Origin of the sequence: Sulfitobacter sp. 1A12056, assembly GCF_043558125.1 — a bacterium.
GTDB classification, from domain to species: Bacteria; Pseudomonadota; Alphaproteobacteria; order Rhodobacterales; family Rhodobacteraceae; genus Sulfitobacter; species Sulfitobacter faviae.
This window is the reverse complement of record NZ_JBIFFY010000003.1, coordinates 224,871-279,230: the sequence shown is the minus strand read 5'-3', so window position 1 is coordinate 279,230 and position 54,360 is coordinate 224,871. Positions and strand designations below refer to the sequence as shown.

General features: G+C 62.7%; 60 protein-coding genes (2 of these 60 running past the window's edge). 36 read left to right on the top strand and 24 right to left on the bottom strand.

From position 1 onward, the window contains the following. Positions 1-335, bottom strand: partial view of a nitrile hydratase subunit beta gene (gene nthB, locus ACGYLD_RS09550; RefSeq protein WP_271693289.1) — the start only. It extends 340 nt beyond the left edge of the window; the window shows 335 of its 675 coding nt (coding positions 1-335); the start codon lies at positions 333-335; its stop codon lies off the left edge, out of view. Further along, positions 332-949, bottom strand: coding sequence for a nitrile hydratase subunit alpha (nthA, locus tag ACGYLD_RS09545; protein WP_271693288.1), 618 nt, complete (start codon positions 947-949; stop codon positions 332-334). The genes nthB and nthA overlap by 4 nt, the downstream gene beginning before the upstream one ends. Before the next feature lie 341 nt (positions 950-1,290). Between nthA and secG the strand changes: the two genes are divergently transcribed. The 15 genes from secG to ACGYLD_RS09470 all read left to right on the top strand — a co-directional run bounded on the left by secG (position 1,291) and on the right by ACGYLD_RS09470 (position 15,497). After that, the gene (gene secG, locus ACGYLD_RS09540) at positions 1,291-1,656 is read left to right on the top strand and encodes a preprotein translocase subunit SecG (RefSeq protein WP_067262351.1); all 366 of its coding nucleotides are present in this window, start codon (positions 1,291-1,293) and stop codon (positions 1,654-1,656) included. Between the two features lie 179 nt (positions 1,657-1,835). Further along, complete coding sequence (locus ACGYLD_RS09535; RefSeq protein ID WP_067262354.1) at positions 1,836-3,479, top strand: CTP synthase; 1,644 nt, start codon at positions 1,836-1,838, stop codon at positions 3,477-3,479. Between the two features lie 314 nt (positions 3,480-3,793). Then, entirely contained in the window at positions 3,794-4,585 is a 792-nt protein-coding gene (locus ACGYLD_RS09530; RefSeq protein WP_271693286.1) for a 23S rRNA (adenine(2030)-N(6))-methyltransferase RlmJ, read from the top strand. 3 nt (positions 4,586-4,588) lie between these two features. Continuing rightward, positions 4,589-4,882 carry a DUF1330 domain-containing protein gene (locus ACGYLD_RS09525; protein ID WP_067261008.1) on the top strand — a complete coding sequence of 98 codons (294 nt, stop codon included), beginning with the start codon at positions 4,589-4,591 and terminating at the stop codon, positions 4,880-4,882. Positions 4,883-4,967: 85 nt separating this feature from the next. Next, positions 4,968-5,405, top strand: a complete 438-nt coding sequence (locus ACGYLD_RS09520) for a TerB family tellurite resistance protein (protein ID WP_209219000.1) — start codon at positions 4,968-4,970, stop codon at positions 5,403-5,405. Between the two features lie 36 nt (positions 5,406-5,441). Next, positions 5,442-5,882 (top strand): TerB family tellurite resistance protein, encoded by a 441-nt coding sequence (locus ACGYLD_RS09515; RefSeq protein ID WP_271693284.1) that lies wholly within the window; start codon positions 5,442-5,444, stop codon positions 5,880-5,882. 111 nt (positions 5,883-5,993) lie between these two features. Beyond that, complete coding sequence (locus tag ACGYLD_RS09510; RefSeq protein ID WP_209219002.1) at positions 5,994-6,770, top strand: ABC transporter ATP-binding protein; 777 nt, start codon at positions 5,994-5,996, stop codon at positions 6,768-6,770. Between the two features lie 24 nt (positions 6,771-6,794). Then, complete coding sequence (locus ACGYLD_RS09505) at positions 6,795-7,532, top strand: transporter substrate-binding domain-containing protein (RefSeq protein ID WP_271687868.1); 738 nt, start codon at positions 6,795-6,797, stop codon at positions 7,530-7,532. An 80-nt stretch (positions 7,533-7,612) separates the two neighbouring features. After that, positions 7,613-8,497, top strand: coding sequence for an ABC transporter permease (locus ACGYLD_RS09500; protein WP_209219004.1), 885 nt, complete (start codon positions 7,613-7,615; stop codon positions 8,495-8,497). Continuing rightward, entirely contained in the window at positions 8,494-9,300 is an 807-nt protein-coding gene (locus tag ACGYLD_RS09495; RefSeq protein WP_271693281.1) for an ABC transporter permease, read from the top strand. Before ACGYLD_RS09500 ends, ACGYLD_RS09495 begins: the two co-directional genes overlap by 4 nt. A 100-nt stretch (positions 9,301-9,400) precedes the next feature. Beyond that, on the top strand, positions 9,401-10,735 hold the full coding sequence (locus ACGYLD_RS09490; protein WP_067260995.1) for a glutamine synthetase family protein: 1,335 nt from the start codon (positions 9,401-9,403) through the stop codon (positions 10,733-10,735). A gap of 10 nt (positions 10,736-10,745) precedes the next feature. Then, complete coding sequence (locus tag ACGYLD_RS09485) at positions 10,746-11,435, top strand: type 1 glutamine amidotransferase (RefSeq protein ID WP_271693280.1); 690 nt, start codon at positions 10,746-10,748, stop codon at positions 11,433-11,435. Next, positions 11,435-12,796 (top strand): glutamine synthetase family protein, encoded by a 1,362-nt coding sequence (locus ACGYLD_RS09480; protein WP_067260991.1) that lies wholly within the window; start codon positions 11,435-11,437, stop codon positions 12,794-12,796. The genes ACGYLD_RS09485 and ACGYLD_RS09480 overlap by 1 nt, the downstream gene beginning before the upstream one ends. Positions 12,797-12,810: 14 nt before the next feature. Continuing rightward, positions 12,811-14,115: an FAD-binding oxidoreductase gene (locus tag ACGYLD_RS09475; RefSeq protein ID WP_271693279.1), complete on the top strand. Its 1,305-nt coding sequence runs from the start codon at positions 12,811-12,813 to the stop codon at positions 14,113-14,115. Positions 14,116-14,318: 203 nt separating this feature from the next. Beyond that, a complete protein-coding gene (locus tag ACGYLD_RS09470; protein ID WP_271693278.1) occupies positions 14,319-15,497 on the top strand; it encodes a DegT/DnrJ/EryC1/StrS aminotransferase family protein in 1,179 nt (392 codons plus the stop codon). 31 nt (positions 15,498-15,528) lie between these two features. Here ACGYLD_RS09470 and phaR read toward each other — a convergent pair whose 3' ends face one another. The 3 genes from phaR to ACGYLD_RS09455 all read right to left on the bottom strand — a co-directional run bounded on the left by phaR (position 15,529) and on the right by ACGYLD_RS09455 (position 18,621). Further along, complete coding sequence (gene phaR, locus ACGYLD_RS09465) at positions 15,529-16,077, bottom strand: polyhydroxyalkanoate synthesis repressor PhaR (RefSeq protein WP_271687875.1); 549 nt, start codon at positions 16,075-16,077, stop codon at positions 15,529-15,531. Positions 16,078-16,220: 143 nt separating this feature from the next. Further along, the gene (locus tag ACGYLD_RS09460; RefSeq protein WP_067260985.1) at positions 16,221-16,664 is read right to left on the bottom strand and encodes a phasin family protein; all 444 of its coding nucleotides are present in this window, start codon (positions 16,662-16,664) and stop codon (positions 16,221-16,223) included. Positions 16,665-16,815: 151 nt separating this feature from the next. After that, complete coding sequence (locus ACGYLD_RS09455) at positions 16,816-18,621, bottom strand: alpha/beta hydrolase (protein WP_271693277.1); 1,806 nt, start codon at positions 18,619-18,621, stop codon at positions 16,816-16,818. A gap of 50 nt (positions 18,622-18,671) precedes the next feature. Here ACGYLD_RS09455 and phaZ point away from each other — a divergent pair, with 50 nt between their 5' ends. Continuing rightward, the gene (phaZ, locus tag ACGYLD_RS09450) at positions 18,672-19,988 is read left to right on the top strand and encodes a polyhydroxyalkanoate depolymerase (RefSeq protein ID WP_271693276.1); all 1,317 of its coding nucleotides are present in this window, start codon (positions 18,672-18,674) and stop codon (positions 19,986-19,988) included. A gap of 9 nt (positions 19,989-19,997) precedes the next feature. On the opposite strand, the gene ACGYLD_RS09445 is transcribed toward phaZ, so the two are convergent. The 3 genes from ACGYLD_RS09445 to ACGYLD_RS09435 all read right to left on the bottom strand — a co-directional run bounded on the left by ACGYLD_RS09445 (position 19,998) and on the right by ACGYLD_RS09435 (position 22,940). Beyond that, complete coding sequence (locus ACGYLD_RS09445; RefSeq protein WP_271693275.1) at positions 19,998-20,708, bottom strand: alpha/beta fold hydrolase; 711 nt, start codon at positions 20,706-20,708, stop codon at positions 19,998-20,000. A gap of 141 nt (positions 20,709-20,849) precedes the next feature. Then, positions 20,850-21,602 carry an alpha/beta fold hydrolase gene (locus ACGYLD_RS09440; protein ID WP_271693274.1) on the bottom strand — a complete coding sequence of 251 codons (753 nt, stop codon included), beginning with the start codon at positions 21,600-21,602 and terminating at the stop codon, positions 20,850-20,852. Between the two features lie 51 nt (positions 21,603-21,653). After that, entirely contained in the window at positions 21,654-22,940 is a 1,287-nt protein-coding gene (locus ACGYLD_RS09435) for an MFS transporter (protein ID WP_394402273.1), read from the bottom strand. Between the two features lie 172 nt (positions 22,941-23,112). Between ACGYLD_RS09435 and thrS the strand changes: the two genes are divergently transcribed. The 5 genes from thrS to ACGYLD_RS09410 all read left to right on the top strand — a co-directional run bounded on the left by thrS (position 23,113) and on the right by ACGYLD_RS09410 (position 27,777). Next, positions 23,113-25,059, top strand: a complete 1,947-nt coding sequence (gene thrS / locus ACGYLD_RS09430) for a threonine--tRNA ligase (protein WP_394402270.1) — start codon at positions 23,113-23,115, stop codon at positions 25,057-25,059. Between the two features lie 225 nt (positions 25,060-25,284). Beyond that, positions 25,285-25,587: a DUF2282 domain-containing protein gene (locus ACGYLD_RS09425; RefSeq protein WP_271687884.1), complete on the top strand. Its 303-nt coding sequence runs from the start codon at positions 25,285-25,287 to the stop codon at positions 25,585-25,587. A gap of 59 nt (positions 25,588-25,646) precedes the next feature. Continuing rightward, complete coding sequence (locus ACGYLD_RS09420; protein WP_394402267.1) at positions 25,647-26,492, top strand: DUF692 family multinuclear iron-containing protein; 846 nt, start codon at positions 25,647-25,649, stop codon at positions 26,490-26,492. Beyond that, on the top strand, positions 26,489-27,247 hold the full coding sequence (locus ACGYLD_RS09415; RefSeq protein WP_271693269.1) for a DNA-binding domain-containing protein: 759 nt from the start codon (positions 26,489-26,491) through the stop codon (positions 27,245-27,247). Before ACGYLD_RS09420 ends, ACGYLD_RS09415 begins: the two co-directional genes overlap by 4 nt. After that, positions 27,244-27,777, top strand: a complete 534-nt coding sequence (locus ACGYLD_RS09410; protein WP_271693268.1) for a DoxX family protein — start codon at positions 27,244-27,246, stop codon at positions 27,775-27,777. The genes ACGYLD_RS09415 and ACGYLD_RS09410 overlap by 4 nt, the downstream gene beginning before the upstream one ends. Here the strand turns inward: ACGYLD_RS09410 and ACGYLD_RS09405 are convergent. Beyond that, a complete protein-coding gene (locus ACGYLD_RS09405) occupies positions 27,774-28,094 on the bottom strand; it encodes an ArsC/Spx/MgsR family protein (RefSeq protein ID WP_271693267.1) in 321 nt (106 codons plus the stop codon). The two genes, ACGYLD_RS09410 and ACGYLD_RS09405, sit on opposite strands and share 4 nt — an antisense overlap. 168 nt (positions 28,095-28,262) lie before the next feature. Here ACGYLD_RS09405 and ACGYLD_RS09400 point away from each other — a divergent pair, with 168 nt between their 5' ends. Then, positions 28,263-28,469: a cold-shock protein gene (locus ACGYLD_RS09400; protein ID WP_067262111.1), complete on the top strand. Its 207-nt coding sequence runs from the start codon at positions 28,263-28,265 to the stop codon at positions 28,467-28,469. A gap of 54 nt (positions 28,470-28,523) precedes the next feature. On the opposite strand, the gene ACGYLD_RS09395 is transcribed toward ACGYLD_RS09400, so the two are convergent. From ACGYLD_RS09395 to ACGYLD_RS09380, 4 genes are all read right to left on the bottom strand, one after another. Continuing rightward, entirely contained in the window at positions 28,524-28,808 is a 285-nt protein-coding gene (locus tag ACGYLD_RS09395) for a hypothetical protein (protein ID WP_271693266.1), read from the bottom strand. Positions 28,809-28,900: 92 nt separating this feature from the next. Then, a complete protein-coding gene (locus tag ACGYLD_RS09390; RefSeq protein WP_271693265.1) occupies positions 28,901-30,085 on the bottom strand; it encodes a cytochrome P450 in 1,185 nt (394 codons plus the stop codon). A gap of 43 nt (positions 30,086-30,128) precedes the next feature. Continuing rightward, positions 30,129-30,608 (bottom strand): dihydrofolate reductase, encoded by a 480-nt coding sequence (locus ACGYLD_RS09385; protein WP_271693264.1) that lies wholly within the window; start codon positions 30,606-30,608, stop codon positions 30,129-30,131. Then, positions 30,608-31,441 carry a thymidylate synthase gene (locus tag ACGYLD_RS09380; RefSeq protein ID WP_394402339.1) on the bottom strand — a complete coding sequence of 278 codons (834 nt, stop codon included), beginning with the start codon at positions 31,439-31,441 and terminating at the stop codon, positions 30,608-30,610. The genes ACGYLD_RS09385 and ACGYLD_RS09380 overlap by 1 nt, the downstream gene beginning before the upstream one ends. 223 nt (positions 31,442-31,664) lie before the next feature. Here ACGYLD_RS09380 and ACGYLD_RS09375 point away from each other — a divergent pair, with 223 nt between their 5' ends. Further along, entirely contained in the window at positions 31,665-32,099 is a 435-nt protein-coding gene (locus tag ACGYLD_RS09375; protein ID WP_271693263.1) for a VOC family protein, read from the top strand. 104 nt (positions 32,100-32,203) lie between these two features. Beyond that, positions 32,204-32,947, top strand: a complete 744-nt coding sequence (locus tag ACGYLD_RS09370) for a DUF1194 domain-containing protein (protein WP_271693262.1) — start codon at positions 32,204-32,206, stop codon at positions 32,945-32,947. On the opposite strand, the gene ACGYLD_RS09365 is transcribed toward ACGYLD_RS09370, so the two are convergent. The 3 genes from ACGYLD_RS09365 to ACGYLD_RS09355 all read right to left on the bottom strand — a co-directional run bounded on the left by ACGYLD_RS09365 (position 32,941) and on the right by ACGYLD_RS09355 (position 34,186). Next, positions 32,941-33,441: a MarR family winged helix-turn-helix transcriptional regulator gene (locus ACGYLD_RS09365; RefSeq protein ID WP_394402260.1), complete on the bottom strand. Its 501-nt coding sequence runs from the start codon at positions 33,439-33,441 to the stop codon at positions 32,941-32,943. The two genes, ACGYLD_RS09370 and ACGYLD_RS09365, sit on opposite strands and share 7 nt — an antisense overlap. Before the next feature lie 84 nt (positions 33,442-33,525). Beyond that, the gene (locus tag ACGYLD_RS09360) at positions 33,526-33,792 is read right to left on the bottom strand and encodes a succinate dehydrogenase assembly factor 2 (RefSeq protein WP_271693259.1); all 267 of its coding nucleotides are present in this window, start codon (positions 33,790-33,792) and stop codon (positions 33,526-33,528) included. Then, a complete protein-coding gene (locus ACGYLD_RS09355; RefSeq protein WP_271693258.1) occupies positions 33,785-34,186 on the bottom strand; it encodes a helix-turn-helix domain-containing protein in 402 nt (133 codons plus the stop codon). Before ACGYLD_RS09355 ends, ACGYLD_RS09360 begins: the two co-directional genes overlap by 8 nt. Before the next feature lie 85 nt (positions 34,187-34,271). On the opposite strand from ACGYLD_RS09355, the gene ACGYLD_RS09350 reads away from it, so the two are divergent. Next, positions 34,272-35,474, top strand: a complete 1,203-nt coding sequence (locus tag ACGYLD_RS09350; RefSeq protein WP_271693257.1) for a pyridoxal phosphate-dependent aminotransferase — start codon at positions 34,272-34,274, stop codon at positions 35,472-35,474. Positions 35,475-35,485: 11 nt separating this feature from the next. Next, positions 35,486-35,887: a hypothetical protein gene (locus tag ACGYLD_RS09345; RefSeq protein WP_271693256.1), complete on the top strand. Its 402-nt coding sequence runs from the start codon at positions 35,486-35,488 to the stop codon at positions 35,885-35,887. 3 nt (positions 35,888-35,890) lie between these two features. On the opposite strand, the gene ACGYLD_RS09340 is transcribed toward ACGYLD_RS09345, so the two are convergent. Then, a complete protein-coding gene (locus tag ACGYLD_RS09340) occupies positions 35,891-37,246 on the bottom strand; it encodes an MATE family efflux transporter (RefSeq protein WP_271693255.1) in 1,356 nt (451 codons plus the stop codon). A 149-nt stretch (positions 37,247-37,395) separates the two neighbouring features. Here ACGYLD_RS09340 and ACGYLD_RS09335 point away from each other — a divergent pair, with 149 nt between their 5' ends. The 6 genes from ACGYLD_RS09335 to ACGYLD_RS09310 all read left to right on the top strand — a co-directional run bounded on the left by ACGYLD_RS09335 (position 37,396) and on the right by ACGYLD_RS09310 (position 42,503). Next, positions 37,396-38,283, top strand: coding sequence for an alpha/beta fold hydrolase (locus ACGYLD_RS09335; protein WP_271693254.1), 888 nt, complete (start codon positions 37,396-37,398; stop codon positions 38,281-38,283). Between the two features lie 47 nt (positions 38,284-38,330). Continuing rightward, positions 38,331-38,579, top strand: coding sequence for a hypothetical protein (locus tag ACGYLD_RS09330; protein ID WP_067263649.1), 249 nt, complete (start codon positions 38,331-38,333; stop codon positions 38,577-38,579). Next, positions 38,576-38,953 carry a type II toxin-antitoxin system death-on-curing family toxin gene (locus ACGYLD_RS09325; protein WP_271693253.1) on the top strand — a complete coding sequence of 126 codons (378 nt, stop codon included), beginning with the start codon at positions 38,576-38,578 and terminating at the stop codon, positions 38,951-38,953. Before ACGYLD_RS09330 ends, ACGYLD_RS09325 begins: the two co-directional genes overlap by 4 nt. Positions 38,954-39,049: 96 nt before the next feature. Continuing rightward, positions 39,050-41,005, top strand: coding sequence for a DNA topoisomerase IV subunit B (gene parE / locus ACGYLD_RS09320; RefSeq protein WP_271693252.1), 1,956 nt, complete (start codon positions 39,050-39,052; stop codon positions 41,003-41,005). A gap of 94 nt (positions 41,006-41,099) precedes the next feature. Continuing rightward, positions 41,100-41,438: a DUF6693 family protein gene (locus tag ACGYLD_RS09315; RefSeq protein ID WP_271687912.1), complete on the top strand. Its 339-nt coding sequence runs from the start codon at positions 41,100-41,102 to the stop codon at positions 41,436-41,438. A 387-nt stretch (positions 41,439-41,825) separates the two neighbouring features. Then, positions 41,826-42,503 (top strand): hypothetical protein, encoded by a 678-nt coding sequence (locus ACGYLD_RS09310; protein ID WP_394402254.1) that lies wholly within the window; start codon positions 41,826-41,828, stop codon positions 42,501-42,503. Between the two features lies 1 nt (position 42,504). On the opposite strand, the gene ACGYLD_RS09305 is transcribed toward ACGYLD_RS09310, so the two are convergent. Genes ACGYLD_RS09305 through proS form a run of 4 tightly spaced genes read right to left on the bottom strand, consistent with a single transcriptional unit; the run spans position 42,505 to position 46,386 of the window. Then, complete coding sequence (locus ACGYLD_RS09305) at positions 42,505-43,188, bottom strand: ABC transporter ATP-binding protein (RefSeq protein ID WP_394402252.1); 684 nt, start codon at positions 43,186-43,188, stop codon at positions 42,505-42,507. Beyond that, positions 43,181-44,476: a lipoprotein-releasing ABC transporter permease subunit gene (locus tag ACGYLD_RS09300; protein WP_394402249.1), complete on the bottom strand. Its 1,296-nt coding sequence runs from the start codon at positions 44,474-44,476 to the stop codon at positions 43,181-43,183. Before ACGYLD_RS09300 ends, ACGYLD_RS09305 begins: the two co-directional genes overlap by 8 nt. Before the next feature lie 54 nt (positions 44,477-44,530). After that, entirely contained in the window at positions 44,531-45,037 is a 507-nt protein-coding gene (locus ACGYLD_RS09295) for a DUF2937 family protein (RefSeq protein WP_394402246.1), read from the bottom strand. 8 nt (positions 45,038-45,045) lie between these two features. After that, a complete protein-coding gene (proS, locus tag ACGYLD_RS09290) occupies positions 45,046-46,386 on the bottom strand; it encodes a proline--tRNA ligase (RefSeq protein WP_271687920.1) in 1,341 nt (446 codons plus the stop codon). Between the two features lie 201 nt (positions 46,387-46,587). On the opposite strand from proS, the gene ACGYLD_RS09285 reads away from it, so the two are divergent. The 4 genes from ACGYLD_RS09285 (at position 46,588) to ACGYLD_RS09270 (ending at position 52,254) form a co-directional block, all read left to right on the top strand. After that, a complete protein-coding gene (locus tag ACGYLD_RS09285; RefSeq protein WP_209219041.1) occupies positions 46,588-47,670 on the top strand; it encodes an AI-2E family transporter in 1,083 nt (360 codons plus the stop codon). Between the two features lies 1 nt (position 47,671). Continuing rightward, positions 47,672-48,352: a DnaA ATPase domain-containing protein gene (locus tag ACGYLD_RS09280; RefSeq protein ID WP_271693247.1), complete on the top strand. Its 681-nt coding sequence runs from the start codon at positions 47,672-47,674 to the stop codon at positions 48,350-48,352. Between the two features lie 61 nt (positions 48,353-48,413). Next, positions 48,414-50,588 carry an RNA degradosome polyphosphate kinase gene (locus ACGYLD_RS09275; protein WP_394402243.1) on the top strand — a complete coding sequence of 725 codons (2,175 nt, stop codon included), beginning with the start codon at positions 48,414-48,416 and terminating at the stop codon, positions 50,586-50,588. 82 nt (positions 50,589-50,670) lie between these two features. Beyond that, the gene (locus tag ACGYLD_RS09270) at positions 50,671-52,254 is read left to right on the top strand and encodes a Ppx/GppA family phosphatase (RefSeq protein WP_067265464.1); all 1,584 of its coding nucleotides are present in this window, start codon (positions 50,671-50,673) and stop codon (positions 52,252-52,254) included. Here ACGYLD_RS09270 and ACGYLD_RS09265 read toward each other — a convergent pair. From ACGYLD_RS09265 to ACGYLD_RS09255, 3 genes are all read right to left on the bottom strand, one after another. After that, the gene (locus ACGYLD_RS09265; RefSeq protein WP_276153849.1) at positions 52,251-52,616 is read right to left on the bottom strand and encodes a hypothetical protein; all 366 of its coding nucleotides are present in this window, start codon (positions 52,614-52,616) and stop codon (positions 52,251-52,253) included. The two genes, ACGYLD_RS09270 and ACGYLD_RS09265, sit on opposite strands and share 4 nt — an antisense overlap. A gap of 77 nt (positions 52,617-52,693) precedes the next feature. Further along, positions 52,694-53,695 carry an endonuclease/exonuclease/phosphatase family protein gene (locus ACGYLD_RS09260; protein ID WP_271693801.1) on the bottom strand — a complete coding sequence of 334 codons (1,002 nt, stop codon included), beginning with the start codon at positions 53,693-53,695 and terminating at the stop codon, positions 52,694-52,696. Continuing rightward, positions 53,695-54,360, bottom strand: the 3' portion of a protein-coding gene (locus ACGYLD_RS09255) for a molecular chaperone DjiA (protein ID WP_067261634.1). 15 nt of this gene lie beyond the right edge of the window; the window shows 666 of its 681 coding nt (coding positions 16-681); its start codon lies beyond the right edge, outside the window — the gene reads right to left on this strand; it ends in the stop codon at positions 53,695-53,697. The genes ACGYLD_RS09260 and ACGYLD_RS09255 overlap by 1 nt, the downstream gene beginning before the upstream one ends.

The window sequence follows — 54,360 nt, the reverse complement described above, 5'->3', positions numbered from 1 at the left end:
ACCTGCGGCGCTTTCAGCGCCTTTTCCGCCAGCGGGCTGGGCGTGGGCGCGGTTTCGCCCGAGAGTTCCTCGCGGCTGACCACCCCGCGCGCGACCAGCATATCAGCCACCCCGGCGATCCATTTCTCGTAATAGCTGAACCGCATGTAATCGGTCGGGGCCAGACATTCGCGTGCGTGGCGCGACACGTCGATGTTCCATTGGCCCAACGTCCCCGTGGCCAAGGTCAGCGCCAGCGCGCGGCGGTGCCAATCGGCGTGAAAGACCACGTCTTCGCCCTCAGGCGTCACCGCGCCATCACCGAAACGCCCGCCCATGTCATGCACGCGGGTCATGGCGCTTTGGCCAATCCGGTGCCGATCATACTGTCGCGGGTGACAAGATCAGCCAGCGCGGCGACATCCATGCCGTCGCTCCCCGCAGGGCGTTGCGGGATCACCAGATAACGCACCTCAGCCGTCGAATCCCAAACGCGCACGGCGGTCTCTTCAAGCAGGTCGACGCCGAATTCAGCCAGCACTTTGCGCGGCTCGCGCACCACGCGGGCGCGGTAGGCATCGGATTTATACCAGCCCGGCGGGATGCCTAAAAGCGGCCAAGGGTAGCAAGAGCACAGAGTGCAAACGACGATATTATGCACCTCATCCGTATTCTCGACCGCGACCATATGCTCGCCCTGCCGCCCGAAGAACCCCATCTCGGCCACCACGGCGGTCGCATCCTCGAGCAGCGCCGCGCGGAAATCAGGATCGCTCCAGGCGCGGGCGACGACCTCGGCCCCGTTGCGCGGGCCGATGCGGTTTTCATAGGTGTCGATGATCTCATCCAAGGCGGCGGGGTCGATAAGCCCCTTGGCCGTCAGCAGTGTCTCCAACGCTTTGACCCTGAGCGCGGGCTCGGGCGGCAGGAGGGCATGGGGGTGGTCGTGGTCCGAATGATCATGTGGCATGGCGGCAGACTGCCCCAGCGGCACTCGGCTGTCCATCGCCGATCACGGGCAATCCCTTCATTTCTCTGCAAAGAAAATGGGCGAATTTACCCGCATTTCATGCTATAGTATTCCTACGAAGCGAGTCTGCACCACCTTAATTCCAGGATAACCCTCTTACATATTGTGGTTGAGTACTGCTTCAAAAGACCGTCGCCCCCATGCGGCGGTCTTTGCTCGTGCCTTTGATCCCTTAGGCCGCCCCCTCCCGATCCGATCATCACCCGGCGGCAATCCACCCTTGCCCCCATGGGCAAAGACGAATAGATACCCGCCAACCAAAACCGAAAGCTGTCGTACCCATGGAAAATGTCGTTCTGATCATTCACCTGATTCTGGCTCTTGGCCTGATCGCCGTGGTACTTCTGCAACGGTCCGAGGGCGGTGGCCTTGGCATGGGCGGTGGTGGCGGCGGTGCCGTTTCGGGCCGCGCGGCGGCCACGGCATTGGGCAAAGTGACATGGGCGCTCGCCGCCGGTTTCATCGCCACATCGATCACGCTGACCATCATCGCGGCGGAAAAATCCGCAGGCTCGTCGGTCATCGACCGGCTGAGTGCTACACCGCCCGCCCAGAGCCAAGATGGCAGCCCGGCCCTGCCCGCGGGCGACGACCTGCTGCCGCCTTCCGCGGATGGCAACACACCGCTGGTCCCTGCGGCCGATTAACCTAACGAACACAAAACCTTGAGGCACGGACCGGTTCCGCAACTGTATGTTGCGGCGGGCCTTGCCTCAAACGCACGAATCCTGTAAGGCTTAAATCCCGTGGTGTTGCGGTTTTCCGCAGCGCGTTTGGCTGGTTTTTGCCTGCAACAAACTTTGAATTCACGGGGGTCTCCGATCACATGGCACGCTATATCTTCATCACAGGCGGTGTGGTCTCGTCGCTGGGCAAGGGTCTGGCCTCGGCGGCTTTGGGTGCCTTGCTTCAGGCACGCGGTTTTTCGGTGCGTCTGCGCAAGCTGGACCCCTATCTGAACGTCGATCCCGGCACGATGTCGCCTTTCGAGCATGGCGAAGTCTTCGTCACCGATGATGGCGCAGAAACCGACCTCGACCTTGGGCATTACGAACGTTTCACCGGTGTTGCTGCGCGCAAGACCGACAGCATCAGCTCGGGCCGGGTTTACTCCACCGTGCTAGAGAAAGAGCGCCGCGGCGATTATCTGGGCAAGACCATTCAGGTGATCCCCCACGTTACCAATGAAATCAAAGACTTCATCGACATCGGCGATGATGAGGTCGACTTCATGCTTTGCGAAATCGGCGGCACCGTGGGCGATATCGAGGGGCTGCCCTTCTTCGAGGCAATCCGCCAGTTCAGCCAAGACAAGCCGCGCGGCCAGTGTATTTTCATGCACCTCACGCTGCTGCCCTACGTCAAAGCCAGCGGCGAATTGAAGACCAAGCCGACGCAGCACTCGGTCAAAGAACTCCGCTCCATCGGCATCGCGCCCGACATTCTGGTTTGCCGCTCCGAAGGGCCGATCCCCGCCAAAGAGCGTGAGAAGCTGGCGCTCTTCTGCAACGTGCGCCCGGATTCGGTGATCGCCGCGCAGGATTTGAAATCGATCTACGAAGCCCCGCTCGCCTATCACCGCGAAGGGCTGGATCAGGCGGTTCTGGATGCCTTCCAGATCACACCCGCGCCCAAGCCGAACCTGTCGCGTTGGGAAGATGTGGCCGACCGCATTTACAACCCCGAGGGCGAAGTCAAAGTTGCCATCGTCGGCAAATACACCCAGCTTGAAGACGCCTATAAATCCATCGCCGAAGCGCTCACCCATGGCGGCATGGCGAACCGGGTGAAGGTCAAGGTCGAATGGGTCGACGCCGAGATTTTTGACAGCGAAGACCCCGGTCCGCATCTCGAAGGGTTCCACGCGATCCTCGTCCCCGGCGGCTTTGGTGAGCGCGGGACCGAGGGCAAGATCAAGGCCGCGCAATATGCGCGCGAGCATAAGGTGCCCTATCTGGGCATCTGCCTTGGCATGCAGATGGCCGTGATCGAAGCGGCGCGCAACGTGGCGGGCCTGAAGACGGCGGGGTCGGAGGAATTCGACCATGAAGCCGGGAAAAAGCGTTTTGAACCGGTGGTTTACCACCTCAAGGAATGGGTTCAGGGCAACCACAAAGTGGCGCGCAAAGTCGATGACGACAAGGGCGGCACCATGCGCTTGGGCGCCTATGACGCGACGCTGGTCGAAGGGTCGCGCGTGGCCGAAGCCTATGGAACCACCACCATCGACGAGCGTCACCGTCACCGCTACGAGGTCGACATCGCCTATAAGGACCAGCTTGAGAAGGCCGGGCTGAAGTTCTCGGGCATGTCCCCCGATGGCAAGCTGCCTGAGATCGTCGAATGGTCGGATCACCCGTGGTTCATCGGCGTTCAGTTCCACCCTGAGCTGAAGTCCAAGCCCTTCGACCCGCACCCCCTGTTCAAGGATTTCGTGCGCGCCGCCAAGGATGTGTCGCGGTTGGTATAAGCTTTTGAGGCCCGTGCGTTTTGCGCCGGGCCTTTTTTCTGCCGGGCAACCACTAAAAGGCCCGGAATCAAGCCGCAGGCGCCGGGCCATCGCCTGCCCGCCCGCCACGCCGTAGGCGTGCCATCATTCATTCGGCGCACCTGCGTTGCGTCGGGTAGGCGATTTCGCGACGGGCGCGTACTTCTGCGAGAACACATCATGGTAGCACCATAAAGTGGCATGGATCGCGGTTTGGTTCGCCCACCCGCGGACAGGCGCTGGCCCTCCCCCCTCTTTCACGTTGCACCCGCCAACCACTCCGCTACAGCTAGGCCATGCTGAGCTATCAACACATCTACCACGCCGGAAACCTTGCAGACGTGCAGAAACACGCGCTTTTGGCGTGGATGCTGTCTTATCTTACCCGCAAGGACAAACCGCTCACCTATCTGGAAACCCATGCAGGGCGGGCGCTTTATGACCTGTCGGATGCGGCGGCGGAAAAGACCGGCGAAGCGCGGCAGGGCATCGACAAGGTGCGCGATTGGTTCGCTGCCAATCACCCCTACAGGCAGGTTCTGGAAGCGCTGCGCGAGGCCCACGGCCCGCGCGCCTACCCCGGCTCTCCCCTGCTGGCCGCCAAACTGCTGCGCCCCGATGACCGCATCCATCTGGCCGAGTTGCACCCGCAAGAACACAGCGCCCTTGATTTGGCGATGTCGCCCTACCCGGCGAAATGCCACCTCAGCGACGGGTTCGAGATGGCCTTTGCCCTCACCCCGCCAACACCGCGCCGGGGGATGCTGCTGATCGACCCCTCTTACGAGATCAAAACCGATTACGAGACCATTCCGCGCCAGATCGCCAAACTCAACCGCGCTTGGAACGTGGGCATCATCGCGCTGTGGTATCCGATCCTGACCAATCGCGCGCATGAGCCGATGCTCGACACGCTCACCGCCAACCACCCCGATGCGCTGCGCCACGAAGTGCGCTTTCCGCCCGCGCGGCCCGGGCATGGCATGGTCGGCTCGGGCATGTTCGTGATCAATCCCCCCTACGGGCTCGACAATGAGGCACAGAACCTCACCGCCCGTTTCGCCACCTTGACCCAACAGGAGAGATAACAAATGCCAAAGGGCTATTGGATCGCCACCATGGATATCCACGACACTGCGATTTACGACAAATACCGTGCTGCCAATGCCAAACCCTTTGCGGATTACGGCGCGCGCTTCCTTGTCCGCGGCGGCACCCAGCAGATCCGCGAAGGGCAGATGCGCGCCCGCACCGTTGTTTTGGAATTCGACAGCTACGCCGATGCGGTCGCCTGTTACGAAAGCCCCGGCTACCAGCGGGCAAAAGACATTCGCCTGAACGTGGCGGACGGGTCTTTGGTCATCGTCGAGGGCTATGACGGCTAAGCCCATGTGGCCCCTTGCAGGAACCTGCGCCCCCGATGCGCAGTTTCCTCTATGGCGACCCTGTTTCCTGCGATAAGTGAGCCCCATGCTGAACCGACTGTTCCCCCGCCGCAAGGCACAGCCGAAACCCTTGCCGCAGCCCAATGCCCAACTGGCACTTGGCGCGCTTTTGGTGCGTGTGGCCTTTGCCGATCGCAACTACCGCGCCTCCGAGATCGGCCAGATCGACCGCATTCTGGCGCAGACCTTTGGCCTCAAACCCATCGAGGCGGCGAAACTGCGCGCCACTTGCGAAGCGCTTGAGCGCGACGCCCCCGGCACGCCGGAGTTCACCCGCATCCTGCGCGAAGAGGTCGACTATGCCGACCGCAAGGCATTGGGCGAAGCGATGTGGCAGGTGGCCCTTTCGGACGGGGCGCGCAACGATGACGAGGAAATTCAGCTTGTCGCCATCGAAACCGCCCTTGGCCTGTCGGATGAGGATATGGCCGCAGCCCGAGCTAACGCTTTGAACACGCTATGACATTCCCTTTTCCCGCAGCAGGATGATGACGCATATATGTTTGGTGACTTTCTCAGACGGCTGACCCAGCCCGAACCCGATCCATTGGCCGATAATGACGCCCGCCTTGCGCTGACCGCGCTTTTGGTGCGCATCGCCCGGTCCGACAATGACTACGCAATGAGCGAGCGGCGCCTGATCGACCGGATCGCCGCCGAGCGCTACGGCCTGAACGAGGCCGACGCCATCGCCCTGCGTAAAGAGGCCGAAGAGCTTGAGGCCCAAGCCCCCGACACCGTGCGCTTTACCCGCGCGATCAAGGATGCGGTGCCCTATGAGCACCGGCTGGAGGTCATCGAGGCACTTTGGCAGGTGGTTCTGGCCGACGGCAGCCGTTCCGACGAAGAAGACGCGCTGCTGCGGCTGGTGTCGAACCTATTGGGCGTCACCGATACCGACAGCGCCATGGCGCGCCAGCGTGTTGCCAAAGAAAACTGACCTAGCGTCAGCACCGGGACTGTGATGCAACGCGGGGCAAACTCTGCGTTGCAATTTCCGTCGATTCGTCGCTTTATAGCGCACTGAAATGACAGATTGGCGACAGTTTCCGTGACCACAGACACCCCGGTTATCCAGATCAAGAACCTCCACAAGGCCTATGGCGCGCTGGAGGTTCTCAAAGGGGTAGATCTGACCGCCCCGCGTGGCCATGTGATCTCGCTCATCGGGTCGTCCGGCTCGGGCAAATCGACGCTTCTGCGCTGCTGCAACCTGTTGGAAGACAGCCAACAGGGCGAGGTGATCTTTAAGGGCGAACCGGTGCGTTGGAAGGGCGACGGCCACCAGCGCTGTCCGGCGGACGCCAAACAGGTGCTGCGCATCCGCACCAACCTGTCGATGGTCTTCCAGCAGTTCAATCTCTGGGCGCATATGTCGATCCTACAAAACGTGATGGAAGCGCCGCTGACCGTGCTGGGCCGCGACCGGGCGGAGGTGGAGCGCGCCGCGCGTGGCTATCTGGAAAAGGTCGGCATCGGCGACAAATGCGATGTCTACCCTGCCCAGCTTTCTGGCGGGCAGCAACAGCGCGCCGCCATTGCCCGCGCGCTCTGCATGGAGCCCGAGGCGCTGCTGTTCGATGAGCCCACCAGCGCGCTCGACCCCGAGTTGGAGCAGGAAGTCGTCAAGGTTATCAAGGATCTGGCCGCAGAGGGGCGCACGATGGTGATCGTGACCCATGACATGAAACTGGCCGCCGATGTCAGCGATCATGTCGTCTTTTTGCACCAAGGTCTGATCGAGGAACAAGGGACGCCCGAAGAGGTCTTCGGCGCGCCCAAATCGGAACGTCTGCGTGGGTTCCTTTCGGCAACCCAGCCTGCGTAAACAAGAACCAAAGGGAGTTACCAAATGAAAAAGATCCTACTGGCAAGCGTCGCGCTCAGCATGACCGCTGGCTTCGCGATGGCCGAAGCCCATGGCAAAACCATCCGCATGGGCACCGAGGGCGCCTACCCCCCCTACAACTTCATCAACGACGCCGGCGAAGTCGACGGGTTCGAGCGTGAGCTGGGCGACGAGCTGTGCGAGCGCGCCGAGCTGACCTGCGAATGGGTCAAGAACGACTGGGACAGCATCATCCCCAACCTCGTGTCGGGCAACTACGACACCATCATGGCGGGCATGAGCATCACCGACGAGCGTAAGGAAGTCATCGCCTTCACGCAGAACTACTATCCGCCCACCGCCTCGGCCTATGTCGCGGCTTCTGAGGACGCGGACCTCGAAGGCGGCGTTGTCGCCGGTCAGACCGCAACCATCCAGGCGGGCTATGTCGCCGAAAGCGGCGCCACGCTGATCGAATTCGCAACCCCGGAAGAGACCGTCGCCGCCGTGCGCAACGGTGAGGCCGATGCGGTCTTCGCCGACAAGGATTACCTCGTGCCGATCGTCGAGGAATCCGGCGGTGAGCTGATGTTCGTGGGCGACGATGTGCCGCTCGGCGGTGGCATCGGCATGGGCCTGCGCCAGTCCGACACCGAACTGCGCGACACCTTCGACGCCGTCATCACAGAGATGAAGGAAGACGGTACGCTCAACGAGATGCTCAAGAAGTGGTTCGGCGAAGACACCACCACCTACGAGTGATTCCATCTCAGGCGCGCCCGTCGCGGCGCGCCTGACCACGCCTGCGCGGGCCCCGCGCGCAGATCAGCCCACGGGGGCCCATGTTCTCTTTCTGCACCGATCCGTCGACCCTGAATGACTGGCTCTGGACCGCCTGTTACCTGACCACCGGCGTCCATATGTCCTTCTACCTGTCCTTCCTGAAGGTCCTGCTGCTTTTGGCGGTTACCGCCCCCGTGGCGCTGGCCTTCGGCTTTGGCGGGGCCATGATGGCACGCGCGCGTTTCGCGCCGCTCAGCTGGGTCGGCAAGGGCTATATCGCGCTGGTGCGTGGTGTGCCGGATATCGCCTTCTTCCTGTTTTTCGTGATCGCGCTCGATCAGGGCATCGAGTACCTGCGCCACAAGGTGCTTTGCCCCGATTGGGATATGCCGATCCGCCAAGGCAGCGACTTCGTCGTCTGCCAAGAAGCCAAGATGCCCTTGGGCAATGCCGCCCAATGGGTGCATGAGACCTATGGCTTCGGCCTCGCCGTCTTTACCTTTGCCATCGTTTTCGGGGCCTTCGCGGCCAATGTGCTTTTCGGGGCCATGCGCGCCGTGCCGCGCCCGCAACTCGAAACCGCCGAAGCCTATGGCATGACCCACCGCCAAACCTTCTGGCGGGTGCTGGTGCCGCAGATGTGGGTCTATGCCCTGCCCGGCCTCAGCAACCTGTGGATGGTGCTGATCAAGGCCACGCCGCTGCTGTTCCTGCTAGGCGTCGAAGACATCGTCTATTGGGCGCGTGAGTTGGGCGGCACCAAGACGCCGCGCTTTACCGATTACCCGCACCCTGACTGGCGCATGTGGTACTTCCTCGCGCTGCTGGTGTTCTACCTGCTCTTCACCCGCATTTCCGAGATCACGTTGGACCGTCTGATGAAACGACTGACACGCGGCCAAGCCACCACCGGCGGCGAAGCCCAGCGGAGGGCTGGCGCATGAGCTGTCTGCAAACGATTCAGGACTACGGCCTGCGGTCCTTGGGCTATGGCGAGCGGCTGCTGCCGCGCGAAGGTTTCACGCTTTGCGAGCAGTTCACGCTGATTGGCTCGGGCATGATCTGGAACGTATATTTTGGCGTCGTCGCTTTGCTGACCGGCTTTTTCTTTGCGACGGCGCTCGGCGTTGGCAAGGCCAGCGCGAACCCGTGGTTCCGCAAACCGGCGGAGTGGTTCATCTTTATCTTCCGCGGCTCGCCGCTCTTCATTCAGTTCTTCTTTGGCTACTTCCTGTTTCTGTCGCTGAAATCGGAATACGCCTTCTTCGCCCCCTTCACCGCGGCATGGCTGGGCGCGTTGATCGTGCTCTTTCTCAACACTGCCGCATATTCGGGCGAAATTTTTTACGGCGCGCTGCAATCCATCCCCAAGGGCGATGTGGAGGCCGCGGATGCCTATGGTCTGTCCGGCTGGTCGCGCTTTCGCCGGGTGATCTGGCCCACCTCGCTGCGGCTCGCTTGGCCCGCCTATACGAATGAGGCGATTTTCCTGTTTCACGCCACGACACTGGTGTTTTTCAGCGGTTTCCCGGCATGGCAACAGCGCGGTGACGCGCTCTATTACGCCAGCTATTTCGCGGATAAGACCTTCAACCCCTTCGTCCCCTATCCCATTCTTGCCGGTTATTTCATCCTTCTGACGCTCTGCATCATCGGCGTCTTCGGTTTGATCAATTCCCGCCTCAACCGCCACCTGCCCCAAGCGCAACGCCGTAAAATTCGCTTGCGTCCTAATTTGATCCGGTAGTATCCATTATTTGATCAAATTACGCGGCGCGTGGGCGCCTACCGCTTTTGCCCCCGGGCGAACCGCTTTGTGACATGCCCACCGCCCATTCAGGTGATGTATGAACAACTGGCTTCGCAAAAATCCTCAGGTCCGCACCATTCGTGTGGCCGCTGCCGACCTCAATGGCCAAGCGCGGGGCAAGCGCATCCCCTCGCGCTTTGCCGATAAGGTCACGACCGAAGGCACCCGCTTTCCCGTCTCGGTGCTGAACCTCGACATCTGGGGCGAGGATATCGACGACAGCCCGCTGGTGTTTGAAACGGGCGATGCGGATGGCGTACTGAAACCGACCGAACGGGGCTTCATGCCGATGCCATGGCTCGACGCGCCCTCGGCCCTGTTGCCCATCTGGATGTTCCGCGAAGATGGCCGCCCCTATCCCGGCGATCCGCGCCATGCGCTGCGCGCGGTGCTGGATCGCTACAAGGCGCGCGGGCTGACGCCGGTCTGCGCCGTTGAGCTGGAATTCTTCCTGATCGACGATTCGGGCCGCAACCTTCAGGTGCCCGTCTCCCCCCGGTCGGGCAAGCGGCGCAAGGCGGCCGAAACCATGTCGATCCGCGCGCTCGACCAGTTCGATCTGTTCTTCACCGATCTTTATGACGCCTGCGAAGAGATGGACATCCCCGCCGACACCGCCATTTCCGAGGCGGGTCTGGGTCAGTTCGAGATCAACCTCATGCATTGCGATGACGCCCTGCGCGCCGCCGATGACGCATGGCTGTTCAAGATGCTGGTTAAGGGTCTGGCACGGCGGCACGGCTTTGCCGCAAGCTTTATGGCGAAACCTTACGAGGATTACTCCGGCTCCGGCCTGCACACGCATTTCTCAGTATTGGATGAGAAGGGCGACAACATCTTCGACGATGGCGGGCCGAAAGGGACCGACACATTGCGCCATGCAGTGGCGGGCTGCATGAACGCGATGCAGGGCTCGGCGCTGGTCTTCTGCCCGCATGCCAATAGCTTTGACCGGATGGTGCCAGAATCCCACGCGCCTACCGGGGTTTGCTGGGCCTATGAGAACCGCACCGCCGCGATCCGCATCCCCTCGGGCAGCCACAAGGCGCGGCGCATCGAACACCGCGTCTCGGGCGGGGATGTGAACCCCTATCTGATGCTCGCCGCCGTGTTGGGTGCCGCGCTCAACGGGATCGAAGACGCGCTTGAGCCGCCCGCCCCGATCACCGGCAACGCCTATGCCGCCGAATTGCCGCGCATGCCGAGCGATTGGAAAACCGCCATCGACCTGTTTGAAAGCTGCCCCCATGTCGCGCGCATCTTCGCCCCCGAGATGATCCGCAACTTCGTGCTGACCAAACGCCAAGAATTGCATTACATGCAGGAATTGACCCCAGAGGAACAGGTCGAGATCTATCTCGACACTGTGTAACAGGTGACACATGAAAATCGGCATTCTGCAAACCGGCCACTCCCCCGATGACTTTCGCGAACAGCTCGGCGACTATGGGGAGATGTTCACCAAACTGCTGGATGGCCACGGGTTTGACTTTCAAATCTGGTCGGTCGTCGATGGCATCCTGCCCGACAGCGTGACAGAGGCCGACGGCTGGCTGATCACCGGATCGAAACACGGCGCCTATGAGGATCACGATTGGATCCCGCCGCTGGAGGAGTTCATCCGCCAGACCTATGCCGATGGCCGCCCCCTGATCGGCGTTTGTTTCGGGCATCAGATCATCGCCCAAGCGCTTGGCGGCAAGGTTGAGAAGTTTACCAACGGCTGGTCCATTGGTCGCACTGAATACGATATGGACGGTGACAAACTGGCGCTGAATGCATGGCATCAGGACCAGATTGTGGAACTGCCCGAAGGGGCCCGCGTCGTTGCCTCGTCGGACTTTTGCGCCTATGCGGCGCTGGCCTATGACGACCGCATCTGGACAGTGCAGCCACATCCCGAATTCGGCCATGACTTCATCGACGGCTTGATCAAAACCCGTGGCAAGGGCGTGGTGCCCGAGCATCTGCTGGAGCAGGCCACCGCCGCCTTGGGCGGCCCCATCGACAACCAAAAAATCGCGGACCAAATGGCCGCATTCTTTAAAGACAACAGGAAAGAGAGGGCCTGATGGCCGAGGATTGGACAGAAGCACTACCCGAAGCGGCGCGCGCCTATCTTGAGGGCCGGCGTCTGGACGAAGTGGAATGTATCATCCCCGACCTGCCCGGCATCGCCCGGGGCAAGGCCGTCCCGGCGTCGAAATTCGCGCGGCAAGAATATTTCCACCTGCCCGACAGCATCTTCTACCAGACCATCACCGGCGAATGGGGCGAAGCGGCGGGCGATGACGGTTTCATCGAAAAAGACATGATCCTGCGCCCGGATATGGACACGGCCACCGCCGCACCTTGGACCGGGGACTGGACGCTTCAGGTCATCCACGACGCCTATGACCGCAACGACAAGCCGGTGGCCTATTCGCCGCGCAATGTGCTCAAACGCGTGGTGCAACTTTACCGCGACAAGGGGTGGGAGCCGGTCGTGGCCCCCGAGATGGAATTTTTCCTCGTGGCCCGCAACATCGACCCGGCCAAGGAAATCCTGCCGATGATGGGCCGCTCGGGCCGCCCGGCGGCGGCGCGTCAGGCCTATTCGATGACGGCGGTGGATGAATTCGGCCCCGTGATCGACGACATCTACGACTTTGCCGAGGCGCAGGGTTTCGAGATCGACGGCATCACCCAAGAGGGCGGCGCGGGCCAGCTTGAGATCAACTTGCAACATGGGGATCCGGTGCGGCTGGCCGATGAGGTGTTCTATTTCAAACGGCTGATCCGCGAAGCGGCGATGCGGCATGAGTGCTACGCCACCTTCATGGCCAAGCCCATCGCTGATGAGCCGGGCAGCGCCATGCATATCCACCATTCGGTGCTGGACGTGAAAACCGGCGAGAACATCTTTGTCGATGCCGAAGGGGAAGAGACCGCCCCCTTCCGCCATTTCATCGCCGGTTTGCAAAACCACATGCCAAGCGCGCTCGCCGTGATCGCACCCTACGTCAATTCCTACCGCCGCTACGTCAAGGATCACGCCGCGCCGATCAACCTTGAATGGGGCCGCGACAACCGCACCACGGGCATTCGCGTGCCGCTCTCGGGGCCCAAGTCGCGCCGGGTGGAAAACCGTCTCGCCGGGATGGACTGCAATCCCTACCTCGGCATCGCCGCGAGCCTCGCCTGCGGCTATCTGGGGCTAATCCAGCAGAAAGACCCGCTGCCCGAATTCAAAGGCGATGCCTATGTCGGCGAAGGGGATATTCCGCAGGTTCTGGGCCAAGCGCTTGATCTCTTTGAAGAAGCGACGGAATTGCACGAGGCGTTGGGCCCCGATTTCGCCCGCGTCTACTCCATCGTCAAACGGGCGGAATATGAGGAGTTCCTACAGGTCATCTCGCCTTGGGAACGTGAACATCTGCTGATGAACGTCTGAAGCCCGGAGGCCCGATGAACCTGCTCTACGCCAATGACACGCCCGGCCAGTACCCTACCAGCTGGTACGCCGCCACCGCCACGAAACATGCGGCCTACCCGCCGCTTCAGGGCGATACCAAGGCCGATGTCTGTGTCGTTGGCGGCGGCTACACCGGGCTTTCCGCCGCTCTGCATCTGGCCGAGGCGGGCTATGACGTGGTGCTTTTGGACGCGCAACGCGTCGGCTTTGGCGCCTCGGGCCGCAATGGCGGACAATTGGGCTCGGGCCAACGGGTCGAGCAAGATGGGCTCGAAAAGATGCTGGGCGAAGACCATGCCGCCAAGCTGTGGCAGATGGGCGAAGAGGCGAAGGAACTGGTCAAATCCCTCATCGCGAAACATGAGATCGATTGCCACCTGAAGCCCGGCGTGGCCTGGACCGGCTCCACCACATCTGACGTGCGGCATCTGCATGATTATGCAGAGCATCTGCAAAAGCGCTATGGCTATGATGAGATCGAAGTGTTGGATCACGCCGCGCTGCAATCGGTCTGCCCCTCGCCCGACTACAAGGGCGGCGTGCTCGACATGGGGGCCGCGCATTTGCACCCCTTGAACTACGCCCTCGGCCTTGCCCGCGCCGCTGCCGCCGCAGGTGTGCGCATTCATGAGACAAGCCCCGCCGAGAACATCGTCGAGGGCAGCAAGGCGCTGGTGCAAACCGCCACCGGCAGCGTCAGCGCCGATCATGTGGTGCTGGCTTGCAATGGCTATCTGGGCAAACTGAACGGTGACGTGGCCGCCAGGGTCATGCCGATCAACAATTTCATCGCCGCGACCGAACCTTTGGGCGACCGCGTGAACGATGTGCTGCCCCGCGACGTGGCCGTGGCCGACAGCCGGTTTGTGGTGAACTACTTCCGGCTGTCCCACGACGGGCGGCTGCTTTTCGGTGGCGGCGAAAGCTATGGCTATCGCTTCCCGCAGGACATCGCCGCCAAGGTGCGCAAACCGATGTCGCAGGTCTTCCCGCAGTTGAAGGACGTCAAGATCGACTACGCTTGGGGCGGCACCCTTGGCATCACGATGAAGCGCCTGCCCTATGTGGCCCGGCTCGCGCCGAACATCTTCTCGGCCTCGGGCTATTCTGGTCACGGGGTTGGTACGGCGTCCCATGCGGGCTATCTGATGGCCAAGGCGATCGAAGGCGATGCCGCGGGTTTCGACACGATGGCCGCAATCCCGACACAGGCCTTCCCCGGTGGCGCCTCTCTGCGCAGCCCGCTTTTGGTGCTTGCGATGCTTTGGTATGCGACGCGGGATCGGTTGGGGCTGTGATTTTGCTCTGAGCGGTGTTGCGGGTTGGCTGGTTGGTGGAGTGCGGGGGCGCTGCCCCCATCGCGCCTTAGGCGCGATTCCCCCGAGGGTATTTAGGAAAGGATGAAGGGGAAGAGGGGGTGGCCTGTTGTGGGGGCATCCCCCTTGGTTTGCGCGGGCGTTTGTTTTACTATTCTGGAAATCATTATTCAGGATTTTGAAATATGGCTTTGCCCGACATGCACTGTGCCGAACCGATCCCTGCCGAAGCGGAAGCCGCCATTGCGGAGCTTTTGCAAAGTGGCGATCTTTTTCGCTATACTGCGGCTAAGGACGCGCCTGTTTCCCTGTTGGAGGTCGAATTTGCGCAGATGATGGGCAGTGAATATGCGCTGGCCGTGTCCTCCTGCTCGGCCGCGCTGTTTCTGTCCTTGCTTGCTTTGGACTTGCCGGATGGGGCGCCGGTGTTGATCCCGGGTTTCACCTTTGCTGCCGTGCCTTCTGCAGTGATCCACGCAGGCTGCAAGCCGGTGCTTTGTGAGGTGGGCGAGAATTACCGTGTGGATTTGGAGGATTTCGCCGCCAAACTGCCGAGCGTTCGGGGGGTGATCATCAGCCATATGCGGGGGCATACTTCGGATATGGATGCGATCATGGGGCTTTGCGAGGCCGCTGGCGTGCCGGTGATCGAAGACGCGGCCCATTCGCTGGGCACGCTTTGGCGGGGGCGGAAAATCGGGACGATTGGCAAGATCGGCTGTTTTTCCTTCCAGTCCTACAAGATGATTAACGCAGGCGAAGGCGGCATCCTGATCACCGATGACGCCGATCTGGTGGCGCGGGCGATCATCATGTCGGGCGCTTATGAGCATAATTGGAAGAAACACGCGGCCCTGCAAGACAGTTTTGCCAAATGGCAGAACCGGCTGCCGCTGTACAATCTGCGCATGTCCAACCTCTCGGCTGCGATCATCCGGCCGCAATTGCCGCATTTGCCGCGCCGGGTGGCCGATGGGCTGCGCAATCACGATCACATGGCGGCGCGGCTGGCGGCCTCCCCCTTGATCGAGGTGCCGAGCCCCCTGCCCGGTGAGACCCGCGCGCCGGATTCGATCCAGTTCAATCTGGTGGGCCTCTCTGATGCCAGCATCTGCGCTTTCGCGGCGGCGGCGGAGGCGGTGGGGGTGAAGGTGCAGGTCTTTGGCCAAAGCACCGACAACGCCCGCGCCTTTTGGAACTGGCAATTCATCGAAGACCTGCCCGAGCTGCCGCGCACCCGCGCCATGCTGATGCGGGCCTGCGACGTGCGGCTGCCGGTACAATTGACGCTGGAGGAGATCGACGCCGTGGCGGATGTGATTTTGGGCGCGCTGAGGGATGTGGCCGAGGCGCAGGCGGCCTGAGGCGGGCGCGCGACGCCCGCTTCTTCTGGGGTTAGTTCAGCTTTGACAGTTTATCCTGCAATTCTGCCAACTGCTTTTTGATCGCGTCCAGATCGTCGCCCTGTTCGGCCTGTTGTTTGGGCGGCTCTGGCGTGGTTGATTTGGCCCAGCCACCGGTCATCGCCTTCATAAAGGCTTCTTGCTGCGCCTGCATCGCTTCCATGCCCGGCATCTTGGCCATCGGGTTCATCGCGCTCATGTTTTCGATCGCCTTGGACTGGCCATCGCGCAGCATGTCGAAGGAGGCTTGCAAGAACTGCGGCACCACCGAGACATTGCCTGACATATAGCTGCGCACCAGATCGGTCAGCACATCGACCGGCAAGACGGCCTCGCCCCGGCTTTCGTGTTCGGCGATGATTTGCAACAGATATTGCCGTGTCAGGTCATCGCCGGACTTCAGATCGACGATCTGAACCTCGCGGCCATCGCGGATGAAACCGGCGATATCTTCCAGCGTGACATAATCGCTTGTTTCGGTGTTGTAGAGCCTGCGGCTGGCGTAGCGTTTTATCAGCAAGGGCTTCGGTTTGTCCGCCATGATGTTACTCCCGACCAATGGTGCTGCATCGCAGCTTAGGACAGGGATTGGCAAATAGAAAGAGCGCATGACAAAAGGGCAGGCCCGTCTGGACCTGCCCTTTCTTTAAGCATTCCTTGGCGCTGGAGAGCCCAGCGTCAAATTTACTTCACTGTCGCTTTTTTGGCGGCAGCCTGTGCGGTGGCCACGCCTTCGGTGGTGGCGGCTTTGGCGTCGCTTTGCAGGTCTTTACCAGCCGACATCATCAGCTCGACGGTGTCCATCTGAACCTTTTTCGCGATCTCGGCGAAGGCAGCCATATGCTCGGCCGCGGATTCGGCGGAGGCGGAGGCGAAATCGGTCATCGCTTTGGCATAGTCTGTGGGCTCGGCTTTGACCTTGGTCATCTCGGTCAGGCGGGCCAGCGTCTCTTTGGTCCAAGCGGTGGAGATGTCGGCGGATTTTTCAGCCGCGTCGAAGGCAACGCCGGAGAGTTTTTCGTTCAGGGTGGCGGTGTTTTTGAATGCGTCTTGCATGGCGGCGTTATCCACCGGGAAAGCGCCCAGAACGTCTTTGAACATCGCGGTCATGTCAGGTGTCTTGGTCATGTCTCAATCCTTTTAATGCTACTGTGGCAAGGGAGCGGGGAGACCCGTCCGTTTCGCGTCTGACCACAACATAGATGCCGCAGCGCAGCATTTCAAGGTTTTTTCTGCATTGCAGCATGAGCCCGAAGGGTGTTTGGATTACCCAAGGTAATCAGTCGTTTGCCTTGCGGGTCACATAGCTGCCCGGGGCATCGGCGAGAATTTCCCGGCCATCGTCGCCGGGAAACCGTGCGGGAATCATTGCCCCTGCCCGTTTGGTGAGCCACTTGCCCCACCGTGGCCACCATGACCCTTCGTGAAAGGCGGCGGCCTCGCGCCATGCGGCGTAGTCCTGCGTGAGATCGCCGTTCACATAGTGGCCGTATTTCTTCCGATTGGGTGGATTGACGATGCCCGCGATATGGCCCGATTGCGCCATGATGAAGGTCTTGTCCTTCGACCCCATCTGCTGCACCCCGCGGTAGCAGTCTTTCCACGGCGCGATGTGATCCGTCTCACAGGCCACGGCGCAGAGCGGCACCTCGATATCATCCAGCGTCAGCCGCTCTCCGAGCAGTTTGAAACCGCCCTCGGCCAATTCGTTTCGCTGGCAGAGACCGCGCAGGTATTGCATTGCCATCTGCCCCGGCAGATTGGCCCCGTCGCCGTTCCAATAGAGCAGGTCAAAGGCCGGGGGCGTCTCGCCCATCATGTAGCTGCGCACGGCGGGGCCATAGACCAGATCGTTGGAGCGCAGGAATGAGAAGGTGCGCGCCATGACGACCGAGGGCAGAATGCCCTTATCCGCCGTCTCGGCCTCGATTCCGTCGATGAAGTCATTGGTGAGGAAGGGCTGAAACTCCCCCTGATCCGAAAAATCGGTGAGCGCGGTGAAGAAGGTGGCGGATTTGATCGAGCTATCGCCACGTTTTTTCAACAGCGACAGGGTCAGCGCCAGCGTGGTGCCGGCGATGCAATAGCCCACCACGTTGAGGCGCTTTTCCTGAGTGATCGCCTTCACCTCTTCAATCGCGGCGAGGTAGCCCTCTTCGACGTAATCCTCCATGCCGATTTGGGCATAGCTGGCATCGGGGTTCACCCATGAGACGATGAACAGCGTGTGCCCCTGATCGACCAGCCATTTGACGAGGCTGTTCTGCGCCTTGAGGTCGAGAATGTAGAACTTGTTGATCCACGGCGGGAAGATCAGCAGCGGGGTTTTATGGACCTCTTCGGTGCTGGGGGTGTATTGGATCAACTCGAACATGCGGTTGCGAAACACCACCTTGCCCGGCGTGGTGGCGATGTTGCGGCCCAGCTCAAAAGCGCTGTCATCCGCCAGTTTCACGACCAACTCGCCATTGTTGGCCTCCAGATCCGCGATCAGGTTTTCTAGACCTTTCACGAGGCTCTCGCCCTCGGTCTCAACCGCGCGTTCCAGCACGTCGGGATTGGTGGCGAGGAAGTTGGTCGGGGACATCATCGCGATGATCTGCTGGCTGAAATAGACCAGCCGCTTTTTCTCGGCCGGGTCCATGTCTTGGGCATCTTCGACCGCTTGGCGCAGCGCCTCGGCGTTGATCAGATACTGCTGTTTGATGAAGTTGAAATAGGGATGCGTCTGCCACAGCGGATTGACGAAACGTTTGTCGGTCGGCGCGTCCTTTTCAACCGGGGCCAAACCGCCCTTGGCCAGCGCCTGCTGCGCCTCGACGAAATGGGCGACCGATTTGGTCCAATAGCCCATCTGATGCTCCATCAAACGGGCCGGATTGGTCATCGCTTCGGCCCAGTAAGACTGTGCCGCCTTGGCGAAAAGCTGTTGGTTCGGACCGTCGAGCGCGGGCTGATGGCCCTCGCGCTGCGCCATCACACGGGTCAGGCGCTGGCTTAATTCTTCAACCTTTTTCAAGTTTTGCGCCATACGAGACAGGGCTGGAGGCTCGGCAATCTCGGGATTTTCGGATTCTGTTGTCATCTTAACCCTTACCTCCTATCTTCGCAGGTGCAGCATAAAGGAGCCCCCACATGCGCTATATGGCCACCTACGACATGATGGAGTCCATCCGGAACACCAATCAATGGCTCGGCGCTTCTGCGCTTGCTATGGCATCCTACCCGGCTTTCTCTCTGTTTCCAAACCCTGCGATGGAATGGCTCGCCGCTTGGGGTGAGGTGACGGAACGGACCTTTGCCCGCATGGTCGTCAAACCCGATTGGGACATCCCGCCGGTGGTCGGCCCCAAGGGGCAGGACTGTCTGGTCAGCATCGAGCCGGTGATGGAACGGCCCTTTGGCGATTTGCTGAAATTCTCGGTCCAAGGCCGCGAAGAGACGGGCCGCAAGGTTCTTTTGGTCGCGCCAATGTCGGGTCATTACGCCACGCTGCTCCGTTCCACTGTGATCTCCCTGCTGCCTGATTGCGACGTCTATGTGACGGACTGGCACAATGCGCGTGATATTCCAGTTAGTGCGGGCAAGTTCGACATCGAGGATTATACGCTCTACCTTGTTGATTTCATGCATCACCTTGGGCCGGACACCCATGTGATCGCGGTCTGCCAGCCTGCGCCGCTGACGCTGGCCGCCACCGCCTATCTGGCCGAGGAAGCGCCCGAAGCGCAGCCGCGCACGCTGACGCTGATCGGCGGGCCGATTGATCCCGATGCCGCGCCCACGGATGTGACCGATTTCGGGCATAGCGTGACCATGGGTCAGCTTGAGCAGATGATGATCCAACAGGTCGGCTTCAAATACGCGGGCGTGGGGCGCAAGGTCTATCCGGGGCTGTTGCAGCTTACCTCTTTCATCTCGATGAACAATGACACCCACCGCGATGCCTTTGCCAATCAGATCACCCGCGTGGCACAAAAGACGGCGCATGAGCATGACAAGCACAATAAGTTCTACGACGAATACCTTGCCGTGATGGACATGCCGGCGGAGTTCTACCTCTCGACCGTGCAACGCATTTTCAAAGAGCGCGAGATCGCGCGCAACGTCTTCACCGTGGCGGGCCGTCAGGTCGACATCGGCAAGATCACCACCGTCGCCGTCAAAACGGTCGAGGGCAGCAAGGACGACATTTCGGCCCCCGGCCAGTGCATCGCCGCTCTTGATCTGCTGACTGGACTGCCGGATGCCAAGAAGGCCAGCCATCTTGAGCAGGGCGCGGGCCATTACGGGATCTTCGCGGGCAAAAGCTGGCGCAACAACATCCGGCCCTTGGTGCTCGACTTTATCGACGCGAACAACGGCACGCCCGCGCCACAAAACCCCGAGCCGCAGAAGCCTGCGCCTCAGAAATCCGAGACCAAGAAGACCGGTAAACCGGCAGCGGCCTGACCCGCTGCCCTATTGCAGTACCAGAGGTTGATGTAGCCAGTCGCGCAGCGCGGCTGTGGTCGCCTCTGGCTGCTCTAGGCTGGGCAGATGGCCCGCGTCTTCGAGCACCGTCAGCTTGGCATAGGGGATCATCTCGGCCATGAAGGCATGGCGTTTGACCGGGCAGAGCGTGTCATGCTCCCCACAAAGCACCAGCGCGGGCACCTTGCACTTGCGCAGCACCGCCTGTTGATCGCGCCGCCGTTGCAGGGCGCGGGATTGGCGGACGAAGACATCGCCGCCCAGCGTCTCGGCCATCTCCATCGCGCGGGTCAGCACCTCCCCCCGCCCCTTGCCGGGGGCGAGGAAACCATTGGCCATCCGCGCCTGCATCGCCTCCCCCAGCTTGCCCGACTGCGCCATGATGATCTGCGGTTCACGGTCCGCGGCAATGGCGGGCAGTTCGGCCAGCACATGGGTCGCCAGCAGGGCGATGCGGCTGATCCGGTCGGGCGCGCGGCGCAGCAGTTCCAGCGCCACCACACCGCCCATGCCCTGCCCCACCAGCGCGAAACGCGGCGGCAGTTGATCCAACAGGCCCGAGGCGATCTCTTCGATCCGTTCGCCTTGGGTGATCGGGGCCAGCACCACGGTCCCGCGCGGCGAGAGCGCTTGAATCTGCGGCGTGAAGACACGCGCGTCGCACATCATGCCGGGCAGCAGAACGATCGGCTCAGCCATTGGCCAGGCTCCGGTGCGGTATGCGGTTGAAATGACGTGGTTTCATGCCGTCCCCCTTGGGTTTGGCAGTCTCTTAGCATGGGCGGTTTCGGGGGACAGCGGGGCGCAGGCGCGTCGGCGGTTCCATGCCCGCGCCCTTGGTCACTCCGTGTCGCCGGAGACCGCGTTGATCGCCTCGACGATCATCGCCAGACAGCCCGCGTCCGAGAAACGGTGATCGGCATCCTTGACCAGCGTCAGTTGCATGTCGGGGCTTTGCGCATGCTCCAACAGCCGCACCGCCGTGGCCGTGCTGACGGCGGTGTCCGCCGTGCCCTGCAACAGCCGCACCGGGAACGGCAGGTTCAGCGGATCGCGCAGCACCAACCGCTGGCGCCCGTCCTCGATCATCCGGCGGGTGATGACATAGGGCTCCATATAGTCCGACGGCAACTCGACCTGCCCGACCTCTTCCAAGGTCTGTTTTTGCGCCTCGGTAAAATTCGCCCAATAGCCATCCTCGGTGAAATCGGGGGCCGCGGCGATACCGACCAGCCCGGCGACCCGCTCAGGCAGATGCCGCGCCAAGAGCAGCGCCTGCCAGCCGCCCATGGAGGAGCCGACGACGATCAGCTGCCCCTCGGTCAGCGCCGCGACCGCGGCCAGCGTGTCTTCGTGCCAATCGCCGATGCACCCTTCGGTAAATAGGCCCGACGATTCCCCATGGCCCGAATAGTCGAAGCGCAGAAAGGCGCGCCCCTCGGCCCGCGCCCAGTCTTCGAGATAGACCGCCTTGGTCCCCATCATGTCGGACTTCAGCCCGCCCAGAAACATCACGCAGGGCCCCGCCCCTTCGGTCTTGTGATAGGCGATACGCCGCCCTTGCGGCGTGTCGATGTATTTGCTGTCTGCCATGCTGCCTCCGTCTTTTGTCCAATCATGAGCATCGCGGCGGATGAGGGCAAGTCAGTCCTCGGACAGATGCTCAACCTCCGGCAGCCAATGGGCCAACACGGCGGCGGCCAGCGCCATGACGGTAAATAGGATCAGCGTCGCCTGCGCCCCGATCAGCGCGGCCCCGCCGCCCAGCACGCCCGCCAGCAGCAAGAGCAGCCCGATCACCGTATTGCTCACCGCCGCATAGGCGGCGCGCTGGTCTTTCGGGGCCATGTCGACCAGATAGGTCGACCGCCCCTGCCGCACGCCGTGATAGGCGATCATCAGGATGAAGAGCACGGCAGGCATCGCCCAGACCGCCTGCGCCAGATTAAGGAACCACAGCCCCACCGCCAGCGCCATCGACACTGCGCCAACGACACCGGTCAGCATCAGCACACGGCGGCTCGACATATCCGACAGGCGCCCCCAGACGTAGGAGCTGACCAAAGACGCCAGCGCCGAGGCCAGCACCAAGGCGCCCAATTGCCCCGACTGCCCGCTCTCTGACGAACCGGCAAGCACCACCAAATAGGGCGGCGCCAGCGCGGTAGAGACCAAGAGCCCGCGCACCAGAATGAAAAGCCACAGATCGCGGTTGCCGCGCAGCAGTTTAAAATCCACGCCATCGGCCTCTTCGGTCTCGCTCGGCGTTTCCATGATCGTCGAGAACAACAGCGCCGCGCCGATCCATAGCGCCGCCGCCAGCGCGATGGCTGCCACGACAACGCCCCGGCTTTGAAACAGCCCCGACATCAAAAGCCCGGCAAAGATCACCACCCCGACCGAGGAGACCGACCCCGCCAAGCCGGTCACCGATCCGCGCCGGGTCTTACCCACCGTCTTGCCCAAAATCTCCTTGAACGACACCGAACAGGCCGCGCGGCAAACGGCGAGCAGCGCCAGCGCGGCGCAGACCGCATAGCCCGCCATGGCCCCCTCAAGGCTCAGCGCAGCAAGGGCGATCAGCCCCGCCGCGACCCCCTGCCCGACCGAGCCCCAGACCCAAGCCCATTTGCGCCGCGCCATGCGCTGCACCACGCCCGCCAGCGCGATCTGCGGCAAAAGCGACCCGGCCTCGCGGATCGGCACCAAAGCGCCCGCGAAAACCGCAGGCGCGCCGAGGGCGCTCAACAGCCAAGCCAGGACCAGTTTCGGGTCGATCAGACCATCGGCCACTTTGGTCATCGACAGCGACACGATATGGCGCAGCCCGTTGCGCGCCTCGGCCCATTGCGCCTTGTCGTCCAACCCCGGTGCCGGGTCGTCCGCCCCCGAAATCGTCTCGAATGCGCGCTGCGCCGTGTCGTCTTGCATCTGACCGATCCTCGTTGTTGCCCGCCTGACATAGCGCGCCATCGCCCTGCCGCAACTTTCCCGAAGCGGCCCCGCTTGCATTGACAAGCCGCGCCTGCCCCGCCACATAGGCCCAACACATAACCCGCAACCGGGCGTCTCGTAGGCGCCAAACCGACGAGGAGCGCCCAAGATGGCCCAAATCTCCCTCACCCTTCCCGATGGCAACAGCCGGCAGTACGACGCCGGGATCACCGCTGGTGAAGTGGCTGCCGATATCTCTAAATCGCTCGGCAAAAAGGCCATCAGTGCCACCGTGAACGGCGCGCATTACGATCTGGCCTGGCCGATCGAGAGTGACGCGAGCATCGCCATCCACACCATGGCCGACGAGGAACAGGCCAACGAGCTGGTGCGCCACGACCTTGCGCATATCATGGCCCGCGCCGTGCAGGAAATCTGGCCCGACACCAAGGTCACCATTGGCCCCGTCATCAAGGATGGCTGGTATTACGACTTTGACCGCGCAGAGCCCTTCACTCCCGAAGATCTCGGCCTCATCGAGAAAAAGATGAAGGAGATCATCAACAAGCGCGACCCCGTCCGCACCGAAGTCTGGGACCGCGCCCGCGCGATCAAACATTACGAAGACCTGAACGAGCCCTATAAGGTCGAGCTGATCGAGGCGATCCCCGGCGACGAGCCGCTGCGCATGTATTGGCACGGCGATTGGCAGGACCTCTGCCGCGGTCCGCACCTGCAACACACCGGCCAAGTGCCGGGCGATGCCTTCAAGCTGATGTCCATCGCCGGTGCCTATTGGCGCGGCGACAGCAGCCGCGCCATGTTGCAGCGCATCTACGGCGTGGCCTTCACCGGCAAGGAGAAACTGCGCGCCCATCTCAACATGCTGGAGGAGGCCGCCAAACGCGACCACCGCAAGCTGGGCAAGGAAATGGGCCTGTTCCACATGCAGGAAGAGGCGCCCGGCCAGGTCTTCTGGCACCCCAACGGCTGGCGCATCTACACCACCTTGCAGGACTACATGCGCCGCATGCAGGACCGCGACGGCTATGTCGAGGTCAACACCCCGCAGGTGGTGGACCGCAAGCTTTGGGAAAAATCCGGCCACTGGGACAAGTATCAAGAGAACATGTTCATCGTCGAAGTCGATGAAGAGCACGCCCGCGAGAAGGCGGTGAATGCGCTCAAACCGATGAACTGCCCCTGCCATGTGCAGGTCTTCAACCAAGGTCTGAAGTCCTACCGCGACCTGCCGCTCCGGATGGCCGAGTTCGGCTCCTGCGCGCGTTATGAGCCTTCGGGCGCGCTGCACGGCATCATGCGGGTGCGCGGATTTACCCAAGACGACGGCCATATCTTCTGCGCCGAGGATCAGATCACCTCGGAAACAGCGAAGTTCATCGCCTTCCTGTCCAAAGTCTATGCCGACCTCGGCTTCCATAACTGGACCATCAAACTTTCCACCCGCCCCGAAAAGCGGATCGGCTCGGACGAGACATGGGACCACATGGAACAGGCGCTTGGCGATGCCTGCAAGGCCGCGGGCTATGACTTTGAGGTGCTCGAGGGCGAAGGCGCCTTTTACGGCCCGAAGCTTGAGTTCACCCTGACCGACGCCATCGGGCGCAACTGGCAATGCGGCACCCTGCAGGTCGACGCGAACCTTCCCGAACGGCTGGAGGCGAGCTTCATCGGGCAGGACGGCAACAAGCACCGCCCCGTGATGCTGCACCGCGCCACCTTGGGCAGCTTCGAGCGCTTCATCGGCATCCTGATCGAGGAACACGCCGGCAAGCTGCCCTTCTGGATCGCGCCGCGGCAGGTCGTTGTGGCCTCCATCACGTCCGAGGCTGATGACTATGTGGCAGAGGTCGTGGAGACATTGCGCGCCGCCGGTGTCCGCGCCGAGGCCGATATGCGCAACGAGAAGATCAACTACAAAGTCCGCGAGCATTCGCTGGGCAAGGTGCCGGTGATCCTCGCCGTGGGCGCGCGCGAAGTCGAAGAGCGCACGGTCTCGGTCCGGCGTCTGGGGCAAAAGCAGACATCCGTACAGCCGCTCGACGCACTCACCGCCGAACTGGCACAGGACGCGACCCCGCCTGACCTGCGCTAACGCGCTGTAACAAACATGCGCTCCGGCGGGTTTGCGGGCAATATGCCCACTGCCTGCCGGAGCGTTTTTGTAACAATCCCACCCTTCCTGCGCGGGATCGTTACAACTTTCGCCGTTTTTCCGCGTGAATTCTGACGGGACTGTGACACACTCGCTCGTGACTAGCTTGTGAGCGAACGGGCTGCTCTAGTAAGCCTGTCAACACCATCAGGAAGGAAAATGACAATGTCCAACACACTCAAGACCGCCGCCATCGCAGGGGCCGTTGCCGCCGCTCTCGGCAGCCACGCCACCACCGCAACCGCCGCCTCGCAAGAGAAATGCTATGGCGTATCGCTGGCCGGTGAGAACGACTGCGCCGCTGGCCCCGGCACGACCTGCGCCGGCACCTCCGTGACCGACTACCAGGGCAACGCATGGACCCTCGTCGACGAAGGCACCTGCGCCGAGATCGATCTGCCCGCCATGGCCGACGGGACCGAGCGGACCGGCTCTCTGGAACCGCTGGACCGCGACCTGCCCGCTTGATCAAAGCGGTCCGGGCGGCACCCGCCCGGACTCTGCCCCGCCCCATGCCGGAGGCCGATATGCGCGACGATACCCCCCCTCTCACCACGCTGCCCAATGCCCCCGGGGTCGGATATAAATCCCGGCATTTCGATGGTTTGATGGCCGATCCCGGCCCGGTTCGTTGGATCGAAGTGCATGCCGAGAACTACATGGGCGACGGTGGCCGCCCCCATGCGCAGCTGCGCGCCTTGCAGGAACGTTTCGCCCTGTCAGTTCATGGCGTCGGCCTGTCGATCGGCGGCGAAGGCCCCCTCGACACAGACCATCTCGCGCGGCTCAAGACCCTCTGTGACCGAACCCAGCCTGCGTCCTTCTCCGAACATCTGGCGTGGTCGACCCATGGGATGGAATATCTCAACGACCTCCTCCCCCTGCCCTATACCGAAGAAACGCTGACCCGCGTCGCCGCGCATATCAATCAAGTGCAAGACGTATTGGGGCGGCAAATGCTGCTTGAAAACCCCTCTAGCTACCTCGCATTCGAAGAATCTGACTTGTCCGAAACTGACTTTTTAGCCGAGGTCATCGCGCGAACCTCCTGCGGGCTCTTGCTGGATGTCAATAATGTCTTCATTTCAGCCACCAACCTCGGGCTATCGCCGCAGGGCTACATCGACGCCTTCCCGACAGAGCATGTGGGGGAGATCCATGTGGGCGGCCATGACGACGACACCGACGATCACGGCGCGCCGCTGTTGATCGACAGCCATGGCAAAAAGGTCGTCGATCCGGTCTGGGACTTGCTCAGCTACACCCTGGCCCAAACCGGTCCAAAGCCGGTACTGGTCGAGTGGGACAATGACGTGCCCGACTGGCCCGTCCTGCGGGCCGAAGCCAATCGCGCCGCCGAGGTGCTGGCGTGACCGACCAGCACAGTTTTCGCGCGGCGCTGCTCGATCCCGCACGCCCCGCCCCCGCGGGGCTGCGCGATGGCAAGGGGCAACCGGCGGGCGCGCGCTATGGCGTCTATCGCAACAATGTCACCCATTCCCTGATCGCGGCTCTCGAAGTGGCCTTTCCGCTGGTGCGCAAGCTGATCGGTGCCCGCAATTTTGCCGAACTCGCGCCGCTCTATGTCCGGGCGCATCCACCGAAATCGCCGATGATGATGCATTATGGCGCGGATTTCCCGGGGTTCATCGCAGGTTTCGCGCCACTGGCGAAAATCGGCTATCTCGCCGATGCCGCAAGGCTCGACCTCGCGCTGCGGTCCTCCTACCACGCCGCCGACGCGGCACCGCTGGATCCGCAGATCTTCGAGGCGCTCCCTCCCGATGCGCTGATGGGGGCCAAGCTCACCCTCGCCCCCGCGACCCGCCTTCTGCGATCAGATTGGCCGCTTTTCGACATCTGGCGCTATAATTTCACCGATAACGCGCCCAAGCCGCGTAACGTGGCGCAGGACGTGGTAATCACCCGCCCCGCTTATGATCCCGCCCCGCATCTGGCGCCGCCCGGCGCGGCGCAATGGTTCGGTCACCTTGCCGAGGGGCGGACCTTCGGGGCGGCCCATGAAGCCACAGTCAGTGCCGCACCTGAGTTCGACCTCGCCGCCGCCCTAGGCTTTGCCCTGAGCCACGGCGTCTTCAGCGCGATTTCCGTGGAGGAAAGCAAATGACCCGATTTCTGCCCCTTTACCGCACCGCCGCCGACCGACTGGAGCGTGCCGACTGGCTGCTTCCGACCCTCGCGCGTTTCCTCTTTGCCGCGGTGTTGCTGGTCTACTTCCTGAACGCCGGTCTAACCAAACTCGGCCCCGGCCCTTTGGGCATCTTCACCCCCTCCACCGGCGCCTACGCCCAGATCTTCCCCCGCGTTTTCGAGGCGGTCGGCTATGACAGCGACGCGCTTGGGCTGTTTCATTGGCTCGTCGTCGTCGCCGGAACGGTGGCGGAGTTCATCCTGCCCCTGCTCATCGTCATCGGGCTGCTGACCCGGCTGGCCGCGCTGGCAATGGTAGGCTTTGTCGTGGTGCAATCGCTGACCGATCTCTACGGCCACGGCAGCGCCCTCGGCGCGTGGTTCGACCGTTTCCCCGACGCCCATATTCTCGACCAGCGGGCGCTCTGGGTCTTCTTGCTTTTGGTGCTGGTCATCAAAGGGGCCGGCCCCCTGTCACTGGACCGGCTGATAGCAGGCCGCGGTTAAAGCATCGCTTGAACGTCAACTTCTATCTCTTTGTTCCAGCCCAGAAACAGCCGATCACCCACCGCAATCAGGGGGCGCTTCATCAGGGCCGGATGGGCTTTAATCAGGGCCAGCGGCTCTTCCTTGCGGGCCGCGTCATCCAGCCCGCGCCAGGTTGTCGAACGGGTGTTGAGCAAGGCCGCACCAAACTGCGCGTGGGCCTTTTCCAAGACCGCGGTGGGCACGCCCTCCTCCCGCACGTCGACCAATTGCGCCTCTGGCAGCGCCTTTTTCGCCTTACGACAGCTGTCACAATTTTTCAGCCCATAAATTAGCACATCCGTCTCCCTCAGCCTCGCGATCCCACGCCCAGTTGCGGTTCTCGCAGCTGATCGCTTGATTTTTTTCCAGTCCGCGCGATCTTTCTATTATGGCGGGTCGCAATTCAATCGCTTTCGCCATTCTGCTGGACGCAGAGACGCAAAGACAAAGGAGGCGCGGAGATTATGCCAACTGGCACCGTGAAATGGTTTAACACCACCAAAGGCTACGGGTTCATCGCCCCCGAAAGCGGCGGTAACGATGTATTTGTTCATATTTCGGCGGTCGAACGGTCTGGCCTGACCGGCTTGGCGGACGATCAAAAGGTCAGCTATGAACTGACCGAAGGCCGCGACGGACGGCAGATGGCCACCGACCTCGCGCTGCTCTAGCCACGATATTGCAAGAAAACACCCGGCGTCCCGCGCCGGGCGTTGCTTGAAAGATCAGTTATACGAACAGCCTTTGGCCCCAACCGGGCAAGGCACGCGGGCTGAACGGCGCGGTGTGACCACGCGGTGACGGCGCTGCACGGGGTGCGCCTTGACCTCAGCATAGGTCATGGTCTGGTTCGGCGTGCCACAACAGATCGCCCCGCCAAGGGTCACCGGTTGCAGCCCCGCCGGGCAGTAATTTGCGGAACTGGGATAGGCGTAGACCTTGGGCTCTGCCGAGACCTGACTGGCCAGCCCGGCTGAAAGCAGCCCTGCCGCCGCTGCGATAGCTGACATTACACGCATGATAACCCTCGTAATTATGTATAATATCAACGAAGATTGCCGGGGCGATTTCTTTTAGTCCAGTCTTTTATGGCAGGCTCGCTTTAGTTCAGCCGCGCCGGGAGCGTCGCATAGCCGTGAAAGCGGATGCGTCCGCCCCCCTGCCGAGCCGCGCCGATTTCATAATCCGGGTAGCGATTTAGGAAGCGTTGAAGCGCGATCTTCCCTTCCATCCGCGCCAAAGTCAGCCCCACGCAGACATGCGGGCCACCGGCAAAGGCCAGATGCCGATTGGGCTTGCGCCCGATATCGAATTTTGTCGGCTCCTCAAAGACTTCCGGGTCTCGGTTCGCAGCCCCGATACAAAGGTGCAGGTTGCTGCCCGCGGCGATCTCGACCCCGCCGATGGTGACCGGGCCCGTGGTTTCCCGGTTGCCGAATTGATTGGGCGAGCGGAAGCGCAGCACCTCTTCGATACAAGGCCCGATCAGAGCAGGCTCGGCCAGCAGCCGGGCCTTTTGGTCGGGATGGTCATGCAGCAGCGCAAGGGCGCTGCCGATCAGATTGGTCGTCGTCTCATGGCCCGCGTTCAGGATGAAAATACAGTTTTGGATCAACTCGATCTCGGTCAGCTGCCCCCCATCATCCCCCGCGATCAACCGGGTCAGCACATCGGTTTCAGGATCCCCCGGCGCGGCCCGGCGCCGCGCGATGAGGTCTTGCAGATAGGCTTTGAACTCCCGCACCGCGGTATGGCCTGCGTCGAGCGCCGCATCGCTCAAGGTTGGCTCCAGCGCGCCGAGGATCGCCAGCGACCAATCGCGAAGCGGGCCGCGCTCTTCCATCGGCACGTCCAGCAGGTTGCCGATGATCTGCACCGGGATACAACTGGCATAGTCCTCGATCAGGTCCGGCGTGGGGCTCAGCCCCTCAAGCAGTCGGTCCACCGTATCGATCAACCCTGGCTCCATCCGCGCCAGCGCCTTGGGCGTAAGGGCCGAGGTCATGATCCGCCGCACGCGGGTGTGCAGCGGCGGGTCATTGAAAACGAGGCTGGTGGTGTGATGTTCGAACAAGGGGCTGCCGGGGCCGAATTTCGGGGCAAAAGCGAGTTTCTTGTCCGAGATATAAAGCGTGGTGTCGCGGTAGATCGCGTTCAGATCCGCATGGCGGCAGATCAGGACCGAGCCGTCAGGCTGGCGCAGCACCGGGGCGTCGCGCAGAAGGCGGTCGTAATGGGGGAACGGGTTCTCGACAAACCCTTCGGGCGGGGCGGATAGATCAAACATGGCCCGCAGTGATGCCCGCCGCGCGGCCTATGTCAATGGCCGGTCAGCAGCGGCGCAACCACTCCCGCGCGATGGCACGCGGACCCGATGTGCGCAGGCAAAGGTTGCCCAATTCGATCCATTCGTCGGGGTCGAATTGGGGAAAGAACGCATCGGCGCCGTCGATTTCCACATCCACTTCGGTCACCAAAAGCCGGTCCGCGAGGGGCAAAAGCGTACGGTAGATGCCTTCGCCGCCGATGCCGTAGACCCGGCGATAGCCCTCTGCTGCGCAATAGCCCAAAGCGGCTTGCGGGTCGCGCGCCACTTGGATGCCCTCGACCTCGCTGCTAGAGACAACGCAATTCAACCGGTTTTTCAGTGGCTTGAAGGGCAGGCTCTCCCACGTTCGGCGCCCCATGATGATGGCCCCGCCGGTGGTTTCACGCTGAAAGAATTTCAGGTCTTCGGGCAGTGACCAAGGGATATCCCCGTCTTTGCCAATGGCGCCGTTGCGGGCGCGGGCGACAATCAGGCTCAGCATCAGACGGCCACCGGCGCTTTGATCGCAGGGTCGGGATAATAGCCCTCAAAGGTGAAATCCTCATAGCGGAAATCAAAGATCGAACTGACCTCGCGGTTGATCCGCAGTTTCGGCAGCGGCTTGGGCGTCCGCGCAAGCTGGGTTTTCACCTGCTCCAGATGGTTGGAATAGATATGCGCGTCACCCATGGAATGCACGAAATCACCCGGCGCATAGCCAGTGACATGGGCCAGCATTTCCAAGAGCAGCGCGTAGGAGGCGATGTTGAACGGCACGCCGAGGAACATATCCGCCGAGCGCTGGTAAAGCTGCAAATGCAGCTTGCCGCCCGCGATGCGCACCTGCCAGAGCGTATGGCAGGGCGGCAGCGCCATCTGGTCCACCTCGCCCGGATTCCACGCCGAAACGATCAGGCGGCGGCTGTCGGGGGTCTTGCGGATTGCCTCGACCAGTTTGGCGATCTGATCGACCTGCCCGGCTTGATGGAGCAGCGTGCCATCGGGCTGGGGCATCGGTTCACCCACCATCGGGAAACGCCGCCACTGGTGGCCGTAAACCGGGCCGAGATCGCCGTTCTCATCGGCCCATTCGTCCCAGATGCGAACGCCGTTTTCCTTGAGATAGGCAATGTTCGTATCCCCGGCGAGGAACCACAAAAGCTCATGCACGATGGATTTCAGATGCAGCTTTTTGGTGGTGACCAGCGGAAAGCCTTCGGCCATCCGGTAACGCTGCTGCATCCCGAAATGAGAGATCGTCCCCGTCCCCGTGCGGTCGGTCGAGGTCACCCCCTGCTCCAGCACTTCGCGCAGCGCATCATGGTACTGTTTCACGCGGGCTTCCTCATCATTCGTGGCGGTTGCTTCTGCATAGCCTTCCGGGCCCTCGGCCTCAAGCCGATCAACAGACATCGCCCGCCCACTTTGACTCCGCGGGTTTCGCCCCTATCCTCCACCGCGAAGCGCGAAGGGTTGATTTACCCCCGCCCGCTTTGAACGACATTCAAGCTTGAAAGGGGCGCCGCCCCATTCAGGCCAGCCAACCAAAGGAAAACCGATGCCCATCAAATACCTGCACACCATGGTGCGCGTGAAAGATCTCGACGCCTCCATCGCATTTTACAAACTTCTGGGGTTGGTCGAGCGGCGCCGGATCGACAACGAAGGGGGCCGTTTCACGCTGGTTTTCCTCTGCCCCCCGGGCATGGACGACGGTCACGCCGATGTCGAACTGACCTACAATTGGGACGGCGACGATGCGCTGCCCAGCGACAGCCGCCATTTCGGCCACCTCGCCTATACGGTCGAGAATATCTATGAGACCTGCCAGTATCTGCAAGACAACGGCGTCACCATTAACCGCCCGCCGCGCGACGGGCGCATGGCCTTTGTCCGCTCGCCCGACAATATTTCCGTCGAACTGCTGCAAGAGGGTGACGCCCAGCCCGTGCAGGAACCATGGGCCAGCATGGAAAACACCGGTCATTGGTGAGCGGCTGCATTGGTGCCGCTCTGGCGCTGATGGGCTCTGCGCAGGGGGGCTTCCCGCCTCCCGCGCTTTTCTGATGCCCTGCCGAAGGCGGAGAAAGTAGAGCGATGATCCGTGCCGCCCTCGCCCTTTTTATCAGCCTATCAAGCACGCAATGGGCCGAGGCCGCCTGTCGTCAGGCGCTGGCCTTGGGGCTGGACGTTTCAGGTTCGGTCGATGCGCGGGAGTATCAGTTGCAGATCGGCGGCGTGGCCGAAGCGCTGGAGGACCCGCGCGTGCGAGACGCCCTATTGGCGTTGCCGGGGCATCACGTCGATCTGATGGTCTATGAGTGGAGCGGGTCCAGCGATCAGCGGGTAATCCTGCCTTGGACGCCATTGCGCGATGCAGCTACGCTTGACGATGCAATCGCTCAATTACGCAACACGGAGCGGCGCGCGGCCTCGCCCGGCACGGCCTTGGGCGATGCCATGCAATTCGGCGCGCGGCAGTTGGCGGCACGGTCGGACTGCCGGAAGCACACGCTGGATATCTCCGGCGATGGCATTTCGAACTTCGGGCCGCGGCCCCGGGATATACGCCACAATTTGCAAGCCCAGCCCCTCACGCCGCAGAGGCTGACCATAAATGGCTTGGTGATCGGAACAGAAGACGCAGCCGTTGGCGACAGCGGACAGGCCGAGGTCGGCGGGCTGGCGTCATACTACCGGGCCGAAGTCGTCCTCGGCCCCAGGGCATTCGTTGAGGCGGCAGAGGGGTTCGAAGATTACGCCCGCGCCATGACCCGAAAACTCCTACGTGAATTGGACGGGCGGGCCTATGCCCACCTCCCCCCTGCCCGGGATCAGTAGATATAGCGGATCTGATCCGTCCAATACCGCTCCATCCGTTTGAGCGAGCGGGTGATATCCTCGATCCCCGCATCCCCCAAGACGCCCTTTTTTTCCATCCCATCGGCATGGCGCGAGAAAAGATCAGCGACCACATCTCGGATATAGCGCCCCTTTTCGGTCAGCCGCACGCGCACGGAACGGCGGTCAATCTCGCAGCGTTGATGGTGCATATAGCCCATTTCGACCAGTTTCTTGAGGTTGTAGCTGACGTTGCTGCCCTGATAGTAACCGCGGCTTTTAAGCTCTCCCGCGGTCACTTCATTATCGCCGATATTGAACAAAAGCAGCGCTTGGACGGCGTTGATCTCCAACACGCCGACGCGCTCGAATTCGTCCTTGATCACGTCCAGCAGCAAGCGGTGCAGCCGCTCGACCAGCGACAGGGACTCAAGATAGCCTGCCATGAAACCCTTTATGGCCATCGGCTGCGTGGCGGGGTCTTGAATGCTCATGCGAAATCTCCGGTTCACCTTGTTTGAACCGGAAACTCGCTAAAAAATCAGAATAATTCGTTAAACCCTTTCGGGTTTTCTGAATTAGCCCCGCGCCTCGGCCAATTGCCCACGGATATCCGCGATCAGAGCCGCATATTCCGCCGGAGCCTCGGTCTGTCCGCTGACCCAAAGATAGAGGTCGTGGTCATTCTCGTTCAGCATTTGGTCGTAGAGCGTGAGGCCCGCGTCATCCATCTGGGGCAACCGCGCCTCGGCATAGGCCGAGAGGATCAGGTCCATCTCTTTGATGCCCCGGCGCATAGAGCGCATTTGCAGGCGTTTGATCCGGTGTTCGGGGGCTTCAGGCATCTGCGGGCTCCGTCATGAGGCGCCGAATGCGCTTTTCCAATTTGCCGACAGTCTCGGCCTTTTTCAGCAGGTCGCTGCGCAGGGCGCGCATATCGGCTAGCACCTCTTCGAGATCGACACGGCGCGCGGTCTCGCCCGCTTCGGGGGCATCGACGCCCTCCCCCTCGCCCGTGATCAGCCACATCATCGAGACATTGAGCAGCCCCGCCAGCATCGACAGCCGGTTGGCGCGCGGCTCCGACAGGTCGTCTTCCCAACCGCGCAGGGTGGACAGGCGCACGCCCAGCCGTTTGGCCAGCATCGCCTGTGTCATGCCGGTCTGTTCGCGGGCCGCCGCGACCCGGTCGCCAAAGGTGGCGGCCTCGGGGCCGTACCAGTCAATCTCGTCGGTCATGCTTCCTCTCCTGCCAGACACCCTTGCCGGGTGCGGGGACGCCCCCTATGAACGTGGAGATATTCATAAGCAACCCGAGGCTGAAATGGAACTGCTGTCCGCGACCCTTGATCGGGTCAAACCGTCGCCCACCATCGCCGTCACCACCAAAGCGGCAGAACTCAAGGCCGCGGGGCGCGACATCATCGCGCTTGGCGCGGGCGAGCCGGATTTCGACACGCCGCAGAACATCAAGGACGCAGCCGTGGCCGCGATCAACGCGGGCAAGACGAAATACACCCCCGTCGACGGCATCCCCGAGTTGAAACAGGCGATCTGCGCCAAGTTCAAACGCGACAACGGGCTCGACTACACGCCCGCGCAGGTCAGCGTCGGCACCGGGGGTAAGCAGATCCTCTACAACGCGTTGATGGCCACGATGAACCCAGGCGAAGAGGTCGTGATCCCCGCGCCCTATTGGGTGAGCTACCCCGACATGGTGCTTTTGGCGGGCGGCACGCCGGTCATCGCCCCCGCGACGCTTGAGAATGATTTCAAGCTCACCCCCGAGGCGCTGGAAGAGGCGATCACGCCCAAGACCAAATGGTTCATCTTCAACTCCCCCTCGAACCCCACCGGGGCGGGCTACAGCCACGACGAGCTGAAGGCGCTGACCGACGTGCTGATGCGCCACCCGCATGTCTGGGTGATGACCGACGACATGTATGAGCACCTCGCCTACGACGGTTTCGAGTTCTGCACGCCCGCGCAGGTGGAACCCGCACTCTACGACCGCACGCTGACGGTCAACGGCGTGTCGAAAGCCTATGCCATGACCGGCTGGCGCATTGGCTATGCCGCAGGGCCGGAAAAGCTGATCGGTGCGATGCGCAAGATCCAGTCGCAGAGCACCTCGAACCCCTGTTCGGTCAGCCAATGGGCCGCGGTGGAGGCGCTGAACGGCACGCAGGATTACATCGCCGAAAACAACGAGACCTTCGTGCGCCGCCGCAATCTGGTGGTGGAGATGCTCTCGGCCATCGAGGGCATCACTTGCCCGACGCCCGAGGGGGCGTTTTACGTCTATCCCTCTATCGCCGGGCTGATCGGCAAGACCTCGGCGGCGGGCACCAAGATCACGGATGACGAGGCTTTCGCCACCGCTTTGCTTGAGGAGACCGGCGTTGCGGTCGTCTTTGGCGCGGCCTTCGGGCTTTCGCCGAATTTCCGGGTCAGCTACGCTACCTCGGATGAGGCGCTGAAAGAGGCGTGCAGCCGCATCCAGAGCTTCTGCGCCGGGCTGACGTAAGGGACAACACCATGGCGGGCGATCTTCCCGACTATTACTTCAGGGTCCGCGAGAATGGCGCGGCGGTGTTTCGGCTGGATGCCGCGAACCGCCAGCGCCGGATCGAGATGGAGCAGATCGCCGTCGTCAACATCCGCAACGGAGAGGTAAAGCCTCATGGGCAGCACCGTTTGACCGAGGCCGATCAGGCCGAGATTGCCCGCTGGACCAAGGCCCGCCGCGAGACCCTTGCGGCGCGCGAGATTGACGACATCCGCCGCGCCGTGGAGCATCTGAACCTCACCACCCAATGGGCGCAGTCCCGCGCCACGGATGCCGAGCTTGAGGCGGTGACGGATGAGCTGTTGCTGGCCATGCACGACCTGCGCAGCACGCTGGTGCGCAAAAAGGCGGATCGGATGGATCGGGGCTGACGCTTAGACCGCCAGCCGCTTCACGATCACGCCCCAGAAACGCGCATTCAGCAGCAGCCCGGCCACCGCCAGCCCAGCCACCAGCCCGGCCCAGATGCCCATGGCCCCGAAGCCCAGCACAAAGCCCAGCAGGTAGGAACAGGGCATGCCGACGATCCAATAGCTGACCGCGGCCATGACCATCGGCACTTTGGTATCCTGCACCCCACGCAACAGCCCAAGGGCCACCACCTGCGCCCCATCGACCAGTTGGAACAGCGCCGCCATCACCAGAAGCCCGGTGCCGATGGCAAGGATTTCAGCCCGCGCGGGCTCATCCTCTTGCATGAAGACCGAGATCAGCGGCTCAGGCCAGCCGACAAAGCCAACCATGGTGAGCAGCGCAAAGACCAGCGACAGCACGGTCACGATCACCGCGCCGCGCTTCATATGCGGCACGTCGCGGCGGCCATAGGCATTGCCTGCGCGGATCGTGGCGACATTGCTCAGCCCCAGATGCACCATGAAGGTCAGCGAGGCGAGTTGGATCGCGATGCCATGTGCCGCCAGCGGGATCGTCCCCAGCCAGCCCATCATCAGCGAGGAGGCCGCGAAGAGGCCGACTTCGCTCAGCGTGGTCAGGCCAATCGGCAGGCCCAGCGTGAACACCCGCAGCAACATCTGCCCGTCCACCCGCCAAAGCCGCACGAACAGGCTGTGCTGCGGCAGGGCGATCAGCACATAGATCACCACCCCGATCAGCGAGACGCATTGCGTCGTGACCGAGGCCACAGCCGCCCCCATCACGCCAAGCTCCGGCGCGCCCCAGTTGCCGAAGATCAGCGCGTAATTCGCCAACGCATTGACCCCGGCGGCCAGCAGGGTGATCCACAGCACCACCTGCGTGCGCTCCAAGGCGGCGAGGTAGGATTTCAACACCATCACCAAAAGCGCAGGGAGAATGCCCCAGCCCGCCACTTTGAGGTAATCGCCCGCCCGGTCGGCAAGGTTCGGCCCCTGCCCCAAAAGGTCCAGCACCGCGGGCGACCAGATCATCGCGGGCAGCGCGATCATGGCGAACCCCACCGAGAGCCACAGCCCCATGCGCGTGGCGCGGCGCAGGCCGATCTCGTCATCTTCGGCGTCATAGGCGGCCACCAAGGGCATTACCGCCATGGCAAAGCCCGACCCAAAGATAAACAGGACGAAGAAATAGGTGCTGCCCAAGACCACCGCCGCCAGTGCCTCGACCGAATACCAGCCGAGCATGACGGTATCGGTCACGCCGATGGCCATCTGTGCCAGATGCCCGCCGATCAGCGGCAGGCCGAGTGTCAGGATCGCCCGGACGTGATTGCGGTTGGTCATTGTCTTGCTCATGGCACGAGCCTTACGCCGGGTCGCTGCAAAGGGGAAGTGCGGTTTTTACGCTCTGCCATGGGTTTGCGCGGGGCCGATGCCACTGTTTTGCCATGAAATCCTTGCGTCCGCGGCCCTTAACGGCAAAGCTGGTGGCAGGAGGGCTCGCGATGGAACCGACACGGACCGAAACCCGCCGATTGAACGGTCAGGAGATTTTCATTCGCCACTGGGGCGATGAGAGCCTGCCGCCGTTGTTGATGCTCCACGGTTTTCCCGAATACGGCGGCGCGTGGCGGGATCTGGCACCGCTGCTGTGCCAAGATTTCCACTGCATCGCCCCCGACCAGCGCGGCTATGGCCAAAGCAGCGCGCCCGAGGGGATCGAACCCTATGCGATGGCGCATCTCATGGCCGATATGGCCGCCCTGATCGGCGACAGGCCAGTGACCGTCTTGGCGCATGACTGGGGGGCCTCCGTGGGCTACGCCTTGGCGATGTTCCGGCCTGAGCTGGTGGCCCGGCTGGTCGTCCTCAACGGCGTGCATCCCGTGCCGTTTCAGCGCGCCATGGCCGCAGGCGGGGCGCAGTCGCGCGCCTCGCAATATGTTAACGCGCTGCGCGCCGAAGGCAGCGCGGTGCGGCTGGCGCGGGACGATTTCGCGGGACTGCTCGACCTTTTTTCCGCCAATATGGACCTCAGTTGGCTGACGCCCGCGCGGCTTGAGGACTACCGCGCGGAATGGGGGCGGCCTGGGCGGCTCAGGGCGATGATCAACTGGTATCGTGCCTCCCCCCTGCAAGTCGCCGCGCCCGGCAAGCCCCTGCGCGACCTGCCAGAATTCCCGGTCGACCGTTTGCGCGTCCCCTGCCCGCATCTGCTGATCTGGGGAACGGAAGACACCGCCCTTCTGCCCGAAGCCACCGCCGGGTTGGAGGCTTTCGCGCCGGACCTCACCCGGGTCGAGATCGAAGGGGCGGATCATTGGCTGCACCATCAAAAGCCGTCGGAGGTGGCGGCGGCGGTGCTCAACTGGTGCAGGCGGCGGCCCTTGTAAAATGGGCGAAAGAATGTATATTCAGTTATGCATTCAGGAGCCGCGCCATGACCCGCATTCACACCAACCACATCGCCACCATGACCGAGATGCGCGAGCCGCATAAGGTGTTAGAACGTTCGGGCGGCAAGCCCGTGGCGGTGATGAAGAACTCGCGCTGCGTGGGCTATTTCGTACCCGCCGAGGCGACTTTGCAAGAAGAGCCGCGTGTGGCCACGCTGGATGAGGTGATGGAGAGCATTGCCGCGACCCGTGAGCAAACCCAGCCCGTGCTCGACTACCTCAAAGACAAATGACCTATGTCCTGCTGAACGCCGAGCTTGTCGAAACGATTCACGATGCCGTCTTGAACCACGGCGAACTCGCGGGTCGGGCGCTGGATAAATCTCTCGATGGTGCACTGGGCCGCGTGGACAACAGGCTGGTTTACGGGATGATCGCGGATACCTTCGATCTTGCCGCCGCCTATTGCGTCGCCGTGGCCACCGGTCATGTCTTCAATGATGCGAACAAGCGCACCGCCTATAAGACCATGATCGTCTGCCTCCACCTCAATGGCATCCGGATCGACCACGAAACCATCGAGGCAGGCGATCTGATCCGCGAAGTGGCCCAAGGCCGCGTCGATGAAGAGACCCTTGCCGACTGGCTGCGCGCCAAAGCTGGCTGACCCGGGCAAAACAGCAGCCCAAGACAAACCCGCGATTGCCCCCGGCGCGCGGGGCTGTCAAAATGGCCCCCACCCACAAACAAAGAGCAGGCCCGCATGACCGACCTTCTTTCCGGCCAGGAACCCACCGAATACGATGCCTCCTCCATCGAAGTGCTGGAGGGGCTGGAGCCCGTCCGCAAACGCCCCGGGATGTATATCGGCGGCACCGATGAGCGCGCGCTGCACCATATGGTGGCCGAGGTGCTCGACAACTCGATGGACGAGGCTGTCGCGGGCCATGCCAACCGGATCGAGGTGGAGTTGAACGCCGATTACTCGGTCACCATCCGCGACAACGGCCGCGGCATCCCGATCGACCCGCACCCGAAGTTTCCCGACAAATCTGCGCTCGAGGTGATCCTCTGCACCCTGCACGCGGGCGGCAAGTTCTCGGGCAAGGCCTATCAGACCTCGGGCGGTCTGCACGGGGTTGGTGCTTCGGTCGTGAACGCGCTGTCGGATTCCATGGTCGTTCAGGTCGCGCGCAACCGTGAACTCTTTGAGCAGCGTTTCTCGCGCGGCATCCCGCAAGGCCCGGTCGAGAAAATCGGCGCGGCCCCCAACCGGCGCGGCACCACCGTCACTTTCCACGCCGACGAACAGATTTTCGGCGCGCACCGCTTCAAGCCCGCACGCCTGCTCAAGATGGTCCGCTCCAAGGCCTATCTCTTCTCCGGCGTCGAAATCCGCTGGAAGTCCGAGATCGAGGACGGCGACACGCCGATGGAGGCGACCTTCCACTTCCCCGGCGGTCTGGCCGACTACCTGCGCGAGACGCTGGGCAAGGCCACGACCTATGCCGAGAACCCCTTTGCCGGCACCGTCGAGTTCCAAGAGCGTTTCGGCGTGCCGGGCAAGGTCGAATGGGCCATCAACTGGACGCCGGCGCGCGACGGTTTCATCCAGTCCTATTGTAACACCGTCCCCACGCCCGAGGGCGGCACCCATGAAAGCGGCTTCTGGGCTGCGATCCTCAAGGGCATCCGGGCCTATGGCGAGTTGGCCAATAACCGCAAGGCCAAGGACATCACCCGCGACGACCTGATCACCGGGGGCTGCGCGCTGGTGTCCTGCTTCATCCGCGAGCCGGAGTTCGTGGGCCAGACCAAGGACCGCCTCGCCACCACTGAGGCGCAGCGACTGGTGGAAAACGCGGTACGCGACCACTTTGACAACTGGCTGGCGGCGGACACGAAATCCGCCGGCGCCATCCTCGATTTCCTCGTGCTGCGCGCCGAAGAGCGGATGCGCCGGAAGCAGGAAAAGGAAACCGCCCGCAAATCCGCCACCAAGAAGCTGCGCCTGCCCGGCAAGCTGACCGATTGCACCAGCAAATCCCGCGAGGGCACGGAGCTTTTCATCGTCGAGGGCGACAGCGCCGGCGGCTCGGGCAAAGGCGCGCGCAATCGCGAGAAACAGGCGCTGCTGCCGCTTAAGGGCAAGATCCTCAACGTGCTGGGCGCGGCCTCGAGCAAGCTTTCGACCAATGCCGAGATCAACGACCTGTGCGAGGCGCTCGGCGTCGGGATGGGCACGAAGTTCAACCTCGACGATCTGCGCTATGATAAGATCATCATCATGACCGACGCCGACGTCGACGGCGCGCATATCGCCTCGCTGTTGATGACCTTCTTCTTCACCCAGATGCGCCCGCTCATTGACGCGGGCCACCTCTACCTCGCCTGCCCGCCGCTGTTCCGCCTGACCCAAGGCGCCAAGCGGGTCTATTGCCTTGATGAGGCCGAGAAGAATATGTGGCTGGAGAAGGGCCTCGGCGGCAAGGGAAAGATCGACGTCAGCCGCTTCAAGGGTCTGGGCGAGATGGACGCGAAGGACCTCAAAGAGACCACGATGGACCCCGAGACCCGCAAGCTGATCCGCGTGACCGTGGACGAGGACGTGCCGGGCGAGACCGGGGATCTGGTGGAGCGGCTGATGGGGAAGAAGCCGGAGATGCGGTTCGCGTATATTCAGCAGAATGCGCAGTTTGTGGAGGAGTTGGATGTTTGAAAGAGCTGAAAAGAGCCAACCCGAAGCTTAAGTTGAGTTTGACCGAAGAAAACAACTATGGGAATAGTTACTTTTTTAACTGAGGTAATTTCCCATGACCCTAAACGGCTATAAGCTTAAATGCGATTTTTCGGTTGGGGAAGCGATAGGCCAAATCATCATTTGGATTCTGCTTTCCGTTATAACTTTTGGATTGGCTTTGTTCGTCCTGCCTTATTACTTTTTGAAGGCGCCGATGAACCGATCCACCTTGGTCGACCCTGCGGGAAACACTGTGGGGAAGATCAATGTTGAGGTCTCTTTCGCGGACATCATAGGGCACGCATTGTTCTGGCTTCTACTGTCGATCATCACATTAGGCTTGGCGTATTTTGTTTACTGGCCTGCTGTGATCAAACGACTGCTTAATGCCGCTACAATTCGGCCTCTTTAAACGTCTTTTCTTAGGTGCTGGCAGGTCATCGTCGGCTCTAAGCCCAGCAGCATCAGCGCCCCTTCTTCCAGAAGTAAGGCGTTTACGCTCAAATCGAAGTCATCTGAAAACCAGCCCGGGACCCCGTCCCGGGCCGCGCCTGTCCGGGGCTCCGCCCGTTCAGACCTCAAACTCTCCCCCAGAGAGTTTGCGAGACGGTCTTCACCCTCCCCACGGGGAGGGCGCACATGCGTGCACCCCGCGGCTTGCGCCGCCCTCCGGGCTGAAAAGGTCCACTGGACCTTTTCCAAGTAGCCCTTCGGCCCGAGGTCGGGCGCGGCCCTAATGTTTCGCGGTTGCCCAAACTTCCCCCTTGATCCGCCGCCTCCCCCGCGCCTAACTCATCCCATGATCCGCGCGCTTCTCCTCTGCCTCCTCCTCACCGCCTGCGGCCGGCCGCTGACGGACAACGAACGCGCCTATCTCGCCACCATCCACGGGCCCACCCTCAACTACGACCGCGTGCGCTTGCACGACGGCGCGCCCACCCGCGCCGTCACCTTCCGCCGCAAGCCGCGCCCGCGCACCACCTGCCGCGAGCGTATCCTGCCGCCGCAGGTGGGCGAGACCGTCACCTCGAAACCCGCCGCCGTAGCGCTCTTCAACCATGTGCTCTTCGACAAGGATTGGTACCTCGAGGATTACCTGCCCGATCACCCCGACCGCATCGGGCTGATCGCCGCGATGCTGCTGGCGCATGAGATCACCCATGTCTGGCAATGGCAGAACCGCGACCTCACCGGCTATTCGCCCCTGCGTGCGGCCTCCGAGCAGTTCACCAGCCCGGACCCCTACCTCTTCGAGGTCGACACCAAGCCGCGGTTTCTCGACTTTGGCTATGAGCAACAAGGCTCGATCGTGGAGGAATTCGTCTGTTGCCGCGCGCTCGACCCGCAGGCGCCGCGCACCAAGCGGTTACATGCGATGCTGTCGGAGGTCATGCCCGTGGCGCCCCTGCCCCAAAGCCGCCCCTATGACGTGGGCCTGCCCTGGGACGGGGTCGAGTTAGAAAACATCTGCGGCTGAGTCAGACCGGCACCAACTGCCCCGCGTCGAGCCGGATTTGCCGGTCCATCCGGGCCGCCAGTTCGAGGTTATGGGTGGCGATCACCGCCGAAAGCCCGGTCCCGCGCACCAGCGCCATCAGCGCGGCAAAGACCTGATCCGAGGTCGAAGGGTCGAGGTTGCCCGTTGGCTCATCCGCCAGCAGCAGGCGTGGCGCATTGGCCAGCGCGCGGCAAAAGGCCACCCGCTGCTGCTCACCGCCCGACATGGCGGCGGGGCGGTGATCGGCACGCTCGGCAATGCCGACCTGCGTCAGAAGCTCCCGCGCCCTCGCCTCGGCCTCCTTACGCGCCACGCCATTGGCCAGTTGCGGCAGCACGATGTTCTCCAGCGCCGTGAACTCGGGCAGCAGGTGGTGGAACTGGTATATGAAGCCCACGTCGGCGCGGCGCACGGCCGTGCGGCGTCGGTCGCTCTGGCCGGTGAGGTCATCGCCCGCGATCTCCACCGTGCCGCTGTCGGCGGTGTCCAAAAGCCCCGCGATATGCAGCAGCGTCGACTTGCCGGCCCCCGAGGGGGCGACCAGCGCCACCACCTCGCCGGGGGCCACCTCAAGGTCGATGCCGCGCAGCACCTGCACCTCGTTCGGCTTGCCGGGGTTGTAGGCCTTGGAAATGCCGCTCAGGCGCAAGACGGGATCACTCATAGCGCAAGGCCTCCACCGGGTTCATCCGCGCCGCGCGGCGGGCGGGAAAGATCGTGACGACGAAGGACAGGCCGAGCGAGAGCGCCACGGCCGAGAGCACGTCGCCCAATTGCAATTTCGCGGGCAGGAAGTAGATGCCGCGGATCGAGGCGTCCCAAGCATTGCCGCCGCTGAGGTAGTTCACAAAGCCAAAGATCTGGTCGACGTAAGTGGCAAACAGCACCCCCAGCACGACGCCCGCGACGGTGCCGATGATGCCCGTGAAGGCCCCGCAGATGAAGAACACCCGCAGCACCGAGCCCTCACTGAGCCCCATGGTGCGCAGGATGCCGATGTCGCGGCCCTTGTTCTTGACCAGCATGATCAGCCCCGAAACGATGTTCATCGCCGCGATCAGCACCAAGACGCTGAGGATCACGAACATCACCCGGTCTTCTATGTCGAGCGCCGAGAGGAAGGAGCTTGAGGCATCGCGCCACGTCCAGACCTGCGCGCGTTCACCCGCCGCCTGCATCAGCGCGGGCGCCATGGCGTCCACCCCTTCCGGGTCTTCGACCATAACCTCCAGCTCATCCGCCACGCCCTCGCGGTTGAAAAAGCTCTGCGCCTCGGTGATCGGCAGGTAGACCCGTGTTTTATCAATATCGTAGCGCCCGGCAGAGAAGATATAGACCACCTCATAGGCATTGACCCGCGGGCTGGTGCCAAAGGCGGTCTTGACCCCGTTGGGCGAAATCAGCTTGACGCTATCGCCGACCTGCACGCCCAAGGACTGCGCCACGCCGCTGCCGATGGCCATGCCCTCTTCAAAACGCGTGATGTCACCGAAAGAACGCTCCGAAGGCTGGATGCCGGGGATGGTCATCAAATCATCCGAAGCGATGCCGAAAACCTCGACGCCTGCGTTCGACTGGCGGCGGTTGGCCATGACCTGTTGCCGCACCAGCGGGGCGACACGGGTCACGCCTTCGACGGCTGCCACCCGCTCGGCCATTGCCTCGTAATCGTCGATGGTGCGGTCGATCTGGCCGTTGGGCAGCACCTCCCCCATCGTGTAGACGGTGACATGGGCATTGGCCCCGAGGATGGTATCGACGAACTCGGCGCGGAACCCTGAGCGGACCGAAAGCGTGGCGATCAGCGCGAAGACCGCCAGCGTGATGCCGATAAGGCTGATCCACGTCATGACGCTGACGCCCCCTTCGGCGCGGCGGGCGCGCAGGTAGCGCCAAGCGATCATCCATTCAAAGGCCGCGAATGGGGCGGTGCGTGTGGGTTTGCTGGCCATGCGGGAAGGCTCCGGTCTGAGGTGCGCGCAACCTGAGGCTTTGCCCCAGCAGGGTCAAGAACGCAATGCCCGGCGGCGGCGGAAGCGCGCGGGCCATGTGGGCAGCCATAGCAGCAGGCGGGTGAGACTGGCCCCCGCGATGAACCCCAAACCGGCGAAGAGCCATTCGGCCCGGCTGCGCGGGGCGGTGGGGGCAAAACCGCGCAGGGCGGCGCGCAAGGCTTCGGCATCCGGGCTGCGCCATAGCAGATAGCAGCGCAGGAAGGGGCCCGCCGATTGGAGCCGTGGCAATGTGGCCTCAAGCCCCCCTTGCCGTTCAATGTTGCGGCGCAGGTCCAAGCCCCGGCGCTCTAGCAGCGCCGATCCGCGCAGCCGCGCCACGGCGTCTTCCCGCACCAGCCCTGCGGCCTGCGCGGCGGCATCGAAATCCGCCACGACTTTGGCGAGGCGCTGCTCCGCCGCCTCCAGTTGAAACACATAGGCCCGGGTGAACCCCGGGCCTTGTGCGGCAATGCCTGCGCTTACGATCCCACCGGCCAATGTCAGCGCCCGCAGGATCATCGCGGCCCTCAGACGATACCGGCGTAGATCTTGGCGATCTTCTCAACCGCCTGTTCGGGCGGCAGTTCCTCGCTCTCGCCCGTGCGGCGGCTGGTGAGTTCGACCACGCCGTTCTTCAGCCCGCGCGGGCCGACGGTGATGCGCCATGGCAGACCGATGAGATCCATCGTGGCGAACTTCATCCCCGCCCCGCCTTTGCGGTCGTCATAAAGCGGATCGAGGCCCAGCGCCTTGAGGCTCTTGTAAAGTGCGTCGCAGGCCGCGTCGGCCTCCGCATCGCCCTGTTTAAGGTTCACGATCCCCGCGTGGAAGGGCGTCACCCCTTCGGGCCAGATGATGCCCTTGTCATCATGGCTGGCTTCGATGATCGCGCCCAGCAGGCGGCTGACGCCGATGCCGTGGCTGCCCATATGCACCGGCACCTGTTTGCCGTCGGGGCCTTGCACCTTGGCGTTCATCGCATCGGAATATTTGGTGCCGAAATAGAAGATTTGCCCCACTTCGATGCCGCGGGCACTGCGCTGGCGCTCTTCCGGCACCTTGGCAAATACTTCCGGATCGTGGGTCTCATCCGTGCGGGCGTAGCGGGAGGTGAACTCCTCCAACACCGCGCGGCAGGCGTCGTGATCATTTGGGTCGATCTCGCGGTCACCAAAGGTCAGATCGGTGATCTCGCTGTCATAGAAAACCTCCGATTCGCCCGTTTCGGCCAGCACGAGGAACTCATGCGTGTCGTCGCCGCCGATGGGGCCAGAGTCGGCGCGCATCGGGATCGCTTGCAGGCCCATCCGCTCATAGGTGCGCAAGTAGCTGACCAGATGGCGGTTATAGGCGTGCAACGCGTCCTCTTTGGTGAGGTCGAAGTTATAGCCGTCCTTCATCAGGAACTCACGACCCCGCATCACGCCGAAACGCGGGCGGATCTCGTCACGGAATTTCCACTGGATGTGGTAGAGCGTCAGCGGCAGGTCTTTGTAAGAGCCGACATGGCTGCGGAAGATATCGGTGATCATCTCTTCATTGGTGGGACCATAGAGCATGTCGCGGTCCTGCCGGTCGCGGATGCGCAGCATCTCGGGGCCATAGGCGTCATAGCGGCCCGATTCCTTCCACAGGTCCGCCGATTGCAGCGTTGGCATCAGCATCGGGATATGGCCCACGCGCTGCTGCTCTTGGTGCACGATCTCTTCGACCTTGCGCAGCACCTTGTAGCCCAACGGCAGCCAAGAGTAGATCCCCGCGCTGGATTGCTTGATCATTCCCGCCCGCAGCATCAACCGGTGGCTGACGATCTGCGCCTCGGCAGGGTTTTCCTTCAGCACGGGTAGAAAATATTGGGACAGACGCATGGTGTTTCCTCATTGACGCATTGCCCCCTGACTAGTGCATGTCAAAGGGCGAGACAATCACATCGCTGAGGTCGGGCGGCCCGCTGGGCCAGTTCCACCGCTTGCCCGTTCCGCGCCTTTGACGCGCGCGCCACCCGCAGCCAAGGCTTGAAACGAAACGCCACATGGGCGATGTGATGGCATTCCCTGCCGGAGAGCGCCATGGCCCTGCCAATCAGAGACCAATTGAAGTACTGGGGCATCGCGGCAGCGGTGTTCATGGTGGCGCTGTGGTTCATCGGCGATGTGATGCTGCCCTTCCTGCTGGGCGGGGCGATTGCCTATTTCCTCGACCCCGTGGCCGACCGGTTGGAGCGTTTGGGGCTCAGCCGCACCATGGCCACCGCCGTCATCACCGTGGTGGCGCTTTTGGTCTTCGTGCTGATGGCGCTTTTGGTGATCCCGACGCTGGTCAATCAGACCGTGAACCTGATCGAGACCGCGCCCAAGCTGACCCGCAATTTCACCGATTTCATCACCGACCGTTTCCCCTCTCTCTTGGATGACGATTCGACCCTGCGCACCTCGCTGACGACGCTGGGCACCACCATTCAGGAACGCGGTGGGCAATTGCTGCAAACCGCGCTGGCCTCCTTTGCCTCGCTGATCAACGTCCTGCTTTTGTTCGTCATCGTCCCCGTGGTCGCGGTGTACCTGCTGCTCGATTGGGACCGTATGGTCGCCGCGGTCGATCGGCTGCTGCCGCGCGACCATGCCCCGACGATTCGCCAGTTGGCGCGCGAGATTGACGCGACGTTGGCCTCTTTCGTGCGCGGCATGGGCACGGTCTGCTTGATCCTTGGCACCTATTACGCCGTGGCGCTGATGCTGGTGGGGCTGCAATTCGGCCTCGTCGTCGGCTTTGTCGCGGGGCTGGTTACCTTCATCCCCTACCTCGGCGCGTTGATTGGCGGGGCGCTGGCGATCGGTCTGGCATTGTTCCAATTCTGGGGGGATTGGCTTTCCATCGGACTCGTCGCGGGGATCTTCGTGCTGGGCCAAGTGGTCGAGGGCAACCTGCTGACGCCAAAGCTCGTCGGCAACTCGGTCGGGCTGCACCCGGTCTGGCTGCTGTTGGCGCTGTCGGTCTTCGGCACGCTCTTCGGCTTCGTGGGTCTGCTGGTCGCGGTGCCCGTGGCCGCCGCCATCGGGGTGATCGCGCGTTTCGCCACGGCGCGCTACCGCGAAAGCGTGCTCTACAAAGGCCGCGAGCCTGAAACGACCGTCGACGAGGACATCCGCTAACATGGCCCACCAACTCGGGTTGAACCTGCCCAGCCGAACGGCTCTGGGCCGCGACGCTTTCTTTGTCGCCCCCTCCAACGCCATGGCCATGGCGATGATCGACGGCTGGCGCGGTTGGGCGGGCGGCAAGCTGGCGCTGACCGGGCCGCAAGGCTCAGGCAAGACGCATCTGACGCATGTCTGGGCGGACCTTTCGGGCGCGCGGATCATCAGTGCGGCGGACCTGCTGGAAGCCGATATTCCCGCCCTCGCCCGTGGCCCCGTGGCCGTGGAGGATGTGCATCTGATCGCCGGAGACGCGGCGGCGCAAACGGCGCTCTTCCATCTGCACAACCTCGTGCTTGCCGAAGGTCAGGCGCTGCTGCTCACCGGCACCGGGCCGGTGGCGCATTGGGGCCTCACGCTGCCCGATCTGGTCAGCCGGATGCGCGGTGCCACGATGGTCGAGATGGAGGCGCCCGACGATGCGCTGCTCTCGGCCCTGCTGGTCAAACTGCTGGCCGACCGGCAACTGACGCCCAAGCCGGAACTGATCAACTACCTCATGACGCGGATGGACCGCTCTTTCGCCGCTGCCATCGCGCTGGTCGACCGGCTGGATGCCGCCAGCCTTGCACAGAAGCGCCCCCTGACCCGCGCACTGGCCGCGCAGGTGCTGGACATCGCCCCGCCTCGCGCGTGATACTGGAATAATTAACGCAAGCCTTCGCAAACCCGTTACATTCCAATGTCATGAGGCCCGCATGACCCAAGCCGATTTCCTGCAAGCGCCCTTTCCGCCCGCCACCGATCTGCCCGATCTCGACACCGCCGGGCCGGGCCGGTTCTTTAACCGTGAGCTGAGCTGGCTCGACTTCAACTGGCGCGTGCTGGAAGAGGCCGAGAACCCGCGCGTGCCGCTGTTGGAACGGCTGCGCTTCCTGTCGATCTCGGCGACCAATCTGGACGAATTCTATACCGTGCGCGTGGCGGGCCTGCGCGAGCTTGCGCAGGCGGGCAACACCACCGCCGCCGCCGATGGGCTGAGCCCCGGCGAGCAACTGGTGTTGATTAACGAAGACGCGCGCAATCTGATGATGTCCCAGCAACGGGTGCTGGTCGACCTCATGGCCGAGATGGACGCGCAGAACATCATGTTGGAGCGTACCGCCGACCTGACCGAGGCCGATTACAAACATCTCGAAGGGGTGTTCCTCAACCAAGTCTTTGCCGTCCTGTCGCCCTTGGCCATCGACCCGGCGCACCCCTTCCCCTTCATCCCGAACACCGGCTATGCGCTGGCGCTGCAACTGGAACGCACCCGCGACAAACGCCCGCTACAGGCGCTGCTGCCGATCCCGGCGCAGATCGACCGTTTCGTGCCCCTGCCCGCCCCCGATGGCAGCCTGCGCTATCTGCCGCTTGAAGATCTGCTGATCATCAATATTCCCAACCTCTTTCCGGGCTACAAACTCAAGGCGCATTTCGAATTCCGTGTGCTGCGCGACAGCGATCTTGAGGTCGAGGACGAGGCCGAAGACCTCGTGCGGGAATTCGAAGTCGCGCTGAAACGCCGCCGCCGGGGCGAGGTCGTGCGACTGACCCATTCCGCAGGCGCCCCGGAAAAGCTGAAATCTGTCGTCATGCGCGAGCTTTGCGTGCGCCCTCAAGACGTGATCGAGATCGACGGCATGTTGGGCATCGCCGACCTCGCGAAACTGGTGACCGATGCCCGGCCAGACCTGCTGTGGCCGCAGTTTACCCCCCGCGTGCCTGAGCGGGTCAGCGACCATGACGGCGATATGTTCGCGGCGATCCGACAGAAAGACATGCTGCTGCACCACCCTTACGAGACCTTCGACATGGTGGTGCGTTTCCTGGCCCAAGCGGCGCGCGACCCGGATGTGGTGGCGATCAAGCAGACGCTCTACCGCACCTCGCGCGACAGCCCCATCGTCAGCGCGCTTTGCGAGGCGGCGGAGGATGGCAAATCGGTCACCGCGCTGGTCGAGCTGAAGGCCCGCTTTGATGAGGCTGCCAACATCCGCCAATCGCGCCGGTTGGAGCGGGCGGGCGCGCATGTGGTCTACGGCTTTCTCGACCTCAAGACCCACGCCAAGATCTCGACCGTGGTGCGCCGCGAGGGTGACCAACTGGTGACCTATACCCACTACGGCACCGGCAACTACCACCCGATCACCGCGCGGATTTATACGGACCTGTCGCTCTTTACCTGCGACTCGAGCCTTGGGCGTGATGCAACGAAAGTGTTTAACTTCCTGTCTGGCTACGCCCCGCCGGAGCAGTTGGAAAACCTCGCCATCTCCCCCACGACGCTGAAGCCGCGCCTGCTTGAAATGATCCGGGCCGAGGCAGAACATGCCCGGGCGGGACGCCCCGCCGTGATCTGGGCCAAGATGAACGCGCTGATCGACGCCGAGGTGATCGACGCGCTGTATGACGCCAGCCAAGCCGGGGTGGAAATCAGCCTCGTCATTCGTGGCATCTGCGGGCTGCGCCCCGGGGTGAAGGGGCTATCGGACAACATCCGCGTCAAATCCATCATCGGGCGCTTTTTGGAGCACAGCCGCATCGTCTGTTTCGGTAACGGCCATGGGCTGCCGCACAAAAAGGCGCGGGTCTTCATGTCTTCCGCCGATTGGATGGGCCGCAACCTGAACCGGCGGGTCGAGACATTGGTCGAGATCGAAAACCCAACCGTCAAGGCGCAGATCACCAGCCAAATCATGGCGGCCAATCTGGCTGACGTGGCGCAAAGCTGGGTCATGGGGCCGGATGGTAAATTCACCCGCCCGGCGATCCCCGAAGGCACTTTCGCCTTCAACTGCCACCGCTTTTTCATGGAAAACCCCTCGCTCTCGGGCCGGGGCAGCGCCGGGGCCTCGGATGTGCCCAAGCTGACCCATACCGAGGATTGACCGGCAAGCCCCCTTTGGCAATTGACCTCACCGCCCCCCTGCGCCAATTATCCAGTGAAACGGATGGCCCGCAGGAGCATTGATGGCAGACCAGACCGACCCTTCCCGAGCCGCCCCCGTCCCTGAGACGGGCGTGGCGGAACTGGGCCTTTTCGGAAAACCCTTGTTTCAGGATCCGGGCGCGCGGGCGCTGGCCCGCGTCGGCGTGGTGGATGTGGGGTCGAACTCCGTCCGGCTGGTGGTCTTTGACGGCGCGGCGCGCTCTCCGGCCTATTTCTACAACGAAAAGATCATGTGCGCCTTGGGCGCGGGCATGGCCGAGACCGGGCATCTGTCGCCCGAAGGCCGCGCCCGCGCCCTTTCGGCGCTGCGGCGGTTCAGCAAATTGGCCGATGGCATGGGCCTGTCGGAGCTTACCGTCGTCGCCACGGCGGCGGTGCGCGATGCCAGTGACGGGCGCGCCTTCTGCGCCGATGTGCTGCGCGAGACCGGGTTGCGCATCTGGGTGATCGACGGCGAGGAAGAGGCGCGGCTCTCGGCGCAAGGGGTGCTTTTGGGCTGGCCCGGCGCTTACGGCCTCGTCTGCGACATCGGCGGCTCTTCGATGGAGCTTGCGGAAATCTCGGGCGGGCGTGTCGGGCGGCGGGTGACCTCGCAGCTCGGACCGCTCAAGCTGCGCGACCTCAAGGGCGGGGCCAAGGGGCGGCACGCGCATATCAAAGAGGTCATCACCGGGCTTCAGGAAAAGATGGGCAGCCAGCGTGACCGGCTGTTCCTTGTCGGCGGCTCATGGCGGGCAATAGCACGGATCGACATGTACCGCCGGGGCTATCCACTGCATGTGCTACACGAATACCGCATGACCGTAACCTCGGTTCGCGAGACCGTAAAATTCATCCAAACCTCCGATCTGGAAGAGCTGCGCAACGCCTGCGGCGTATCCTCAAGCCGGATGTCGCTGGTCCCCTATGCCGCCGAGGTGCTGAGCCGTCTGGTCAAGACCTTCCGCCCCAAGGACATCGCCATTTCCAGCTACGGCATCCGCGAAGGCATGCTTTATGAGCAGATGCCGCAGCGCCTGCGCGACCGGGATCCGCTGATCGAAGCCTGCTATTTCGCCGAGGCTAAAGACGCGCGGATGCCCGGTTTCGGCAAGGTGCTTTATAACTTCATCCTGCCGCTCTACCGCTCTGCCCCCCATGCGCGCAGACGGTTGGTCAAAGCAGCCTGCCTGCTCCATGACGTGAGCTGGCGTGCGCATCCCGACTACCGCGCCGAGACCTGTTTCGACAACGCCACCCGCGCCAACCTCGGTGGCCTGAAACACGCCGAACGCATCTACCTCGGGCTGGCCTTGCTGCACCGCTACTCCAACAAGCGTGAGAACACCCGTTTCGAAGACCTCTATGAAATGGTCGACGAAAAGACCCGGTTGGAGGCCGAAATCCTTGGCAAAGCCATGCGCTTTGGCGCGATGCTCTGGATGGACAAAGGCGAACAGCGCGGCGAATTGCGCTGGTTCCCCAAGAAGAAGCAATTGGAACTCTGGCTCACCCCCGACATGGTCCCCCTTTTCGGAGAGGTCGCAGAGGCGCGGCTGAACTCACTCGCCAAATCGCTTGAGGCAGAGGTGCATGTTCGGACCGGCAAACGCGCCGCGCGTTAAAGCTCGATCTGCGGCGCGGGTTCGGTCGGGGTCTCTGGCGGGACCATCGGGTGATCGGGCTTGCGGCGGATGATGATATCGCCGTTGGGCTGCATCTCGGGCGCTTGATAGGCGCTCCAATCCTCGACCTCGTCCAAAAGCTCCGTAAGCTTCGGCCCCATCTCTCGCGCGAAGTCACGCAGCGCGGGGCGCATGGCCTCGGTGAACCCTTCAAACCCCTCCATGACCGGGCCCATCTCATCCATGATCCCGTCCATGAACATCTGCGCGCCGCGCTCCATCAGGCCGAGGCCGCGTTCTTCGGATTCTTCCTGCGCATGGGCTGCGAGGGGCAGCACCGTACAAAGGGCGATAAGGGGCATAAAGCGTGTCATGAGATTGAGGTAGGTGGCGCCGCGCGCATGTCCAGTCTTACGCCACGCCGCTGGCAGCCCCCCGCCTAAAGATCGACATCCAGCGTGACGGGAAAGTGATCCGAAGCGGCCAGCAGCGCGTCACGCAGGGCGACGTTTTGCCAGCAGGCCGGATCATCCATCGGGTGCCAAATCCGCCAGCGGGCCGCGCGGGCGGCGATCTGCGGGCTGACCATGATGTAGTCCAGCAGCGCCTGAAGATAGCGTTCCTCCGGCGCGATCCAGAAACGCGCGCTGGTGGGCGCGGCCCCCAAACGGCGGCTGAGCGCCTGTTTGGCATGGGGGTCGAACAGCGCCGTCGCCCCCTGCCCTAGCACGATCTCGACCGAGGACCGGCCAAACAGGCTTTCAAATTCATCCAGCCCCGGCCCGTCGTTCAGATCGCCCAAGACCATCACGGGCCGTTCCGCCGCCAAATGCATGTCGATCCGCCGCCTCAACCAGATCGCCTGTGCCAATTGCTTGCGCCGGTTGGCGATGGCGATGCGCAGCACATCGGCCTCGGACTTGGCCCCATGGGGCGCCTTGGATTTGAGATGCGCGCCGATCATCTGGAAGGTGAAACCGGCCTGCGTGGTCACCTCCAACTCCAAGGGCGGTTTGGAAAAGACCACCGCGTCTTCCGTCGCATCCACGTCAAGGTCGATCCGCAGCGTCTGGTCAAAGCGCGGGGCATTGGTGGCACCCTGAGGTACATGGCGGGCGCTGAGCTTGTCGGGGTCATAGAGCAGCGCGATCTCTTGCTCAGTGTCGTTGGAAAACCCCATGACAGCGGCCCGCGTGCGCAGGGAAAACCGCGCGGCAAAATGCTCAAGCGCCGCCACGGTGGATTGCCGCCGCCCGTGGTTCGGCGCTTCGATCACCATGACCGCATCGGCATCCAGCGCGCTGAACACTTGCCCCAAAGCCGCCGTCTGCTGGGTACGGGTCACCCCGTGCCGCCCGGCCCAAGCGTCATCGTCGTAAAGCAGGTTGTCATCGTCAAAAAGGCTCGCGAACCACTCAACATTGTAGGTCGCGATGCGCATCAAGCGTGTTTGCCCGAGAGCGTTTCCCATGCGCGGTTGATGTCGATCATGCGTTTCTCGGCCATCTTAATCGCCTCTTGCGGCAAGCCCCGCGCCACCAGCGCGTCGGGATGGTTTTCGCGCACCAGCCGCCGCCACGCGCGGCGGGCCTCTTCCAACGTCGCATTGGGGCCGATGCCCAGAACCGTGCGCGGCAGGGGCGAGCTATCCGGCACGAAACGCGCTTTGAGCGAGGCGAAAGCCTCTTCATCCATGCCGAAAATCGCGGCCACATCCTCAAGAAAGGCGTTCTCGTTGGGATGGTAGATGCCATCGGCCATGGCGATGTGAAACAGCCCCTCCATCAGGTCATGCAGGGTCTGGGGCTGGTCACTGAACATCCGCGCGATGCGGCGGGCGTAATCCTCGAAACCGGTGACGTCTTGGCGAGCAAGGTTAAAGACCCGCGCCGCCCCCTCCTGATCCGCCTCGGCGATTTGGAACACTTCGCGAAAGGCGGTCACCTCATCGCGGGTCACCAGCCCGTCGGCCTTGGCCATCTTGGCGCCAAGCGCGATCACCGCGATGGTAAAGGCGACCGAGCGTTCGGGCGGGCTGCGCAGCCGGTCAAAGACAGCCGACAGCCCCTCGCCCGCGGTGAGGGCTGACAGAGCTTCGGAGATGCG

Bases quoted from the DNA above. Each gene is read 5' to 3' on its own strand.
- ACGYLD_RS09345 (WP_271693256.1), top strand. From the start codon at position 35,486: ATGGCGGGCGATCTTCCCGACTATTACTTCAGGGTCCGCGAGAATGGC.
- ACGYLD_RS09445 (WP_271693275.1), bottom strand. From the start codon at position 20,708: ATGGCTGAGCCGATCGTTCTGCTGCCCGGCATGATGTGCGACGCGCGT.
- ACGYLD_RS09350 (WP_271693257.1), top strand. From the start codon at position 34,272: ATGGAACTGCTGTCCGCGACCCTTGATCGGGTCAAACCGTCGCCCACC.
- ACGYLD_RS09505 (WP_271687868.1), top strand. From the start codon at position 6,795: ATGAAAAAGATCCTACTGGCAAGCGTCGCGCTCAGCATGACCGCTGGC.
- ACGYLD_RS09340 (WP_271693255.1), bottom strand. From the start codon at position 37,246: ATGAGCAAGACAATGACCAACCGCAATCACGTCCGGGCGATCCTGACA.
- ACGYLD_RS09435 (WP_394402273.1), bottom strand. From the start codon at position 22,940: ATGCAAGACGACACGGCGCAGCGCGCATTCGAGACGATTTCGGGGGCG.
- ACGYLD_RS09500 (WP_209219004.1), top strand. From the start codon at position 7,613: ATGTTCTCTTTCTGCACCGATCCGTCGACCCTGAATGACTGGCTCTGG.
- ACGYLD_RS09515 (WP_271693284.1), top strand. From the start codon at position 5,442: ATGTTTGGTGACTTTCTCAGACGGCTGACCCAGCCCGAACCCGATCCA.
- phaR (WP_271687875.1), bottom strand. From the start codon at position 16,077: ATGGCGGACAAACCGAAGCCCTTGCTGATAAAACGCTACGCCAGCCGC.
- ACGYLD_RS09375 (WP_271693263.1), top strand. From the start codon at position 31,665: ATGCCCATCAAATACCTGCACACCATGGTGCGCGTGAAAGATCTCGAC.
- ACGYLD_RS09305 (WP_394402252.1), bottom strand. From the start codon at position 43,188: ATGAGTGATCCCGTCTTGCGCCTGAGCGGCATTTCCAAGGCCTACAAC.
- ACGYLD_RS09365 (WP_394402260.1), bottom strand. From the start codon at position 33,441: ATGAGCATTCAAGACCCCGCCACGCAGCCGATGGCCATAAAGGGTTTC.
- thrS (WP_394402270.1), top strand. From the start codon at position 23,113: ATGGCCCAAATCTCCCTCACCCTTCCCGATGGCAACAGCCGGCAGTAC.
- ACGYLD_RS09300 (WP_394402249.1), bottom strand. From the start codon at position 44,476: ATGGCCAGCAAACCCACACGCACCGCCCCATTCGCGGCCTTTGAATGG.
- ACGYLD_RS09385 (WP_271693264.1), bottom strand. From the start codon at position 30,608: ATGCTGAGCCTGATTGTCGCCCGCGCCCGCAACGGCGCCATTGGCAAA.
- ACGYLD_RS09310 (WP_394402254.1), top strand. From the start codon at position 41,826: ATGATCCGCGCGCTTCTCCTCTGCCTCCTCCTCACCGCCTGCGGCCGG.
- ACGYLD_RS09395 (WP_271693266.1), bottom strand. From the start codon at position 28,808: ATGTCAGCTATCGCAGCGGCGGCAGGGCTGCTTTCAGCCGGGCTGGCC.
- ACGYLD_RS09295 (WP_394402246.1), bottom strand. From the start codon at position 45,037: ATGATCCTGCGGGCGCTGACATTGGCCGGTGGGATCGTAAGCGCAGGC.
- secG (WP_067262351.1), top strand. From the start codon at position 1,291: ATGGAAAATGTCGTTCTGATCATTCACCTGATTCTGGCTCTTGGCCTG.
- ACGYLD_RS09285 (WP_209219041.1), top strand. From the start codon at position 46,588: ATGGCCCTGCCAATCAGAGACCAATTGAAGTACTGGGGCATCGCGGCA.
- proS (WP_271687920.1), bottom strand. From the start codon at position 46,386: ATGCGTCTGTCCCAATATTTTCTACCCGTGCTGAAGGAAAACCCTGCC.
- ACGYLD_RS09525 (WP_067261008.1), top strand. From the start codon at position 4,589: ATGCCAAAGGGCTATTGGATCGCCACCATGGATATCCACGACACTGCG.
- ACGYLD_RS09440 (WP_271693274.1), bottom strand. From the start codon at position 21,602: ATGGCAGACAGCAAATACATCGACACGCCGCAAGGGCGGCGTATCGCC.
- ACGYLD_RS09325 (WP_271693253.1), top strand. From the start codon at position 38,576: ATGACCTATGTCCTGCTGAACGCCGAGCTTGTCGAAACGATTCACGAT.
- parE (WP_271693252.1), top strand. From the start codon at position 39,050: ATGACCGACCTTCTTTCCGGCCAGGAACCCACCGAATACGATGCCTCC.
- ACGYLD_RS09455 (WP_271693277.1), bottom strand. From the start codon at position 18,621: ATGACAACAGAATCCGAAAATCCCGAGATTGCCGAGCCTCCAGCCCTG.
- ACGYLD_RS09335 (WP_271693254.1), top strand. From the start codon at position 37,396: ATGGAACCGACACGGACCGAAACCCGCCGATTGAACGGTCAGGAGATT.
- ACGYLD_RS09470 (WP_271693278.1), top strand. From the start codon at position 14,319: ATGGCTTTGCCCGACATGCACTGTGCCGAACCGATCCCTGCCGAAGCG.
- ACGYLD_RS09490 (WP_067260995.1), top strand. From the start codon at position 9,401: ATGAACAACTGGCTTCGCAAAAATCCTCAGGTCCGCACCATTCGTGTG.
- ACGYLD_RS09370 (WP_271693262.1), top strand. From the start codon at position 32,204: ATGATCCGTGCCGCCCTCGCCCTTTTTATCAGCCTATCAAGCACGCAA.
- ACGYLD_RS09260 (WP_271693801.1), bottom strand. From the start codon at position 53,695: ATGCGCATCGCGACCTACAATGTTGAGTGGTTCGCGAGCCTTTTTGAC.
- ACGYLD_RS09390 (WP_271693265.1), bottom strand. From the start codon at position 30,085: ATGTTTGATCTATCCGCCCCGCCCGAAGGGTTTGTCGAGAACCCGTTC.
- ACGYLD_RS09400 (WP_067262111.1), top strand. From the start codon at position 28,263: ATGCCAACTGGCACCGTGAAATGGTTTAACACCACCAAAGGCTACGGG.
- ACGYLD_RS09475 (WP_271693279.1), top strand. From the start codon at position 12,811: ATGAACCTGCTCTACGCCAATGACACGCCCGGCCAGTACCCTACCAGC.
- ACGYLD_RS09360 (WP_271693259.1), bottom strand. From the start codon at position 33,792: ATGCCTGAAGCCCCCGAACACCGGATCAAACGCCTGCAAATGCGCTCT.
- ACGYLD_RS09270 (WP_067265464.1), top strand. From the start codon at position 50,671: ATGGCAGACCAGACCGACCCTTCCCGAGCCGCCCCCGTCCCTGAGACG.
- ACGYLD_RS09535 (WP_067262354.1), top strand. From the start codon at position 1,836: ATGGCACGCTATATCTTCATCACAGGCGGTGTGGTCTCGTCGCTGGGC.
- ACGYLD_RS09275 (WP_394402243.1), top strand. From the start codon at position 48,414: ATGACCCAAGCCGATTTCCTGCAAGCGCCCTTTCCGCCCGCCACCGAT.
- ACGYLD_RS09520 (WP_209219000.1), top strand. From the start codon at position 4,968: ATGCTGAACCGACTGTTCCCCCGCCGCAAGGCACAGCCGAAACCCTTG.
- ACGYLD_RS09410 (WP_271693268.1), top strand. From the start codon at position 27,244: ATGACCCGATTTCTGCCCCTTTACCGCACCGCCGCCGACCGACTGGAG.
- ACGYLD_RS09420 (WP_394402267.1), top strand. From the start codon at position 25,647: ATGCGCGACGATACCCCCCCTCTCACCACGCTGCCCAATGCCCCCGGG.
- nthA (WP_271693288.1), bottom strand. From the start codon at position 949: ATGCCACATGATCATTCGGACCACGACCACCCCCATGCCCTCCTGCCG.
- phaZ (WP_271693276.1), top strand. From the start codon at position 18,672: ATGCGCTATATGGCCACCTACGACATGATGGAGTCCATCCGGAACACC.
- ACGYLD_RS09530 (WP_271693286.1), top strand. From the start codon at position 3,794: ATGCTGAGCTATCAACACATCTACCACGCCGGAAACCTTGCAGACGTG.
- ACGYLD_RS09460 (WP_067260985.1), bottom strand. From the start codon at position 16,664: ATGACCAAGACACCTGACATGACCGCGATGTTCAAAGACGTTCTGGGC.
- ACGYLD_RS09480 (WP_067260991.1), top strand. From the start codon at position 11,435: ATGGCCGAGGATTGGACAGAAGCACTACCCGAAGCGGCGCGCGCCTAT.
- ACGYLD_RS09495 (WP_271693281.1), top strand. From the start codon at position 8,494: ATGAGCTGTCTGCAAACGATTCAGGACTACGGCCTGCGGTCCTTGGGC.
- ACGYLD_RS09280 (WP_271693247.1), top strand. From the start codon at position 47,672: ATGGCCCACCAACTCGGGTTGAACCTGCCCAGCCGAACGGCTCTGGGC.
- ACGYLD_RS09315 (WP_271687912.1), top strand. From the start codon at position 41,100: ATGACCCTAAACGGCTATAAGCTTAAATGCGATTTTTCGGTTGGGGAA.
- ACGYLD_RS09425 (WP_271687884.1), top strand. From the start codon at position 25,285: ATGTCCAACACACTCAAGACCGCCGCCATCGCAGGGGCCGTTGCCGCC.
- ACGYLD_RS09330 (WP_067263649.1), top strand. From the start codon at position 38,331: ATGACCCGCATTCACACCAACCACATCGCCACCATGACCGAGATGCGC.
- ACGYLD_RS09485 (WP_271693280.1), top strand. From the start codon at position 10,746: ATGAAAATCGGCATTCTGCAAACCGGCCACTCCCCCGATGACTTTCGC.
- ACGYLD_RS09265 (WP_276153849.1), bottom strand. From the start codon at position 52,616: ATGCCCCTTATCGCCCTTTGTACGGTGCTGCCCCTCGCAGCCCATGCG.
- ACGYLD_RS09355 (WP_271693258.1), bottom strand. From the start codon at position 34,186: ATGACCGACGAGATTGACTGGTACGGCCCCGAGGCCGCCACCTTTGGC.